Source organism: Pseudomonas sp. NPDC088429 (assembly GCF_044753305.1).
GTDB lineage: Bacteria > Pseudomonadota > Gammaproteobacteria > Pseudomonadales > Pseudomonadaceae > Aquipseudomonas > Aquipseudomonas rustica.
The window spans coordinates 47,488-88,535 of sequence record NZ_JBIVMX010000019.1 but is presented as its reverse complement, the minus strand read 5'-3'; the positions used below and the strand labels follow the sequence as shown (position 1 = coordinate 88,535).

At 58.9% G+C, this 41,048-nt stretch carries 29 protein-coding genes, 1 tRNA gene and 1 pseudogene; 19 read left to right on the top strand and 12 right to left on the bottom strand.

The annotated features are described in order from the left end of the window. From pnp to ACIP66_RS12800, 3 genes are all read left to right on the top strand, one after another. Positions 1 to 1,833, top strand: a 1,833-nt coding sequence (gene pnp, locus ACIP66_RS12810) for a polyribonucleotide nucleotidyltransferase (RefSeq protein ID WP_400648508.1), incomplete at its 5' end; no start/stop codon positions are given. Positions 1,834 to 1,990: 157 nt separating this feature from the next. Beyond that, a tRNA-Thr gene (locus ACIP66_RS12805) sits at positions 1,991 to 2,066 on the top strand. Positions 2,067 to 2,295: 229 nt separating this feature from the next. Continuing rightward, on the top strand, positions 2,296 to 2,595 hold the full coding sequence (locus tag ACIP66_RS12800) for a DUF6388 family protein (protein ID WP_159812909.1): 300 nt from the start codon (positions 2,296 to 2,298) through the stop codon (positions 2,593 to 2,595). 94 nt (positions 2,596 to 2,689) lie between these two features. Here ACIP66_RS12800 and nadC read toward each other — a convergent pair whose 3' ends face one another. Continuing rightward, complete coding sequence (gene nadC, locus ACIP66_RS12795) at positions 2,690 to 3,538, bottom strand: carboxylating nicotinate-nucleotide diphosphorylase (protein ID WP_400648505.1); 849 nt, start codon at positions 3,536 to 3,538, stop codon at positions 2,690 to 2,692. 375 nt (positions 3,539 to 3,913) lie between these two features. Here nadC and ACIP66_RS12790 point away from each other — a divergent pair, with 375 nt between their 5' ends. From ACIP66_RS12790 to ACIP66_RS12770, 5 genes and pseudogenes are all read left to right on the top strand, one after another. Beyond that, entirely contained in the window at positions 3,914 to 6,085 is a 2,172-nt protein-coding gene (locus tag ACIP66_RS12790) for a DUF1631 domain-containing protein (RefSeq protein WP_400648503.1), read from the top strand. Positions 6,086 to 6,149: 64 nt separating this feature from the next. Beyond that, the gene (gene ampD / locus ACIP66_RS12785) at positions 6,150 to 6,710 is read left to right on the top strand and encodes a 1,6-anhydro-N-acetylmuramyl-L-alanine amidase AmpD (RefSeq protein WP_053117041.1); all 561 of its coding nucleotides are present in this window, start codon (positions 6,150 to 6,152) and stop codon (positions 6,708 to 6,710) included. Then, complete coding sequence (ampE, locus tag ACIP66_RS12780; RefSeq protein ID WP_053117042.1) at positions 6,707 to 7,546, top strand: regulatory signaling modulator protein AmpE; 840 nt, start codon at positions 6,707 to 6,709, stop codon at positions 7,544 to 7,546. The genes ampD and ampE overlap by 4 nt, the downstream gene beginning before the upstream one ends. Before the next feature lie 249 nt (positions 7,547 to 7,795). Then, positions 7,796 to 8,887 (top strand): annotated as a pseudogene (locus tag ACIP66_RS12775) (methyl-accepting chemotaxis protein); the annotation flags it as partial. Then, positions 8,864 to 9,793 (top strand): methyl-accepting chemotaxis protein, encoded by a 930-nt coding sequence (locus ACIP66_RS12770; protein WP_400648517.1) that lies wholly within the window; start codon positions 8,864 to 8,866, stop codon positions 9,791 to 9,793. The pseudogene ACIP66_RS12775 and the gene ACIP66_RS12770, both read left to right, overlap by 24 nt. Positions 9,794 to 9,979: 186 nt before the next feature. On the opposite strand, the gene ACIP66_RS12765 is transcribed toward ACIP66_RS12770, so the two are convergent. Both ACIP66_RS12765 and cra read right to left on the bottom strand, forming a co-directional pair. Further along, a complete protein-coding gene (locus tag ACIP66_RS12765) occupies positions 9,980 to 10,756 on the bottom strand; it encodes a TatD family hydrolase (protein ID WP_400648499.1) in 777 nt (258 codons plus the stop codon). Positions 10,757 to 10,759: 3 nt separating this feature from the next. Beyond that, complete coding sequence (gene cra, locus ACIP66_RS12760) at positions 10,760 to 11,755, bottom strand: catabolite repressor/activator (protein ID WP_212544096.1); 996 nt, start codon at positions 11,753 to 11,755, stop codon at positions 10,760 to 10,762. Positions 11,756 to 12,060: 305 nt separating this feature from the next. Between cra and ptsP the strand changes: the two genes are divergently transcribed. From ptsP to ACIP66_RS12740, 4 genes are all read left to right on the top strand, one after another. Then, on the top strand, positions 12,061 to 14,922 hold the full coding sequence (gene ptsP / locus ACIP66_RS12755) for a phosphoenolpyruvate--protein phosphotransferase (RefSeq protein ID WP_400648495.1): 2,862 nt from the start codon (positions 12,061 to 12,063) through the stop codon (positions 14,920 to 14,922). Then, positions 14,922 to 15,863, top strand: coding sequence for a 1-phosphofructokinase (pfkB, locus tag ACIP66_RS12750; protein ID WP_400648493.1), 942 nt, complete (start codon positions 14,922 to 14,924; stop codon positions 15,861 to 15,863). Before ptsP ends, pfkB begins: the two co-directional genes overlap by 1 nt. An 11-nt stretch (positions 15,864 to 15,874) precedes the next feature. Further along, a complete protein-coding gene (locus ACIP66_RS12745) occupies positions 15,875 to 17,608 on the top strand; it encodes a PTS fructose-like transporter subunit IIB (RefSeq protein ID WP_400648491.1) in 1,734 nt (577 codons plus the stop codon). Between the two features lie 186 nt (positions 17,609 to 17,794). Further along, positions 17,795 to 19,336 carry an alkaline phosphatase gene (locus ACIP66_RS12740; protein WP_212544092.1) on the top strand — a complete coding sequence of 514 codons (1,542 nt, stop codon included), beginning with the start codon at positions 17,795 to 17,797 and terminating at the stop codon, positions 19,334 to 19,336. Positions 19,337 to 19,450: 114 nt separating this feature from the next. Here ACIP66_RS12740 and ACIP66_RS12735 read toward each other — a convergent pair whose 3' ends face one another. Beyond that, on the bottom strand, positions 19,451 to 21,979 hold the full coding sequence (locus ACIP66_RS12735; protein ID WP_400648515.1) for a PepSY domain-containing protein: 2,529 nt from the start codon (positions 21,977 to 21,979) through the stop codon (positions 19,451 to 19,453). A 209-nt stretch (positions 21,980 to 22,188) separates the two neighbouring features. Then, positions 22,189 to 24,504, bottom strand: coding sequence for a TonB-dependent receptor (locus ACIP66_RS12730; RefSeq protein WP_400648488.1), 2,316 nt, complete (start codon positions 24,502 to 24,504; stop codon positions 22,189 to 22,191). 207 nt (positions 24,505 to 24,711) lie between these two features. On the opposite strand from ACIP66_RS12730, the gene ACIP66_RS12725 reads away from it, so the two are divergent. From ACIP66_RS12725 to ACIP66_RS12710, 4 genes are all read left to right on the top strand, one after another. Then, positions 24,712 to 25,392, top strand: a complete 681-nt coding sequence (locus ACIP66_RS12725; RefSeq protein ID WP_400648485.1) for a Fe2+-dependent dioxygenase — start codon at positions 24,712 to 24,714, stop codon at positions 25,390 to 25,392. Continuing rightward, positions 25,389 to 26,141 carry a tetratricopeptide repeat protein gene (locus ACIP66_RS12720; RefSeq protein WP_400648483.1) on the top strand — a complete coding sequence of 251 codons (753 nt, stop codon included), beginning with the start codon at positions 25,389 to 25,391 and terminating at the stop codon, positions 26,139 to 26,141. Before ACIP66_RS12725 ends, ACIP66_RS12720 begins: the two co-directional genes overlap by 4 nt. A 162-nt stretch (positions 26,142 to 26,303) precedes the next feature. Next, the gene (locus ACIP66_RS12715; protein ID WP_400648480.1) at positions 26,304 to 28,571 is read left to right on the top strand and encodes an alpha-xenorhabdolysin family binary toxin subunit A; all 2,268 of its coding nucleotides are present in this window, start codon (positions 26,304 to 26,306) and stop codon (positions 28,569 to 28,571) included. A 113-nt stretch (positions 28,572 to 28,684) separates the two neighbouring features. Continuing rightward, positions 28,685 to 29,578, top strand: coding sequence for a hypothetical protein (locus tag ACIP66_RS12710; protein ID WP_400648477.1), 894 nt, complete (start codon positions 28,685 to 28,687; stop codon positions 29,576 to 29,578). A gap of 54 nt (positions 29,579 to 29,632) precedes the next feature. Here ACIP66_RS12710 and ACIP66_RS12705 read toward each other — a convergent pair whose 3' ends face one another. The 5 genes from ACIP66_RS12705 to ACIP66_RS12685 form a co-directional block, all read right to left on the bottom strand. Further along, a complete protein-coding gene (locus tag ACIP66_RS12705; RefSeq protein ID WP_053117055.1) occupies positions 29,633 to 30,796 on the bottom strand; it encodes a type III PLP-dependent enzyme in 1,164 nt (387 codons plus the stop codon). 647 nt (positions 30,797 to 31,443) lie between these two features. Then, on the bottom strand, positions 31,444 to 32,601 hold the full coding sequence (locus ACIP66_RS12700; protein WP_053117057.1) for a betaine/proline/choline family ABC transporter ATP-binding protein: 1,158 nt from the start codon (positions 32,599 to 32,601) through the stop codon (positions 31,444 to 31,446). Further along, a complete protein-coding gene (locus ACIP66_RS12695; RefSeq protein ID WP_400648473.1) occupies positions 32,598 to 33,251 on the bottom strand; it encodes an ABC transporter permease in 654 nt (217 codons plus the stop codon). Before ACIP66_RS12695 ends, ACIP66_RS12700 begins: the two co-directional genes overlap by 4 nt. Positions 33,252 to 33,264: 13 nt before the next feature. Next, positions 33,265 to 34,170: a glycine betaine ABC transporter substrate-binding protein gene (locus tag ACIP66_RS12690; protein WP_053117059.1), complete on the bottom strand. Its 906-nt coding sequence runs from the start codon at positions 34,168 to 34,170 to the stop codon at positions 33,265 to 33,267. Between the two features lie 21 nt (positions 34,171 to 34,191). Then, positions 34,192 to 34,908: an ABC transporter permease gene (locus ACIP66_RS12685; protein WP_053117060.1), complete on the bottom strand. Its 717-nt coding sequence runs from the start codon at positions 34,906 to 34,908 to the stop codon at positions 34,192 to 34,194. Between the two features lie 420 nt (positions 34,909 to 35,328). Here ACIP66_RS12685 and ACIP66_RS12680 point away from each other — a divergent pair, with 420 nt between their 5' ends. From ACIP66_RS12680 to ACIP66_RS12670, 3 genes are all read left to right on the top strand, one after another. Next, complete coding sequence (locus ACIP66_RS12680) at positions 35,329 to 36,912, top strand: peptide chain release factor 3 (RefSeq protein WP_053117061.1); 1,584 nt, start codon at positions 35,329 to 35,331, stop codon at positions 36,910 to 36,912. 915 nt (positions 36,913 to 37,827) lie between these two features. Continuing rightward, positions 37,828 to 38,088, top strand: coding sequence for a hypothetical protein (locus ACIP66_RS12675; protein ID WP_159815350.1), 261 nt, complete (start codon positions 37,828 to 37,830; stop codon positions 38,086 to 38,088). A gap of 300 nt (positions 38,089 to 38,388) precedes the next feature. Beyond that, on the top strand, positions 38,389 to 38,808 hold the full coding sequence (locus ACIP66_RS12670) for a hypothetical protein (RefSeq protein WP_400648469.1): 420 nt from the start codon (positions 38,389 to 38,391) through the stop codon (positions 38,806 to 38,808). A gap of 234 nt (positions 38,809 to 39,042) precedes the next feature. Here ACIP66_RS12670 and ACIP66_RS12665 read toward each other — a convergent pair whose 3' ends face one another. Together ACIP66_RS12665 and ACIP66_RS12660 are read right to left on the bottom strand one after the other, a co-directional pair. Further along, entirely contained in the window at positions 39,043 to 40,023 is a 981-nt protein-coding gene (locus ACIP66_RS12665; RefSeq protein WP_053117064.1) for a peptide ABC transporter ATP-binding protein, read from the bottom strand. Continuing rightward, positions 40,023 to 40,991 (bottom strand): ABC transporter ATP-binding protein, encoded by a 969-nt coding sequence (locus ACIP66_RS12660; RefSeq protein WP_129389065.1) that lies wholly within the window; start codon positions 40,989 to 40,991, stop codon positions 40,023 to 40,025. The genes ACIP66_RS12665 and ACIP66_RS12660 overlap by 1 nt, the downstream gene beginning before the upstream one ends. Between the last annotated feature and the right edge of the window lie 57 nt (positions 40,992 to 41,048).

The following is a 41,048-nucleotide window of genomic DNA, read 5'->3' as shown; positions in this document are numbered from 1 at the left end:
TCCCGACTGATCGACCGTCCGATCCGTCCGCTGTTCCCAGAAGGCTTCATGAACGAAGTGCAGGTTGTCTGCACCGTCGTTTCCACCAGCAAGAAGACCGATCCGGACATCGCTGCGATGATCGGTACCTCGGCTGCCCTGGCCATCTCGGGCATCCCGTTCGACGGCCCGATCGGCGCCGCTCGCGTTGCTTTCCACGAAAGCACCGGCTACCTGCTGAACCCGACTTACGAGCAGCAAGCTGCTTCGAGCCTGGACATGGTCGTTGCCGGTACTTCGGACGCCGTGCTGATGGTTGAATCGGAAGCCAAAGAGCTGACCGAAGACCAGATGCTGGGCGCGGTACTGTTTGCTCACGACGAATTCCAGGTGGTGATCAACGCTGTTAAAGAACTGGCCGCTGAAGCTGCCAAGCCAACCTGGAACTGGGCTCCTGCGCCAGAAGCCACCGAACTGCTGGGCGCTATCCGTGCCGAGTTCGGCGAAGCGATCTCCCAGGCTTACACCATCACCATCAAGGCCGACCGTTACGCTCGCCTGGGTGAGCTGAAGGATCAGGTGGTTGCCAAGCTGTCCGGTGAAGAAGGCCAGCCTTCGTCCAGCGAAGTCAAAGCTGCTTTCGGCGAAATCGAATACCGCACCGTTCGCGAAAACATCGTAAACGGCAAGCCACGTATCGATGGTCGCGACACCAAAACCGTTCGTCCGCTGAACATCGAAGTCGGCGTTCTGCCGAAGACTCACGGTTCGGCGCTGTTCACCCGTGGTGAAACTCAGGCTCTGGTAGTCGCGACTCTGGGTACTGCCCGTGACGCACAGCTGCTGGACACCCTGGAAGGCGAGAAAAAAGACCCGTTCATGCTGCACTACAACTTCCCTCCGTTCTCGGTAGGTGAGTGTGGTCGCATGGGTGGTGCTGGTCGTCGTGAAATCGGTCACGGCCGTCTGGCCCGTCGCTCGGTTTCGGCCATGCTGCCAGCCGCTGACGTGTTCCCGTACACCATCCGCGTGGTTTCGGAAATTACCGAATCCAACGGTTCGAGCTCGATGGCTTCCGTTTGCGGCGCTTCCCTGGCTCTGATGGACGCTGGTGTTCCGATGAAGGCGCCGGTTGCCGGTATCGCCATGGGTCTGGTTAAAGAAGGCGAGAAGTTCGCCGTTCTGACCGACATCCTCGGTGACGAAGACCACCTGGGCGACATGGACTTCAAAGTAGCGGGTACCGCCAAAGGTGTTACCGCGCTGCAGATGGACATCAAGATCAAAGGCATCACCGAAGAAATCATGGAAATCGCTCTGGGCCAAGCCCTGGAAGCGCGCTTGAATATCCTCGGTCAGATGAACCAGATCATTGGCCAGTCGCGTACCGAACTGTCGGCCAACGCTCCGACCATGATCGCGATGAAAATCGACACCGACAAAATCCGTGACGTTATCGGTAAAGGTGGCGCGACCATCCGTGCGATCTGCGAAGAAACCAAGGCTTCGATCGACATCGAAGACGACGGTTCGATCAAGATCTTCGGCGAAACCAAGGAAGCTGCTGAAGCTGCACGTCAGCGCGTTCTGGGCATCACCGCTGAAGCCGAGATCGGCAAGATCTACGTGGGCAAGGTTGAGCGCATCGTCGACTTCGGCGCATTCGTCAACATCCTGCCAGGCAAGGACGGTCTGGTGCACATCTCGATGCTGAGCGACGCTCGCGTAGAGAAAGTGACCGACATCCTGAAAGAAGGCCAGGAAGTGGAAGTGCTGGTACTGGACGTGGACAACCGCGGCCGTATCAAGCTGTCCATCAAAGATGTGGCAGCAGCCAAGGCTTCGGGCGTTTAATCAGCCCAAAGCGTTAGCGCAATAAAAATGCCCCGCCGTGAAAACGGCGGGGCATTTTTTTGTCTGGCATAAAGATCAAAAGATCGCAGCCTGCGGCAGCTCCTACACAGGCTGCGATCTTTGCTTTTGTGAAAACCGGTGCTAGGTTTAGCCCACCGCCCGTGTAGCTCAGCCGGTAGAGCAGCGCACTCGTAACGCGAAGGTCGCAGGTTCGATTCCTGTCTCGGGCACCATTTCCCTCATGCCCCCTCGATTTATGTCCCTCAGGTCAAAGTTTTTGTGAGAGAGATGTAAAGACCCGTGTAATTCGTCATGCAAACGTCCTATATTCGGTGCCTGCATGAGCATCGCTTAGCAGTTTTCAGATGATCCCGAATGGTTCCGAAGGCCGGAAGAAACCGCGTCAGAGAGATCCTTGATGATCCAGATCCATCCTCCATTCTTACGATCAGCGAGAACGCCATGACCGAATTAACTCAAGAGCAACGTCACGAACAAGCGCTGGAGAAATACAAACTCGACGCGCCCCAGCTGTTGGAAGAGATCAAGGACTTGAGTCCTGACGATCAGAAAGACCAGATTCAGTGGGCATTCGAAGACGAAGCCGAGGCCCAGGGCCTGCAGCCGTGGGAACTGACGCTCAAGTACACGAGCACGCCGGAGGAGTTCGAGGCGCAGCGCCTCGTGCTGCACAAAGAGGCGGCTGAAGTGCTGGGTGTCGATTGGGAAGAGTACTGCGAGATGAATAATCTCGTCGTATAAGAGCAGCAGCGAGTCTCAAGCGGCAAGCTACAAGTCGGAGCAAAGCGCTGTGGCTTGTAGCTTGTAGCTTGTAGCTCGCAGCTTGCCGCTGCTGTCAAAGACTCAAGCGCATCGACAGGTCGACCGCTTTGACATCCTTGGTCATCGCGCCGATCGAGATGTAATCCACTCCGGTTTCGGCGATTGGCAGCAGCGTGCTTTCGTTGATGCCACCGCTGGCTTCCAGTTTCGCCTTGCTGCCGTTCAGGCGCACGGCTTCGCGCATGTCGTCCAGACTCAGCTCATCGAGCATGATGATGTCGGCGCCGGCTTCCAGCGCTTCTTTCAACTCCTCCAGACTCTCCACTTCGATTTCCACCGGTTTGCCCGGCGCGATCTTGTGCGCGGCCGCGATGGCCTGCGGGATTCCGCCGCTGGCAGCGATGTGGTTTTCCTTGATCAGGAACGCGTCGTAGAGGCCGATGCGATGGTTGTGGCAGCCGCCGCAGGTGACTGCGTATTTCTGCGCCAGACGCAGGCCCGGCAGGGTTTTGCGGGTGTCGAGCAGCTTGACCTGAGTCTCGCCGACAAAATCCGCCAAATACTGCGCCCGCGTCGCCACGCCGGACAGCAGTTGCAGGAAGTTCAGCGCACTGCGCTCGCCGGTCAGCAGCGAACGGGCCGGGCCTTCCAGATGAAAAAGCGGCTGATTGGGTTTTACCCGCTGGCCATCGACCACTTGCCAATGCACCGCGACGCGTGGATCGAGCTGACGAAAAACCGTATCAACCCACGCTGTGCCGCAGATGACGGCTTCGTCACGGGTGATGATGGTGGCTTTGGCCAGACGTTCGGCCGGGATCAGTTGCGCGGTGATGTCGCCGCTGCCGACGTCTTCGAGCAACGCACGGCGCACGTTGGCTTCGATTTCGGCGGTCAAATCGGCGAGACGTAGATTCGGCATAACGGACTCCACAAACAAAGTGATTCGATTATAGGGGCATGGCGCGAGCCAACCCAAGGCGTGAACGTGCGTGGTTGACTGCATCCGGTCGAATTTCTTTGAGCAAAGGCCGGCAGACGTGGTCAATGCAAGGGGCGAGGTATAGGGAAAACCCTGACGGCTATAGCGGCGGGGACACCTTTTGCAAGATAATCCGCCTTGCATTTGACGTCATGGCTTTGACGTCCTGATTGAAATTGTGGGAGCGAGCCTGCTCGCGAATGCATTCTTTCAGTGACATTGCTGCGGCTGACATACCGCCATCGCGAGCAGGCTCGCTCCCACAGGGGATCCGGGTTGGCTTGACCGATTGAATCACCGTTTCAGGAGGCTTGGATGCACAACGACGGGAAAGTAGTGCCTTTTCACAAGGGGACTACGGATCAGGCGAACCATTCGCCGCTCGCCCGCCTGCCTGTGATTCTGCTTCAGGTTCGCGACAAGGCTGCGCAGCAACTGCGCCACGGCTTGCAGGAGCTGTTCGATAACGCCGACGACACCCTGTTCGAAATGGCGGATCGCGCACGCAATGACGTCGAACAGAACATCTTTTTCGAAGCCATGCGCGACCTGCGCCTGAAGCGCAAAAACATCGAGCGTGGTTTTCTCGAACTGTTTTTCGAGGCTTTCGTCGGCCTCACTCAATACGACGCCTCACCCAACGCCCTGCCGCCCGCACTGATGTTCGACGAGTCGGCGCCACGCACCGACGACATGGAGCGCAGCGTGGCGATTGAGACCATGGTTGGCCGGGTGCTCAAGCGCGATGGCTTTGCGCTGGATCAATTGAGTGCGCGGCTCAGCGTTTTGCTCGGCAAACCTCTCGACGCGCAGCACAACCCGCTCGCCCCGGCGATGCTCTGTGAGTACTTCTTGCAGGCCGGGCGCAACCTCGGCGTGGAGATCAAGGTCAAGCTGATCCTGCTCAAACTGTTCGAGCGCTATGTCCTCGCCGACACCGAGCAGTTGTATGCCGAAGCCAACCAACTGCTCAGCGTCACCGGCGTACTGCCCGAGCTGAAACCGGCGCCGGCGCGACGGGCGCTTGATCGCGCGATGGCCAACGTGCACAGCGAAGACAGCGACGAACCGCTGCCGGCCGACGAGGGTGTGCAAGAAGTCTTCGCCGCGTTGCAGGAACTGTTACTGCAAGTGCGCGGCAGCGTCGCGCCGACACTCGAGCCCAGCGCTGCTACACAGCCGATCAGCACCCGCGACCTGCTGCGTCTGCTCTCGCACTTGCAACAATATGTGCCGGCACTCGCGGCGCAGGACGATTTCGATCTGCGCAATCAGCTTGAACAGTTGTTGACGCGGGTCAGCCTCAGAAGTGGCAAATCGCGGATTGTCGAGGGCGCGGACGAAGACGTGATCAACCTGATCGCCATGGTCTTCGAGTGCATTCTGGATGACCGTAATGTGCCGGATTCGCTCAAAGCGCTGATCGCGCGTTTGCAGATTCCGATGCTCAAAGTGGCGGTGCTCGACAAGAGTTTCTTCAGCCGCAGCAGCCACCCGGCACGGCGCCTGCTCAATGAAATCGCCGCTGCCGCAATGGGCTGGGGCGATAGCGACAGCGAAACTCGCGACAACCTTTATGTGCGTATCGAACAAGTGGTGCAGCGCCTGCTCACGGATTTTGTCGATGATCCAGCGATCTTCTCCGAACTGCTGGCCGACTTCCTCGCTTTCACCAGTGACGAACGCCGCCGCAGCGAACTGCTTGAACAGCGTTTGCGCGATGCCGAAGAGGGCCGGGCGAAAACCGAGCTGGCTAGGCGTCGGGTCGAACGGGCGTTGAATCAAGCGCTGTTGGGCAAGGTGTTGCCGCCGGCAGTGGTGACGTTTGTTGAGGATGCCTGGAGCAAAGTGCTGCTGCTGACCTGTCTCAAACATGGCGAGGCTTCCGCCCAGTGGCGTGACGACGTGCAGACCATGGAGCAACTGGTCTGGAGCGTGCAGCGTCACAACGACGCGGAATCCGGTCTGCGTCTGTTGGCTTTGGTGCCCGGTCTGCTCAAATCGCTGCGAGATGGCCTGACTCGTGCGGCATTCGATCCATTTGCCACCAGCGAATTTTTCAGCGAACTCGAAACCCTGCACGTGAGGGTGCTGGAGCCCGCCAGCGAGGCCGATCCGATGATCGAAGTTTCGCAGCAGATTGTTTTGCCTTCCGCCGATGAGGGCGCAATGGTGAAAAACTCTACGCATCTGCCGGACGATGCCGCTGGTCTGCGTCAGGTCGATCAATTGCGTCTGGGCAGTTGGGTGGCGTTTCAGGAAGACGAAGAACACAGCTTGCGCTGCAAACTCGCGGCAATCATCGACGCCACCGACAAATACGTTTTCGTCGACCGCACTGGCATGAAAGTCCTCGAGCGCAGTCGTGCCGCGCTGGCGGTGGAATTCCAGCGTGGCGCCGCGCGAACACTGGACGACACTTTGCTGTTCGACCGGGCGCTGGAATCGGTGCTGGGCAACCTGCGGCGACTCAATCGTTCCAAGTGATCGCGCGCCGGGTGCCGATCACGGCATACTGGACGCCAACACAGTCGGCGCTGAAGGAATCGTTATGCAGCTGGATCCCGCTAGCGGGTGGTGTCACGGGGTGCAGGTGTGCCCATCGCCCAATTTCAATGAACGCCCGGCGGGCGAAGTTTCCCTGTTGGTCATCCACAACATCAGCCTGCCACCGGCGCAATTCGCCACCGGCAAGGTGCAGGAATTTTTCCAGAACCGTCTGGATGTCACCGAACATCCCTACTTTGCAGGGATCGCCGACCTACGCGTCTCGGCGCATTTTCTGATTGAACGTGACGGCAAGGTCACTCAGTTTGTCTCCTGTCTGGAACGGGCGTGGCATGCGGGCGTGTCGATTTTTGACGGTCGCGAAACCTGTAACGATTTTTCCGTGGGCATCGAGCTCGAAGGCACCGATGATCTGCCCTTCACCGATGCGCAGTATCAAGCGCTGACCGTGCTCACCCGTCAGTTGCAAAGAGCATTTCCGGCCATCACCGGCGCCCGTATTTGCGGGCACAGCGACATCGCACCCGGGCGTAAGACCGATCCTGGCCCGGCATTCGACTGGGCGCGTTACCGCGCAGCCCTGGCACAAGAGGAAGGACAATGAGTTTTCTGGTGTTACTGCTGGCCGTCTGGATCGAGAAGTTCTCGGCCCTGCGCCATCGGGTTCAACGCGATGGCGGATGGATCCGCGAACTGAACAAACTCGAAAGCAGCGAGCGACTGGCGGGTAAACCATGGCTGGTGCTGACCATTCTGGTGCTGTTTCCGGTGGCGCTGCTGGCGCTGTTGCTGGTGGTGCTGGAACCGGTGGCTTACGGTCTGCTGGCGTTGCCGGTGCATTTGCTGGTGGTGATTTACAGTCTGGGACGCGGCGATTTGCTCGGCGGTCTCGGGCCGTTCCGCGATGCCTGGCGCCGTGAAGATCTGCAAGCGGCGGCGCATGTCGCCAAGCGCGATCTGAATATCTGCGCCGACAGTGGCGAAGAGCTGCTCGATCGCGTGCAAGGGCATTTGCTGTGGGAGGCCTATCAGAGCTTTTTCGCGGTGATCTTCTGGTACTTCGTGCTCGGCCCGGTGGCGGCGTTGGCGTATCGCTTGTTGGCGCTGGCTGAAGAACACGGCACGAACCCGGCGCTGGTCGAACGCGCCGCGCAATTGCGCCATGCTTTTGATTGGGTGCCGGTGCGACTGCTGGCGGCGAGTTTTGCCTTGGTCGGCAATTTCGTTGCGGTTGGCCGGGTGATGTTGCATGAGTTGCTGAACTGGAACATCAGCGCTGCGCAACTGATCAACAAGGTCGGCTTGGCAGCGGGGGAGATCCCGCCTGCTGCGGTCGGGCCGGAAGGCATTACTACCCTCGACAGCCTTTGGGAACTGCTGCTGCGCGCGGCGGTGTTGTGGTATGCCGGGTTTGCTTTGTGGACAGTTTTGATCCACTGATTTAAACAAAGATCAAAAGATCGCAGCCTGCGGCAGCTCCTACAGGGATTGGGTTTTCTGTAGGAGCTGCCGCAGGCTGCGATCTTTTTTTTCGTTAACCTTAAGTTACAAAACCTTCCGCCGATTTGAGCTATACAGTGATGGCGCCGGATAGTGGCTATCTGCTGTCGTCCCGCGCCTGCCAATAAAAACAAGAAAAACCAAGGGAGACTTCCAGTGAAGAGCTTGCTCTATCCCGCCGTCTCGCTGATGAACCGTCTGAGCTTCGGCATGAAGTTCAGCTTGATCAGCGTGCTGTTCCTGGTGCCGATGCTGGTGACCAATTTCTATCTGGTGCGCGATTCCTATCGCGAATTCCAGGGCACCCGCGTCGAGCTGCAAAGCCTCGATCTGCTGGGCAGCAGCCTGACCCTGCGCCGGGATCTGGAAACCCTCAACAATCTGGTGCAGATCAACGTCACCCTTGGCCAGTCCGGCAAGGCGGGCAACATCGAATCGAAAATCACCGCCCTTGAACAAGTCGTACTGACGCGATTGCAAGGTCTAACGGCGATGACCGAAGATCCTGAACAGATCAAGGCTTTCGACGGCAAACGCGATGAAATGATTGCCGCGTTCAAAGCCCAGCAAGTGGAAAGCTCACTGCAAAGCAAAAGTGCGCTGATCGGCAAATTACTCGCCAGTGCGCAGATTTTCAGCCAGATCATCACCAGTCAGGCTGGTTTGAGCCGCGACAATCAGGGCGATATTCGTCAGCTCAGCGAGCTGGTCACCCTGATCACCCCCGGCGTCACCCAGACCCTTGGCGAAGGCCGGGCGATCGGTTCGTACTCGCTGGCGCAGGGCTTTCTCAACAGTGCCTCCAGTACGCGGTTCGACGAACTGCTGGTGAAGATCGAAAAACTTCAGGCCGAGTACGGCTTGAAACTGCAGGATGCCCTCGCTTCCAGCAAAGCCGCGCGGGACGACCTCAGCGTCGAGGCCGACAACAGCAAGGCATCGCTGAAACAAGCCAGCGAATTGTTCGAAGAACAGGTGGTGATGGCCGACACCCTCGATGCGCCGTGGCAGGCGTTTTACGACCAGGTCACCGCGTTGATGGATAAAACCTACGCGCTCAACGAAGCTTCGCTGAAATTTCTCGACAGCCAATTGCAGCAACGTCTGGCGCATAACCGCACGCACATGATCTTGCAGGCGGTGGCGCTGTCGGTGGTGTTTGTGCTGATTTTCTATCTCTATGGCGGTTTCTACGCCTCGACCCGCACCACGCTCAAACGTCTCGGCGCGATGATGGACAAAGTCGCGGCGGGGGACATGACGGTCAACTTCAAGGCCAATAGCCGCGATGAGTTGGGTGAGTTGGGCGAAGTGTTTAACGGTACGGTGAAGAAGATTCACGACTTGATTGAGCGCGTTGGCCAGACCGTCGGTGAGGTCGAGCGCCAAGCGGGGCAGGTTGAGAACGTTTCCGCGCAGAGCAATCAGGCAGTGGCGGGGCAACGCACGCAGATCGAGCAAGTGGCGACGGCGATGAATCAGATGTCGGCGACCTCGCTTGAAGTCGCGCGCAGTGCCGCAGCGGCGGTAAGCAGCGCCCACAGCGTCAACAACGAGACTCTCAGTGGTCGCGGTCTGGTCGAGTCGCAACAGGGCAGCATTGCTGCGCTTGCAAGCGAGATTGATCAGTCGGTGTTGGTGATCAATCAGTTGGCGAGCGATAGCCAGTCGATCAGTCGCGTGTTGGAAGTGATCAAAAGCATCGCCGAGCAGACCAATTTGCTGGCGCTCAACGCCGCGATCGAAGCGGCGCGGGCTGGCGAGCAGGGCCGCGGTTTTGCGGTAGTGGCGGACGAAGTACGCACCTTGGCTAAACGCACACAGCAATCGACCGAAGAAATCGAGCAGATGATCGCCAAGTTGCATGGCGGTGTCGGCGCGGCGGTGAAGGCCATGGGCGTCAGCCATCAGATGGCCAATGGCACGGTCGGGCAGTCGGAAAAAGTACAGCAGGCGCTGGAAAACATTCTTGGGGCTGTGGGCATGATCGTCGATCAGAACCAGCAGATTGCGGCGGCGGTGGAGCAGCAAACGGCGGTGGCCCATGACATTGATCAGAACATCGTCGAGATCAATCGTGCCGGCGAACGCACGGCGCAAGGCGCGCACCAGACCGAAGACGCCAGTCGCGCGCTGTCTGCCCAGGTCGTCGAGTTAAAACAACTGATCAGCGCCTTCCGCGTCTGAGCCGTATCTTAAAACTTGTGCGAACCTTTGTGGCGAGGGGATTTATCCCCGATGGGGCGCGAAGCGCCCCCAAAACCTGAAACAGAGTTTTATCTGATAAAACGTGAACTATGGTTTTGGGGCCGCTTCGCAGCCCATCGGGGATAAATCCCCTCACCACAAAAGCCCGTTCCCACAGTAACCGCGTTACCAGCCGAACACTTCGCAGCTGTTGGCGGTGCTGGCGGCGGCGAGTTGTTGCGGGGTGATTTTCATCAATTCAGCCAACGCCGCGCAAATCGCCGGCAAGTGCGCCGGTGTATTGCGGACACCTGGGAACATCGCCGGCGCCATGTCCGGTGAATCGGTTTCCAGTACGATCGAGTCCAGCGGCAACTCCGCCAATACCCGATGCATGCGCAACGCCTGCGGCCACGTCGGCGCGCCGCCCAGACCCAGTTTGAAACCGAGTTTGATGTACTCGCGCGCCTCTTCACGGCTGCCGGCAAACGCGTGGATGATCCCCGCGCGTTTGAGCTTGAAGCGTTTGAGCGTAGCGATCACCGCCGCGTGGCTGCGGCGCACGTGGATCAACGCCGGCAACTCAAAATCCGCCGCCAGTTGCAGCTGTGCTTCAAACAGCAACTGTTGGCGCTCGCGATCCAGCGTTTCGATGAAGTAATCCAGACCAATCTCGCCGACCGCGCACAACTGTCGATGACCCTTTAATCGGGTCAGCCAATCACCGAGTGCCGTCAAATCTTCCGGACGATGCTGATCGAGATACACCGGGTGCAAGCCGAACGCCGCGTGCAAATCAGCATCGCTCTGCACCAGATCCCACACCCGTTGCCAATTACCCTCGTATACACCCAATACCACCATCCGCCGCACCCCGAGTGCGCGGCTTTCGGCGAGCAACGCCGGGCGATCGGCGTCGAAGTCGGGGAAGTCGAGGTGGGTGTGGCTGTCGATCAGCTCCACGGCTCAGTCCCGGTGAATACGCTGCTTGAAGGTACGCGCAATGGCCTGCACGCCAGGCTTGTATTCCGATTGCTCGACGGCAGCGAGCGCCAGTTCCAGCGCCTTGTCGGCGATCAACTGGTGCTGCTGAGCCATGGCGTTGACCGGCAACGGCAGGAAATCGAGCAACTGCGTATCACCGAATGTGCCGAGGCGCAGCGGCCGCGATTTCAACGGGAAGTCATGCAGCGCATCGAACACGCCCTGCAACAGCACGTAGGAAGTTGTCACCAGCGCGTCTGGCAAATGCCCCAGACGTTGCAGGAGTTCTTCCATCAATTGCTTGCCACATTCGCGGCTGAAGGCTTCGGCGTGCTCCACGAGCACTTCGCCTTTGAAATCGGCCAAGGCTTGTTTGAAACCAGCGGCACGCTCTTGGCTGATGCTTAGCTCAGGCCGCGCACCGAGCAGTACGATTTGCTTGAGCTGCGGTTCGAGCAGGCTTTGCGTCAGGTGCTGACTGGCTTCGCGGTCGTCACTGATCACCGAGCAGAAATGCTCCGGCTCCATGACCCGGTCGATGGCGATGATCGGCGTGCCCTTGGCCTGCAACTGGCGATAACTGTCATCACCGGCCGGCAGGCAACTGGCGACGATCAGCGCATCGCAACGACGCGCGCGGAACAGTTGCAGCAACTGGCGCTCGCTGTCCGGCGCATCGTCGGAGCTGGCGATCAGCAATTGATAGCCGCGCGCCCGCGCACCTTGCTCCAGCAGCTTGGCGATCCGCGCGTAACTGGGGTTTTCCAGATCCGGCAGGATAAAACCCAGCGTGCGCGTATGCCGACTGCGCAGCCCGGCCGCTTGAGGATTGGGTGTAAAGCCATGCAGATCGACCACCGCGCGCACACGTTCGACGGTGGCGGTACTGATGCGCTGCTGTTCGGCCTTGCCGTTGATGACGTAGCTGGCGGTGGTCACGGACACTCCGGCCAACCGCGCGATATCACTGAGTTTCAACCCGGGATTTCCTTGTTTTTTCGAGCTTGCCGCAACATTTTCGCCAATCCTACCCGATTAGGGCAGACGACTATTGTCGCAACGCATCCGACAAGTTGGACTTCAAGGATGGGACATTATCGAGTAACGTGCCCATCAATCTAGATTAAACGTTTCAGCAAGCGTATTTTCTACGTTTTAGACGCCTTTGGCCGGTTCTGCCGTGAAACCGCCAAAACTGCCGCTGAAAAGCGAAGCAATCCAGCGCCTAAGCTGTGACCATTCAAAACAATACCTGGCGCATCCAGCGTCAAAAAGGAGATTGCATGCTCGAGCTCACTATAGAGCAGATATCCATGGGCCAATCGGCTGTGGATAAACCCGCTGCCTTGCAACTGCTGGCCGATCATCTGGTGGCGGATGGTCTGGTCGCCGACGGTTACCTCGCCGGTTTGCAGGCCCGGGAAGCGCAGGGCTCGACCTTTCTCGGTCAAGGTATTGCCATTCCCCATGGCACCCCGGAAACCCGCGATCAGGTGTTCGCCACGGGCGTGCGCCTGATGCAATTCCCTGAGGGTGTGGATTGGGGCGATGGCCAGATCGTTTATCTGGCCATCGGCATCGCCGCCAAATCCGACGAACATTTGCGTCTGCTGCAACTGCTGACCCGCGCCCTCGGCGAGACCGATCTGGGCCAGGCCCTGCGTCGCGCCAGTTCGCCGGAAGCGCTGCTGAAACTGCTGCAAGGCGCGCCGCAGGAACTGGCGCTGGATGCACAGATGATCGGCCTCGGCGTGTCGGCTGACGATTTCGAAGAACTGGTCTGGCGCGGCGCGCGTTTGCTGCGTCAGGCCGATTGTGTGAGCAACGGTTTCTCGGCGGTGCTGCAACAAGTCGAAGCGCTGCCGCTGGGCGACGGTCTGTGGTGGTTGCACAGCGAGCAAACGGTGAAGCGTCCGGGCCTGGCGTTCGTCACCCCGGACAAACCGATGCGCTACCTCGGCCAGCCGCTCAGTGGTTTGTTCTGCTTGGCCAGCCTTGGCGAGGCGCACCAAGCATTGCTTGAGCGTCTGTGTGCCTTGCTGATCGAAGGTCGCGGTCATGAACTGGGTCGCGCCACCAGCAGCCGTAAAGTCCTTGAAGTGCTCGGCGGTGAATTGCCCGCCGACTGGCCGAGCGCGCGCATTGCGCTGGCCAACGCCCACGGCTTGCACGCGCGTCCGGCGAAGATCCTCGCGCAACTGGCGAAGCGTTTTGATGGCGAGATTCGTGTGCGCATCGTCGACGGTCAGGACAGTGCCGTGTCGGTGAAGAGTTTGAGCAAACTGCTCAGCCTCGGCGCCCGTCGTGGTCAGGTGCTGGAGTTGATCGCCGAACCGAGTATCGCTGGCGACGCCTTGCCGGCGTTGCTCGCTGCTATCGAAGAAGGCCTTGGCGAAGAAGTCGAGCCGCTGCCCGCCATCAGCGAGCACCGCGAAGTCTTTGCCGACATCGCCGAAGTGGTGATTGCCCCGGCCTCTGGCACTCAGTTGCAAGCCATCCCCGCCGCGCCCGGCATCGCCATCGGCCCAGCGCATATTCAAGTGCAGCAAACCATCGATTACCCCATGCGTGGCGAGTCCGCCGCGATCGAACGCGAGCGCCTCAAACAAGCGCTCAGCGATGTGCGCAACGACATTCAGGGCCTGATCGAACGCAGCAAAGCCAAAGCCATCCGCGAGATCTTCATCACCCATCAGGAGATGCTCGACGACCCGGAACTCACCGACGAAGTCGACACCCGCCTCAAGCAAGGCGAAAGCGCCGAAGCGGCGTGGATGGCGGTGATCGAAGTGGCGGCGAAACAACAGGAATCGCTGCAGGACGCGTTGCTCGCCGAACGTGCGGCGGATCTGCGTGACATCGGTCGTCGCGTGCTGGCGCAACTGTGTGGCGTGCAAACCCCGAGCGAGCCTGAGCAACCGTACATTCTGGTGATGGACGAGGTCGGCCCGTCCGACGTAGCACGGCTGGATCCGGCGCGTGTGGCGGGGATTCTCACCGCACGCGGCGGCGCCACCGCGCACAGTGCCATCGTTGCGCGAGCCCTCGGGATTCCGGCATTGGTTGGCGCGGGCGCAGCGGTGTTGTTGCTGGCGCCGGGCACGCCGTTGCTGCTCGACGGCCAGCGCGGTCGCCTGCACGTCGACGCCGATGCCGCGACACTGCAACGCGCCGCCGAAGAACGCGACACCCGCGAACAACGCCTGAAGATTGCTGCCGAACAACGTCATCAACCGGCACACACCACCGACGGTCACGCGGTCGAAGTGTTCGCCAACATCGGCGAAAGCGCCGGCGTGATCAGCGCAGTGGAGCAGGGCGCCGAAGGCATCGGTCTGCTGCGCACCGAACTGATTTTCATGGCCCACCCGCAAGCGCCGGACGAGGCGACGCAAGAAGCTGAATATCGTCGTGTGCTCGACGGCCTCGCCGGGCGTCCGCTGGTAGTGCGCACGCTGGATGTCGGCGGCGACAAACCGCTGCCGTATTGGCCAATCGCCAAAGAAGAAAATCCGTTCCTCGGCGTGCGCGGCATTCGCCTGACCTTACAACGTCCGCAGATCATGGAAGCGCAATTGCGCGCCTTGCTGCGTTCGGCGGACAACCGTCCGCTGCGGATCATGTTCCCGATGGTCGGCAGCGTTGAAGAGTGGCGTCAGGCCCGCGACATGACCGAGCGTCTGCGTCTGGAAATCCCGGTCGCCGATCTGCAACTGGGGATCATGATCGAAGTGCCTTCCGCCGCGTTGCTCGCGCCGGTGCTGGCCAAAGAAGTCGATTTCTTCAGCGTCGGCACCAACGACCTCACGCAATACACCCTGGCCATCGACCGTGGTCACCCGACCTTGTCGGCGCAGGCGGATGGCTTGCACCCGGCGGTACTGCAACTGATCGACATTACCGTGCGCGCGGCCCATGCCCATGGCAAGTGGGTCGGTGTCTGCGGCGAACTGGCGGCGGATCCGCTGGCGGTGCCGGTGCTTGTTGGCCTCGGCGTCGATGAACTCAGCGTCTCTGGTCGCAGCATTGCCGAAGTCAAGGCACGCATCCGCGAACTTAGCCTGACCCAGGCGCAAACCCTTGCTCAACATGCGCTGGCCGTGGGCAGCGCCAACGAAGTGCGCGCATTAGTGGAGGCCCTGTAATGGCCAAGATTCTTACCCTGACTCTCAACCCGGCGCTCGACCTTACCGTCGAACTGCCACGGCTGGACGCCGGTCAGGTCAACCGCAGCGACGAGATGCACACCCACGCTGCGGGCAAAGGCGTGAACGTCGCGCAGGTGCTCGCCGACCTCGGGCATCAACTGACGGTCAGTGGCTTCCTCGGCGAAGACAACCTGCAAGCGTTCGAAACCCTGTTCGCCAAGCGCGGTTTTGTCGACGCGTTTATCCGCGTGCCGGGTGAGACGCGCAGCAATATCAAAGTGGCTGAACAGGATGGACGCATCACCGACATCAACGGCCCGGGGCCGGTGGTCGATGCTGCCGCGCAGCAGGCGTTGCTTGATCGTTTGGTGCAGATTGCACCAGGTCATGACGCGGTGGTGGTCGCCGGCAGTTTGCCGCGTGGCGTCACGGCGCAGTGGTTGCGTGAGCTGATCGAACGGCTCAATCAGCTCGGCTTGAAAGTCGCCCTCGATTCCAGCGGCGAAGCGTTGCGCGCAGCGTTGCAGGCCAGTCCATGGCTGATCAAGCCGAACACTGAAGAACTCGCCGATGCGCTCGGTTGCGAGGTGGTTTCGCACACGGCGGAAGCGCAGGCAGCGGCGCGTTTGCATGCGCAAGGGATCGAGCACGTGGTGATCTCCCACGGTGCTGACGGCGTGAACTGGTTCAGCGTCGGTTCGGCACTGCACGCCACGCCGCCGAAAGTCAGCGTCGCCAGCACGGTCGGTGCCGGTGATTCATTGCTGGCCGGCATGCTCCACGGTTTGCTCAGCGCCGATACGCCTGAACAAACCCTGCGCACAGCCACTGCGATTGCGGCGATGGCGGTGACCCAGATCGGTTTCGGCATCCACGACCGTGCGCAACTGGCGCAGCTCGAACAGGGCGTGCGCGTGCGCCCCCTGACAGAACAATAAGAGGGTTTGTCATGAAATTAGCCATTGTTACGGCTTGCCCGAACGGCATGGTCACCAGTGTGCTGTGTGCGCGTTTGCTTGATGCGGCGGCGCAGCGTCAGGGCTGGAGCACCAGCGTTGAAGTGGTCGATGCGGCGCACCCGGAACGCGAATTGTCGGCGGCGACGATTGCAGCGGCGGAGTGGGTTTTGTTGGTCGCCACGGGGGCGGTCGACATGACGCGTTTTGTCGGCAAACGGGTTTTCCAGATTGCCCCGGCACAGGCGCTACAGGATGTCGAAGCGGTGCTGCGTCGTGGTACTGAAGAGGCATCAGTCTACGTTGCCAGCGTGGCTGAACCGGTTGCTGATGCGTCGCGTGTGCCGCGCATCGTCGCCATCACCGCGTGCCCGACCGGTGTTGCTCACACCTTCATGGCCGCCGAAGCGTTGCAGCAAACTGCCAAGCGTTTGGGCTATGAGCTGCAAGTCGAAACGCAAGGCTCGGTGGGCGCGAAAACCCCGTTGAGCGCGGCGGCGATTTCTGAAGCGGATGTGGTGTTGCTGGCGGCGGATATCGAAGTCGCCACCGAGCGTTTCGCCGGTAAGAAAATCTATCGTTGCGGCACTGGCATCGCGTTGAAGCAGTCTGAAGCCACGTTGAAAAAAGCCTTGGCCGAAGGTGCTGTGGAAAGTGTGGCGAGTGACGGCAAGGCACCGGCCAGGCAAGAGAAAACCGGCGTCTATAAACACCTGCTGACCGGCGTGTCGTTCATGCTGCCGATGGTCGTGGCCGGCGGTTTGATGATCGCGCTGTCGTTCGTGTTCGGCATCACCGCGTTCAAGGAAGAAGGCACGCTGGCGGCTGCGCTGATGCAGATCGGTGGCGAGACCGCGTTCAAACTGATGGTGCCGCTGCTGGCGGGTTACATCGCTTATTCGATTGCTGACCGTCCGGGCCTGGCGCCGGGGATGATTGGCGGCTTGCTGGCGAGTACGTTGGGCGCCGGGTTTATCGGTGGCATCGTCGCTGGTTTCATCGCCGGTTATGCGGCGAAGGCGATCAGCCGTTATGTCGCGTTGCCGCAGAGTCTGGAAGCGCTGAAACCGATTCTGATCATCCCGTTGTTTGCCAGTTTGTTTACCGGGCTGGTGATGATTTACGTGGTCGGCAAACCGGTCGCCGGGATGCTGTTGGCGCTGACGAGTTTTCTCGACAGCATGGGCACCACCAATGCGATCCTGCTCGGCGTGGTGCTTGGCGGCATGATGTGCGTCGACCTCGGCGGGCCGATCAACAAAGCCGCGTATGCGTTCTCGGTGGGGCTGCTGGCGTCGCAGAGTTATGCGCCGATGGCAGCGACGATGGCAGCGGGGATGGTGCCGCCGATTGGCTTGGGTATCGCCACGTTTATTGCCCGACGAAAGTTCGCGCAGACCGAGCGCGAGGCGGGTAAAGCGGCGCTGGTATTGGGGCTGTGCTTTATCTCTGAAGGGGCGATTCCGTTTGCCGCGAAAGACCCGTTGCGGGTGATTCCGGCGAGTATTGCCGGTGGTGCGTTGACCGGTGCGTTGTCGATGTATTTCGGCTGCAAACTGATGGCGCCGCACGGTGGCTTGTTTGTGTTGGCGATCCCGAATGCGATCAACCATGCGCTGTTGTATCTGCTGGCGATTGTCGCGGGGAGCTTCTTGACCGCCGTGGTCTATGCCACAGTCAAACGCCCCGAAGCCGTCGAACTGGCCCTCGAACCCGCCAAGGCTTAACCAACACCACAAATCTCCTGTAGGAGTGAGCCTGCTCGCGATAGCGGTCTGTCAGTGACATGAATGTTGGCAGATATACCGATATCGCGAGCAGGCTCACTCCTACAATGGGTTCTGCGGTGTGTCTGGTGTCATGTCTGTTTCATGTGGGCGTGCTTAAGTTTCCCTTTTTCCAGGGAGAACCCCATGAGCGATTTCAATCTCGGTCGCCGGCGTGTCATGCAAGGGATCGGCGCCGGATTGTTGCTGCCGGGGCTGGCGCCGGCGGTGATTGCTTCGGTCAAGGATCGTCCGCAGTTGACCGATGGCGTGCAGTCCGGTGACCTGCTTGGCGATCGCGCGATGATCTGGAGTCGCAGCGATCGCCCCGCACGCATGGTGGTCGAGTGGGACACCCGCAGCCTGTTCGGTAACCCGCGTAAATTCATCTCGCCACTGGCCGACGCGCGCACTGATTTCACCGCCCGCGTCGAGCTCACCGGGCTGCCCGCCAATCAGGCGATTTTCTATCGCGTGTACTTCGAAGACGCCCAGACCGGCGTCGCCAGCGAGCCGTGGTTTGGCCATTTGCGCAGCGTGCCGACGGCCAGACGCGATATCCGTTTTGTCTGGAGCGGCGACACTGTCGGCCAAGGCTTCGGCATCAACCCGGACATCGGCGGCATGCGCATCTACGAAGCCATGCGCTTGCGCCTGCCGGACTTCTTTATCCACAGCGGCGACACCATCTACGCCGACGGCCCGGTGCCCGCGCAGCTCACCACCGAAGGCGGGCGCATCTGGCGCAACCTCACCACCGAAGCCAAGAGCAAAGTCGCGCAAACCCTCGACGATTATCGCGGCAACTATCGCTACAACCTGATGGACGAAAACATCCGCCGCTTCAACGCCGAAGTGCCGCAAATCTGGCAGTGGGACGACCATGAAGTGGTCAACAACTGGTCGCCGGGCAAGCAACTGGATGAGCGTTATCAGGAAAAAGATATCCACACCTTGGTGGGGCGCGCGCGGCAGGCGTGGCTGGAAAATGCGCCGATGCGTTTGCAGACCGCCGACGGTGGCGGACGGATTTATCGCAAACTCAGTTACGGGCCGATGCTTGATGTGTTTGTGCTGGATATGCGCAGTTATCGCGAGGCGAATGACGACAATCTGGGCGCGGAAAAACCGTTTCTCGGGCGTGAACAACTGGACTGGCTCAAGCGTGAATTGAAGGCGTCGAAGGCACAGTGGAAAGTCATTGCTGCGGACATGCCGATCGGTCTTGGCGTGCCGGATGGTGAAGTCAGTCCGGGTGTTGGGCGCTGGGAAGCGGTGGCCAATGGCGACCCGGGCCCGGCTCAGGGGCGCGAGCTGGAAATCGCCGAATTGCTCGGCTTTTTGCGCGCGCAGCAGGTGCGCAACTTCGTCTTCCTGACGGCGGACGTGCATTACTGCGCGGCGCATCACTATCACCCGGATCGGGCGGCGTTTCAGGATTTCGAGCCGTTCTGGGAGTTTGTTGCAGGGCCGCTGAATGCCGGGAGTTTTGGGCCGAATCCGCTGGATAAAACCTTTGGGCCACAGGTGGTGTTCGAGAAGGCCCCTGCGGTGCAGAACACCTCGCCATTTGCCGGCTTTCAGTTTTTTGGTGAGGTGAATATTGAAGGGCAGAGCGGGGAGATGAGTGTGGTGTTGCGGGATCTGGATGGGGTGGCGGTTTTCGAGCAAAAACTACAACCGGTATGACCACCACTGTAGGAGCTGCCGCAGGCTGCGATCTTTTGATTTTGATTTTGCTTTTGAAAAGATCAAGATCAAAAGATCGCAGCCTGCGGCAGCTCCTACAGGGAAAGCGGTGTGTCAGTAAACGTCACGGCGATAGCGGCCCTGTTCGATCAGGCGCTCGACTTCAGCGCTGCCGAGAATGTCCTTGAGCACCTGATCCACGCCTGAAGCCATGCCCTGAAGGCTGCCGCAGATGTAGATGACAGCCCCATCCGCCAGCCACTTCTTCAACTCACCCGCCGATTCACGCAAGCGATCCTGCACATAAACCTTCTCCGCCTGATCCCGCGAAAACGCCAGATCCAGCCGTTCCAGATCACCGTTGATCAACCACTCTTCCAGCTCCGCACGGCAGAGGAAATCGTGTTCACGGTTACGCTCGCCAAACAGCAACCATTGACGCTGCTGACCGTCGGCAATCCGCGACTTGAGCAAGCTGCGCAGCCCGGCCAGACCGGTGCCGTTGCCCAGTAGAATCATCGGCACCGGCTCGTTCGGCAGGTGGAATCCGCTGTTGCGGCGCACGCGCAGGCTGATGCTGCCACCGACCGGCGCATGCTCGGTCAACCAGCCAGAACCAATGCCCAGCGTGCCATCGGCGTGTTGTTCCTGACGCACGATCAGCTCCAGCACTCCGTCGGCTGCAATCGAGGCGATCGAGTATTCGCGCATGGCCAGCGGCACCATTGCATCGACCAGCGACTGCGCATGCAAACCGACCAGATGCGCGCGATGCTCAGGCAACTGGCGCGAAGCCAACGCGACTTCCAACGGCTCGTCGAGGCCATTGATTTTCACCATGGTCTCGCCACGAATACCGAGGCCGTCGAGGAAATGTTCGATGACCCACGGGCAGTTGCGCGGTAGCACTTCGACCAGATCACCAGCCAGCCAACTGCTGGTGTTCGGTGCGCTCAGGCCCAACAGATAAACCGGCGAACCGCTGCTGTCCGGGTTCATCAATTCGCGGCGGGTCAGCGTCCAGTTGTCGTAGCTCGGCGCTTGCCAGGTATCGACCGGCGCTTGTCCGGTGAGCAGACCGAGTTGCGTCTGCCAGTGACGCAGCGCATAGGGATCGCCGCTGTCGACTTCCACCGGCGCAAAAAGTGTCTTGCCGCCGTGCTCGCCGAGCCACTGATGCAGACGTTTGGCAAAGCCGCAGAAGTGTTGGTACTGACGATCGCCGAGCCCAAGCACCGCGTAGTTCAAGCTGTCCAGTGTCGAAGCTTTGCCCAGCACTTTGCGCTCGAAACCACGGGCGCTGTCCGGTGCTTCGCCGTCGCCGAAGGTGCTGACGACGAACAGCGCGTTGTTCGATTCACGCAGATCCTGCTCGCTGACATTCGCCAGCGGCTGCACCTTCACCGGCAATCCGGCGGCTTGCAATTGCCCGGCGGTTTGCCACGCCAGTTGCTCGGCGAAACCGCTCTGGCTGGCGAAACCGATCAGCCACGCCGGTGCATCGCCCGCGGGTTGTTCGAGGCCTTTACGTGCGTCCTTGATCTGCTTTTTCTTGCGTCGGCGATCGAGGTACAGCAGCCAACCGGTGATGAAAAACAGCGGCATGCACACCGCCGCGAGGGTGACGATGATCCGCCCGATCAGACCGAAATAGCTGCCGACGTGCAGCGCATAGATGCTGGTCAGCAGTTGCGCCTTGAAGCTCTTGTCAGCGTAGCGGTCGACGCGTTTGACGATGCCGGTGGCCGGGTCGAGAGTGATCTGGTTGAGCGCGCGCTCATGCGGCGAGTTTTCCAGCAGATAGAAAACGGTCGCCGGTTGGCCAGCCACGGGCGGCATACGAATGTTGTAGGCAGACAAGCCAGGGCCGGCGGCGCTGTAGATGCTGCTCCACATCGCCGCGTAATCGGCAGTCGGCGCCGGGCCTTGCGGTGCCGGGCCACGACCACCGCGCACGCGCTCGTTTTGCGGCGCGTCGGAAAGCAGTTTGGTCAGGCCCTTGTTGTACCACTCGTACGACCACGACAACCCGGTCAGCGCCAGCAGCAGATAGACCAACAGGCACCATGTGCCGGCCACCGAGTGCAGATCCCAATTGAAGGCGCGGCCCTTTTTCTTCCAGTCCAGCGTCAGCCAAACACGCCAGCTGTTCCACTGCCGCGGCCAGCGCAGGTACAGACCGGAGAGGCAGAAAAACAGCAGGATCAGCGTGCAGGCGCCGGTGATGTTGCGGCCGGTATCGCCCATCGCGAGGAAGCGGTGCAGTTGCAGCATCAGGCCGAAGAAGTCCTGGCCGACGGCATCGCCCATGAACTCGCCGGTGTACGGATCGAAGTAGCGCATCTCGCCGCGACGTTCGCCCTTGGGCGGTGTGAAAAACACTTTCGCTGCATTGCCGCTGTCGGTCTCGACCGAGAGCATCGAGACTTTTTTGCCGGACGTGGCTTCGATGCGCTCGACCAGTTCGACCGGTGGCAAGACGCCGGCGACTTGTTTTTCCACTTGCAGGACGGAGGGATTCAGCGCCCGCAGGATTTCGTCCTGAAACGAATAAGTCGCGCCGGTGATGCCCATCAACGCCAGCACCAGGCCTGCGGTGATGCCAAAAAACCAGTGCAACTGGAACAGGGTTTTCTTCAACACGTCACTCGCCGTCCGTTCGGAAATTGTCATCACGGCGCGCATTATGCCGTGGGTTATCGAGAAGCGTTCTTTATTACGCAGAAAAGCCCCGTTCAATTGAATGAACGGGGCCCACTGTTTTTGTAGGAGCTGCGGCACGCTGCGATCTTTTGATTTTACTTTTAAAGATCAGGATCAACAGATCGCAGCGTGCCGCAGCTCCTACAGGGTTAGAAGTGGAAATTGGTGCTCAACAGTGCCGTACGGCCCGCCGCTTGGTTGGCGAAGTGGGTCGAGAAGGCTTTGTCGTAGTAGGTTTCGTTGGTCAGGTTCTGCACGTTGAGTTGCAGGTCGACGTTCTTGGTCAGCTTGTACGCCGCCATCGCGTCGTAACGCACATACGAATCGACCATGGTCGTATTGGCCACGCTGCCGTAGACGTCGTCGACATAGAACGCGCCACCACCGAGGGTCAGCTTCGGAGTGACCTGATAAGTTGTCCACAGGCTGGCGCTGTTTTTCGGCGTGTTTGGCAGTTCGTTGCCGTCGGTGGCGCGGTTCAGCGGGCCGCCATCAACTTGCTCGCTGTCCATGAACGCGTAACCAGCGAACACTTGCCATTTCTCGGTGATCTTGCCGCTGGCCGACAGTTCGAAACCTTGCACGCGGGTCTTGCCGGCGTTTTCGTACGAAGTGGTGTCGACTTGTACCCGAGCGTTTTCTTTCTCGGTGCGGAAGATGTCAGCGGTCAGCGACAGACGATCGTTGAGCAGATCCCACTTGGTACCGATTTCGTAGTTTTTGGTGGTTTCCGGCTCCATGTCGCTGCTCAGCAGGTTGCCGGCACGGTCAGTGCTGCCGCCCAACGGGTTGCCTTCCTGACCTTCGCCCAGGGTGTTGCCCGGTGGCGTGGCCGAGGTCGCGTAAGACGCATAGATGCTGCCGTTTTCCGCTGGCTTATAAACCACACCGAACTGACCGGTGACGAACTCGCTGGTGTCAGCACCCTTCGAAGTGGTGGTGCCGGCGTTGGTGTAAGTCTTGTAGCCGGTTTCGAAGTGGTCGTAACGCAGGCCCATATTCACCAGCCACTGCTCGGACAACTCCAGCGTGTCGAACGCATACAGCGCGTACGTATCGGACTGGGTGTCGGTGCCGGCGTAGTTACGCGAGATCGCGCCGTTCCACGGATCGTTCGGGTTCGGGTTTGACAGCGAGGTGCAGTTGTAGCCACTGGCTGCGCCGATCAGCCCCGGGTTGCAGTTAGTGGTCGCGGCGGTGGTGCGCGGCGTGGTGTCAGTGTTGACGTTGTACGAGGACTTCTGGCTCTCCTCACGGGTGTATTCCACACCGGTGGAGAAGCTGTTCTTGAAGCCGGCGACGTAGAAATTGCCGAACAGGTCAGTCTGGTTGGTGGTGGTCTCGGTGTTGCTCACTCGAGTGTTCGCACGACGCCAGACCGTACCGTTGTTGACGTTGCCCTTGCTGTCGTCCGGTTGGGTCAGGATGTAATCCTGCATGCTGGTGCCGTGGCGCAGGGTGTTCTTGATCGTCAGCGAGTCGCTCAAATCGTGTTCGATGGCGAAGGTCGCGGTGTCGGTGCGGCCCTTGCGGAAATCGCGATCCAGACCGTAGAAGTTGCTGTGGTCGCCACCCGAGTACGGCTTGTCCGGATTGGATTTGCTGCGTGCCGCCGAGCCGCCGAGCGGAATGGTGTACGGCACGCCGGAGTCCGGAGTGTCGTTGCTTTCCAGATGGTAGTAATCGAGGTTGACGCGGGTGTCGGTGCCCAGACCAAACGCCAGGGACGGGGCGATACCCCAACGGTCGTAATCGACCTTGTCACGGCCGGCGACGTTGCTCTCGTGGCTCATCAGATTCAGACGGCCAGCGGCGGTGTCGCTGAACTGGTAGTTGCCGTCGAGGGTGTAACGCTGGGTCTGGTCGGAACCCCAGGTGAAACCACCGTCGAACGAGTTGCCGAGGTGGGCTTTCTTGCTCACCAGGTTGATGCTGCCGCCCGCTGCGCCACGACCACCGATGGCGGAGTTCGGGCCCTTGCTGACTTCAATGTTTTCCACGGCGAAGATTTCGCGGCTCTGCGAACCGGTGTCACGGACGCCGTCGAGGTAGGTGTCGCCCTGGGCGTCGAAACCACGAATGAACGGACGGTCGCCCTGCGGGTTGCCGCCTTCACCGGCGCCGAAAGTGATGCCCGGCACGGTGCGCAGCGCGTCCTGCATGTTCAGGGCGCCGGTGTCTTTGAGCACTTGTTGCGGGATCACGGTGACCGAGCGCGGCGTGTCGACCAGCGGCGCGGTGTACTTGGGCGAGGAGGCTTTTTCGACCTGGTAGGACGTCAAGTCCTGCGCTTCGCCGGTGATGGCGGTGGCGTCCAGAGCGATGGCATTGCCGGACGCTTTGCTGTCGGTTTTCTCGGCAGCGAACACCATCTGGCCAGCGGAGCCGGCGGTAATTGCGACGCCGATTGCAGAGGCGAGCAGACGTGGTGAACTGACCGGTAATTGTGCGTGTTGACGTGCCATTTTTATTCCCCTCCCCAAGGATTTGAGGCGGCGGAATATAGGGTAAACAGGTATTCGTATCAATTGCGAAACATTGTTATTCGCACTGAATTTACATTCTTTACAATTTAACCTTACGGTTTCTGCCAGTTCATTCGTCTCCCGGGTTTTACACAGACAATAAGAATCAATACCATTGCCGCCTCTTTGCCATCAGGTGACATCGCCATGCTGCTGCACATCCCCGCACTGTTCGCGAAAGACGAGGTGCAGCGCATTCGCCAGGCTTTGCAGAAGGCTGACTGGGCCGATGGCAAGATCACCGCCGGCTTCCAGTCGGCCAAGGCCAAGCACAATCTGCAACTGCCTGAAGGTCATCCGCTGGCCAAGGAAATCGGCGCGGCGATGCTCGAGCGGCTGTGGAAAAATCCGCTGTTCATGTCGGCCGCATTGCCGCACAAAGTCTTCCCACCGTTGGTGAACTGTTACACGGCCGGTGGCAGCTTCGATTTCCACATCGACAACGCCGTGCGCCAACCGAAGGGCAGCATCGAGCGCGTGCGCACCGATCTGTCGGCCACGCTGTTCTTCAGCGAGCCCGAGGATTACGACGGCGGCGAACTGGAAATCCAGGACACCTACGGCACTCAACAAGTGAAACTGCCCGCCGGCGACATGGTGTTGTACCCCGGCACCAGCCTGCACAAGGTCAACGCAGTCACTCGCGGCGCGCGCTATGCGTCGTTCTTCTGGACGCAAAGCCTGGTGCGCGAAGACAGCCAGCGCGCGCTGCTGTTCGAGATGGACGGCGCGATTCAGCAGTTGACGCAGGACATGCCGGATCATCCTTCGCTGATCCGCCTTACCGGCACGTATCACAACCTGCTGCGTCGCTGGGTCGAGGTATGAGTTTCCAACTGCGCCGCGAGGAAATCCTCAGCGGCGAACAACTCAGCGCCATGCTCACTGAAAGTCCGGCCCGTGCGGCCCAAGCCATTTTGCTGGCAGCGGGCGAGGGCGAGGTTGAAGCGCAGGCATTGCTCGGGCAACTCCTGCTGGACGGCCAGGGCATCGCTAAGGATCAAGCGCTGGCGCTGCGCTGGTTCGGCATCGCCGCCGGACGCGGGCACCTGATGGCGCGCAACATGCTCGGGCGTTGTCATGAGCATGGCTGGGGCGTTGCAGCGGATGCGTCGGTTGCAGCGCAGCATTATCGAGTCGCGGCGCAGGCAGGCCTCGATTGGGCGATGTACAACCTGGCAAATCTCTTGGCGACCGGGCGCGGCGTGGCGGTCGATCAGCCGCAAGCATTGGCGCTTTATCGCCAGGCCGCCGAGTCCGGACACGCCAAGTCGATGAACCTGCTCGGGCGTTATCTTGAAGAGGGGCGCCATTGTCGCGCGGACCCTGCCGCAGCCTTCGACTGGTATCGCCGCTCGGCGCAGGCCGGCGACTTCCGTGGCCAGTTCAGTTATGCCAGCGTGCTGGCCGAGCGCTCACAGATTGAAGAGGCGTCAGGCTGGTACCGCAAGGCAATGTTCGGGGGGCATGCTGCGTTTCTCGGCGTGGCTGCCCAGACTTTGGAGAGCGCAGCACACACGGCCATTCAGGCATTGGCTCAAGAGTATAAAGAACGCGCAGGGCACATCAGCGTCTAGTTGAATTCAAGGCGCTGTTCGCAAGTATCGAGTCGTATGTCCAGTTGTAAGTATTCTTTATAAATATATTGAAGTCATGAAGCGCTTTTTTTAAGTGCGGCTTTTATGTTTAAGTCTGTCTGGCAAGTTTAAGTTCTTACCAAACTGATTAAAGGAATGATCATGTCTTCTTCCAGCTTATGGGGCGATGCCCTGAATAATGCCTCGCCTGAACAAGTTATGCAGATGGCGGCGGCGGCGCCAAAGTTACTAAGTGACGCATCGACGTCGGATGGCGATGATGTAGTACGCGACAGAGGGTTGCTCCTCACTAAAAAGCAGATCATTGATTTGCGTAAATATGAAGCCGCCGGCCTGGCGCTGCCGCATACCCTGAAGGATGTCGAAGATTATCTGCGCTATGGCGCAGGGCAGAACGGCGGCCCAGGGCTGAATCCGACAGATTTCCTCTCGACCTTTGTAAACACCCGCAACCACGCAAGACGCTGGTCGCCGCTGCGTGAACGCATCATGATGACCGGGCAGGGGCTGAAGAGCTTTGCCAGCAGCATGCTCAATTATGGCAAGGCGATTCAGGAAGTCTTGAGCGACGATGATTCGGTCGCGTTCCTCAAGAAAAACAAGATTAAAACACTTGCCCAGCTTAAAGCACTCGAAATTGAATTGGGTGACAAGTTTCCGGATATTGAAATTGATCCGGATACCGTCGCGACGTTGGGCTATTACCTGCAGCGAATATTCGAGCGGATCAATAAAAACCTCAGCGATGTGCAAGGCATCAAGAATGACCTGGACTTATTTGGTTATGATCTGCGCGAACATGTCCTGCCCAATATCAAACTCAGGGTCGGTTTGATCGACAGCAGTACGTTGGCAGCAGATATCAAGGTATTGAAGAATGACATCGATAATCGTGCCAAAGAAATCGATATCAAAAACACTGAATACAAGGCCGCTGTTCAGGAGGCATTGAAGTCTGCCGCCGGGATGAACATCGTGGGCCTGGCCATGGCTATCTACATGGGGGTGGAGGCGGAAAATATTCGTGCTGCACGCAAAGCGTTGTATGCCGAACAGGAACGGGATATCCAGGTGTTGGCGAGCAAGAACCAGACACTCGGTTCTCTTGCCCGCGTCAAACATGACCTGCAAAGTCTGATGATCGTGACCATCGATGCCGACATCGCCACGCAGAACCTGATGCATGTCTGGAAAAGCCTCTACCTGCACATTTCCAACTCGGTCGCTGCGATGGGCCGCGTCAACGATGCCTTGAGCCTGCGGGTCTTCGGTACCGAGTTCGAAGAAGTCGTGCTGCCATGGAAAACCATCGAGACCGACTCGGACAAGCTTATTCAGGTCTTCAAAGAGGCTGATGAAGAATACGAGCGCAACTATTCGTTCAGCACGCGAACCTCGCGTGTGATCAGTCTCAGCGCGACAGTGAGCTATCCGCCTGTGGACATGGCCACTTTGGCCTCCACTGTCGAACAGATGCGTGAAGCTCGCACTCAGGCAGAAGTCTTGAAGACTAAACTGGGTTACCTGCCCGATCTGTTCGACCGCTTCAAGCGCACTGTGAGTGGCATGGGGCAATGCCAAAACCAATTGCAGGATTCGGCCCAGACCGGAGTGAATGATCTGCAAAACAGCCTGCGACGTCTCGCCCGCAACGAGAAGGATCGGTTGAAAGAAACCGATCCTGAGGTCATTGAAGAAATCGACGATGAGCGCAAGGATATTTTGCGTTCGATTTCCTCTGCCATGACCAAGCAGGCAACTCTGGTGCGTAACGCCTTGCGCAATATTGATGCACGGTTTGATATGCGCCCGACGCAGGCTTACATCGCCGATTTCCAGCGCGACGCGCTCGTGGCCGATGCAGAAATTGCACAGCTGGACAGCAAACTTGCAGAGCTTGCGGCCGATCGAAAGGTCATCATTAACGGGGTCAATCTGCTGGAAAAAAGCGGTATCGAGAATCTGGGCAAGGACGTTGAGCTGACCATCGCCAAGATCACCGAACTGGGCCTGGCTCCGCCGGAAATCAAACTGGTGATGGCGGCCATCGACCAACTGAAGCGAACCCTTATTGGCATTCGTGAGTCTGTGCGCTTCCTGGACATGGTGCGTGAGAGCGACAAGCTGAAGCTGAAAATCGATGGCGTGCAGGCCGAGATTGAAAGCGAGCGCGCGGGTATCCGTGATTCGCAAGGCAAGGTCACTTACCTGAAGGCCATTCACGCCATGGAAGACTGTCGCGCCGAATATGCCGCCACCTACCGTCCTGCCGTGAATGCTTTTGAGCAGTTGCGCGATGCAATCGATGTCGAAGTGTCGGACGACTGTGATGCACTCAGTGCCGCGTTGAAACAGCATGCGCCACTGTTTATCGCTTTCCTTAATCCGCTGTCCGTTCCGCAGCGCTGAGTCTGCCGGTAGGCGTGCTCTGCATTTGTGTGTGATATCAGAGTCCGGCGCAGGATTGCCGATGGGCACGGTTCCATCGGCAATGAAAGTACGATCAGACTAAGGAGAGGCTGATGCTTGAATATTTACTGGCAGAAAAAAACTTCGCTGCATTGAAGCAGTATGTGAAGTTTCTGCAGGATCTACCCCCTGCCTTGCAGGAAATGACCGAGTTTACCGGGATCTTCGAACGGCAAAAGCACATCATGGTGCCGCCGCCGAATGTTCAAAGCCTGAGGCAGGCTGCACAAACCAGTGAAATGTGTTGGCGGGCGATACAGGTGGCCACACCGGCGCTTGGCAGCCGTTCTGCGCAGGTGTTGCGTGAGATTTTTGCCTTTATCGAAGAGTTTCAGGCAGTCGTTTCAGAGGCCGACAATCGCCGAAAGACGATCGTCACGATCGATCCGCGGCAATTTTCACTGGTGAGGTCGCCTGCCTGGGGTAATGCACCTGCCGAAAGCATCATCGATGTGCTGCGCGAAATGGATCGCCGGCTTGAGCAATATCGGGGCATGGTGCTCAATTTCAAAACCCGGGTGATCGGACTGGCCGAGTCGATCCACGGCATCTTCGTGCGTTTCATCGAGTGCCTGACGATGCCGATATGCACGTGCGATAAACCGATCCCCAAGATCGAGGCCTATTACAGTCTGGGTAAAATCGGTCTGCCCGGCACGACTTATGAGCCAGGCCGGTTGTATTCGCAGGAGGAGCGAATCGCGCAGTCCAAAGAACATGTCGAGTTTCTGTTCAACCTGCGCCGACGCGCTGCCAGTGCGGCGAACAACCTCAGCGATTTCTGCCATCGGATGTCGTGCATGCTGGATGAAGCGCAACAGATGCTTCGAGACCATTATCCGGCGATGACGATGGCGCGGGCGAAATCTGCGCTGCCGATGCTCAAGGGGCCGTTGAACGATGTGCAAAGCATGTCGGACCAACTGGGCAAATTGACCCGGCTGTAACGCATAAAAAAGCCCATGACAGGTCATGGGCTTTTTGCGTTACGGGTAAGACGCTTACACGTAATACGACTTCAACGGTGGAAAGCCATTGAACTCAACCGCGCTGTAACTGGTGGTGTAAGCACCGGTCGACAACCAGTACAACCGATCACCAATCGCCAGGTTCAGCGGCAAACCGTACTTGTAGTTTTCATACATGATGTCGGCGCTGTCGCAAGTCGGGCCGGCGATGACCACTTCTTCCATCTCGCCCTTCTTCTCGGTCCAGATCGGGAACTTGATCGCTTCGTCCATGGTTTCGATCAGGCCGGAGAACTTGCCCACATCGGTGTACACCCAGCGTTCAACAGCCGTGCGCGACTTGCGTGCGACCAGTACCACTTCGCTGACCAGAATACCGGCGTTGGCGATCAACGAACGGCCTGGCTCGAGAATGATTTCCGGCAGGTCATCACCGAAGTCTTCCTTGAGGAAGCGGATGATTTCTTCGGCGTAGGTTTCCAGGCTGTTGGTGCGGGTGATGTAGTTGGCCGGGAAGCCACCGCCCATGTTGATCAGCTTGAGGTGAATGCCGTCTTCTTCTTTCAGACGCTCGAAGATCACTTTGACCTTGGCGATCGCTGCGTCCCAGACGCTGATGTCGCGCTGCTGCGAACCAACGTGGAAGGAGATGCCGTAAGGCACCAGGCCGAGGTCGCGAGCGAGGATCAGCAGATCCATGGCCATGTCGGTCTGGCAGCCGAATTTGCGCGACAGTGGCCAGTCAGCCGTGGTCGAGCCTTCGGTGAGGATGCGCACATAGACTTTCGACCCCGGTGCAGCCTTGGCGATGTTGCGCAGGTCGGCTTCGGAGTCGGTGGAGAACAGACGCACGCCCTTCTCGTAGAAGTAGCGGATGTCCTTGGATTTCTTGATGGTGTTGCCGTAGCTGATACGGTCGGCGCTGACGCCGCGATCCATCACCTTATCCAGCTCGTAGATCGAGGCGATGTCGAAGCTCGAACCCTTCTCTTTGAGCAGGTCGATGATCTCGACGGCCGGGTTGGCCTTGACCGCGTAGTAGACCTTGGCGAATTCGAAACCGGCGCGCAGGTCATCGTAGGCCTGGCTGATCATCGCGGTGTCGATCACCACGAACGGGGTTTCCTGTTTGTCGGCAAACGCCTTCATTTTGTCAAAAGTGGCGCGCGCGAAATAGTCTTCGACATTGATCGACATGCTGGGAACTCCTACTGGCAAACTGAATTAAACAATGGGTGCAAATGAACGCCCTCCGTATCCCCACTTTGGTTCGCCTACTTCCCAAGGCATGTCGCCGAAAGCAAAAAGGCCACGGGCGGATTTGCCCTTGGCCTTGCTGTCTCGTCGTCAGTACTTGAGCCGGATGGATCGTTTCCAGCATGGACGTTCGGCGCGAACTTTAGGGCGTGAGGGGCCTGAGATCAACTAAAAATGTCGCGTTTTTGCACGCTTCTGACGTGCGTCGCTTTGATCACTCTTTGTAGCCGACCGAGATGACGGACAGATGTTCCCCGAGAATTTCGAAGTGTTAAAAATACCTGCACGTTCACGGATTATGTCGGCGAAGTCGTGGATAAGTGTGATGGCGGCAACATCGGCGACGTTGGCGGCGAGGGGAGGGTATGAGGGGGGATTTGGCTGTTTCGCAGGTCGTTTTAGACAGGCTGTGCGGTTATGCAGTGTTGAGATTAATTTCCGCATGACGAATGAAGAAAAAATCACCCGGATCCTGTGGGAGCGAGCTTGCTCGCGAAGGCTTTTTCACAGTCGACATCGTTGTTGACTGATCTTGCGCTTTCGCGAGCAAGCTCGCTCCCACAGGGTTTTGTGTATTTACCGATTCATCAGGCGACTACGGCCTCAGCTGGCGAGACGATGCTGGTCTTGCCGCCGCGGGATTTGCCGGAGCTCAGATACTCGGCAATCGACTCCTGCGTCACCTCACCGAGGAACACCCGCTCGGCGTCCATCACCGGCAGCCACGAACGGTTGAACTCGTACATGCGCGACAACAGAATGCGCAGATGCTCGTCGTACGCGGCGGTGGCGTTGAACTCACGCAGGAATTGCGCACAAGTGCCAGTCTGACGGTGCAGATCACGACGACGCACATAGCCCAGTGCCTTGTTATCAGCACAAGTGACGACGACATAACGACGGTCATGTTCATCCATCAATTCCAGCGCATCGGCCACTGGCGTTTCCGGGCTCACCGATGGCGCGTTGTCCGCCGCATCTTCCGCTTTGACCAACAGCAGACGCTTGAGTGTGCTGTCCTGGCCGACGAAGTTGCTGACAAAGTCGTCCGCCGGGTGCGCGAGCAGCGTGTCCGGGTGATCGATCTGCAGCAGTTTGCCGGCGCGGAAGATTGCGATTTTGTCGCCGAGTTTGATGGCTTCGTCGATGTCGTGGCTGACCATGATCACGGTCTTGTTCAGCGCCCGCTGCATCTCGAAGAATTCGTTCTGGATCATCTCGCGGTTGATCGGGTCAACCGCACCGAACGGCTCATCCATCAGCAGCAGCGGCGCATCCGCCGCCAGTGCGCGGATCACGCCGATGCGCTGTTGCTGGCCACCGGACAATTCACGCGGATAACGATGCAGATACTGCTTGGGCTCAAGCTTGATCATGCTCATCAACTCGCGGGCGCGGTCGTGGCATTTCTGTTTGTCCCAGCCGAGCAGTTTCGGCACGACAACGATGTTCTCTTCGATGGTCATGTTCGGGAACAGACCGATCTGCTGGATCACGTAGCCGATGTTGCGACGCAGAGTTACTTCGTCGAGGTCGGTGGTGTCTTCGCCGTTGATGAGGATCTTGCCCGAGGTCGGTTTGATCAGGCGGTTGATCATTTTCAGCGTGGTGCTTTTGCCGCAACCCGATGGCCCGAGGAACACACAGATCTCGCCTTCATTGACGGTCAGGCTCACCGAATCCACGGCTTTGACGTCTTTGCCGTTGCTTTGGAAAGTTTTGCTGAGGTTTTGAAGTTCGATCATTTGAGGAGTCCTTTTGGAGTCAACGAGCGTTGCAGCCATTGGAGAAACAGGTCAGCGAAAATGGCCAGAAGACTGACCAGCAGCGCGCCGACGATCAGCATCGACATGTCACTGCGGCTGATGGAAGCGAGGATCAACACACCGAGGCCGCCAGCGCCGATGGTCGCGGCGATGGTCATCACGCCGATGTTCATCACCACGGCGGTGCGCACGCCGGCGAGGATGACGGGCACCGCGATTGGCAGTTCGACCATGCGCAGGCGCTGGCCGAAAGTCATGCCGATGCCGCGTGCGGCTTCACGAATGCCGGGTTCGACGCCGGTGAGGGCGAGGTAGGTGTTGCGCATGATCGGCAGCAGTGAATAGAGGAACACGGCGGTGATCGCCGGCATCGGGCCGAGGCCCTGACCGAACGTCGAGTAGAACGGCAGCAGCAAACCGAACAGCGCAATCGACGGCACGGTCAGCAGCACCGTGGCGCTGGCCTGCAGCGGGCCGGCGAGGCTCGGGAAGCGCGTCATCAAAATGCCCAGCGGCACGCCGACGACAATCGCCAACGTTACAGCGATGCCGACCAGGGTGATGTGCTGCCAGGTCAGGTGCATCACCTGTTGCCAGTCGAGATGGGAAAAGGCGTTGAAGAATTCCATGACTTTTCCTCCTTTAATTCAGCGGATGTTGGCGCAGGAAATCGGCGGCAACGGACGATGGGCTTTCATGATCGACATCGACCCGCGCGTTGAGCTGGCGCATGGTTTCGTCGTCGAACAGTTCGGCCAGCGGCTTGAGTTGCTCGGCCAGTTTCGGGTTGGCGTCCAGTGTTGCCTGGCGCACCACGGGCGCAGCGGTGTAATCGGGGAAGTAGTGTTTGTCGTCTTCCAACAGTTTCAGGCCAAAGGCGCTGAGGCGACCGTCGGTGGTGTAGACCAGACCGGCGAACACCTGACCGTTGCGCAACGCCGTGTAAACCAGCCCGGCATCCATCTGGCGGATGTTCTTGCGGGTCAGGTTCATGCCGTAGAGGTCGACCATGCCGATCAGGCCGTCGGAGCGGTTGGCGAACTCGGTGTCCAGCGCCACCAGGTGATTGGTCTTGGCTTCAGCACGCAGCACCTCGTTCAACTGGCTGATGTTGGTGATCTGCGGATATTCCTCAGCCACTTTTTTCGGCAGCGCGAGGGCGTAGGTGTTGCTGAATTTCGACGGCGTCAGCCAGATCAGGCCTTTTTTGGCGTCGAGTTCTTTCACCCGGGCGTAGGACTGAGCGCTGTCGAGTTTCTCGGTGACATGGTTGTAAGCCACCAGCGACACGCCGGTGTACTCCCAGAGCAAGTCCAGTTGCCCGCTTTCGTGAGCGCTGCGGGCGAGGTTGCTGCCCAGACCGCCAGTGATCTGCGCGTCGTAGCCTTTGCTGCGCAGGTATTGCGCGGTGATTTCCGCGAGCAGGGTCTGCTCGGTGAAGACCCGGGCGCCGAGGCGGATTACCGGTTTGTCAGCGGCTTGCGCGATGCCGGCGAACAGCAGAGCGCTGCTCAGCATCAGGCTTAGAATCAAGCTAAATCGTTTCATAGGTATTCCTTCGCAAAAGCCTTAAGACGTGCGCAAACCGCGTTCCAGCCAGAGACGGCTGGCGAGTGTGACGACGCCATCGAGCAGCAACGCGAGCAGTGCGGTGCACGCAGCGCCGAGTACCAGTTGCGGCTGATTGTTCAGGGCGATGCCGGGGAAGATCAGACTGCCGAGGCTGTTGGCGCCGATCAGGAATGCCAGCGGCGCGGTGCCGACGTTGATCGCCAGGGCCACACGCACACCGCCGACAATGATCGGCACGGCGTTGGGCAATTCGACTTTCCACAGCACCTGGCGCGGCGTCATGCCGATGCCGACGGCCGCTTCTTTGAGCGATCCCTGAACGTTTTTAAGGCCTTCGTAGGTGTTGCGCACAATCGGCAACAAGGAGGCGAGGAATAAAGCGAAGATCGCCGGGCCACTGCCGATGCCGAGGACGCCCAGGGCAATCGCAAGTACGGCCAGCGGCGGCACGGTGTTACCGATATTGAAGATTTGCATGAAGCGTTCGGCGCGTCCGACCATGGTCGGGCGACTGAGGAAGATGCCGGCGGGGATGCCCACGACAAGGGCGGCCAGCATTGAAGCGAGGACGAGAATCAGATGAGCTTGCAGGTAAAACAACAAATCGTCGCGGTAGTGTTCGATCGTGTTGATGCCGATCCAGTGGACCAGCAGGGCCAGGAGCGCGATCACCACCGCACCTCCAATCAGCCCTTTGCCATAGCGGATAGCCACAGGCGGACTCCTTTTTTTGTAGTCGGCAAACGCTCTCCCGTGTGGCATGCCATACATGGCTGCCGGGAATAAACGTTCGCGAGAAGCAGCTCCTTCAGCACCGGAAAAGCGGTCTGAAAGCGAGCCATGAGCGCAGCCTCGTCAGGCTAACTTGCTGATTTTTCAGCCCCTGACGACATGTCGTAACAGGGGATGGACGTCTCCGAGCGCTGAAAGGTTCCCACATAAGATGCCATCTGGCCACCTGTAGGAGCTGCCGAAGGCTGCGATCTTTTGACTTTGTTCTAGCGCAACAGAGCAAAAGATCGCAGCCTGCGGCAGCTCCTACAGGGTTTTGCGGGCCCGAGGGACGGTGGTTCGGCGGTTACATTTTAAGCTATACTCGCCGCCCTTTTTTGAATCACCGCCAGGCGATTTCCCATGACCAACCAGGCCGCCGAAGTCGCGAAACGCCGCACTTTCGCCATTATTTCCCACCCCGATGCCGGTAAAACCACGATCACCGAAAAGCTCCTGTTGATGGGCAAGGCGATTGCAGTGGCCGGTACGGTGAAATCCCGTAAATCCGATCGCCATGCGACATCCGACTGGATGGAGATGGAAAAGCAGCGGGGTATTTCCATTACCACGTCGGTCATGCAGTTCCCGTATCGCGAACACATGATCAACCTGCTCGACACCCCGGGCCACGAAGACTTCTCTGAAGATACTTATCGCACCTTGACGGCGGTCGACTCGGCGCTGATGGTGCTCGACGGCGGTAAAGGTGTTGAGCCGCGTACCATCGCGCTGATGGACGTCTGCCGTCTGCGTGACACGCCGATCGTCAGCTTCATCAACAAACTCGACCGTGACATCCGCGACCCGATCGAACTGCTCGACGAAATCGAAGCCGTTCTGAAGATCAAAGCCGCGCCGATCACCTGGCCGATCGGTTGCTACCGCGACTTCAAAGGCGTGTACCACCTGGCCGATGACTACATCATTGTTTACACCGCCGGCCACGGTCACGAGCGCACCGAAACCAAGATCATCGAGAAACTCGACTCCGACGAAGCCCGCGCACACCTGGGCGACGAGTACGACCGTTTCATCGATCAGCTTGAGCTGGTTCAGGGCGCCTGCCACGAATTCAACCAGCAGGAATTCCTCGACGGTCAGCTGACCCCGGTGTTCTTCGGTACGGCTTTGGGCAACTTCGGTGTTGACCACGTACTCGACGCCGTTGTCGATTGGGCCCCGCGTCCATTGGCCCGTGTCGCCAACGAACGTACCGTTGAGCCGGTCGAAGAGAAGTTCTCGGGCTTCATCTTCAAGATCCAGGCGAACATGGACCCGAAGCACCGCGACCGTATCGCGTTCATGCGTATCTGCTCCGGCAAGTACGAGAAAGGCATGAAGATGCGCCACGTGCGCACCGGCAAGGACGTGCGCATCGGCGACGCCCTGACGTTCTTCTCCTCCGAGCGTGAGCAACTGGAAGAGGCTTTTGCGGGCGACATCATCGGCCTGCACAACCACGGCACCATCCAGATCGGCGACACCTTCAGCGAAGGTGAAGTTCTCGGGTTCACCGGCATTCCGCACTTTGCGCCGGAGCTGTTCCGTCGTGTGCGTCTGCGTGATCCGCTGAAGTCCAAGCAGTTGCGTCAGGGTCTGCAGCAGTTGGCCGAAGAGGGTGCAACGCAGGTGTTCTTCCCGGAGCGCAGCAACGACATCATTCTTGGCGCCGTGGGTGTGCTGCAGTTTGATGTGGTCGCCAGCCGTTTGAAGGAGGAATACAAGGTTGAGTGCTCGTATGAGCCGATCACTGTGTATTCCGCGCGCTGGATTGAGTGCAGCGACAAGAAGAAGCTTGAGGAGTTTTCCAACAAGGCTGTGGAGAACCTGGCGGTCGATGGTGGCGGTCATTTGACCTACCTCGCGCCGACACGGGTTAACCTGGCGTTGATGGAAGAGCGCTGGCCGGACGTGAAATTCCGGGCGACGCGTGAGCATCACTAAGTTCTGAACTGTTTTGTCCGAAGCCCCCAAGGTGTATGCCTTGGGGGTTTTTTATTGCCTTGGGTTTGGGGGCATATCCGTTTCTGCGGGAGTTTCTGATTACGGTTTCGCCCTTACGGCGACTCACTTTTTTTACAAACGCCTAAAAAAAGTAAGCAAAAAAACGCTTGCTCCTACGTGCGGCCCGCTCGCTGGGGCTCGGGGTTCCTTCGCTGCGGGATTGATCCGGGCGCAGCGCCTACGGTTTGCTGCGCTGCACCTCCTCTCGCTGTGTTTGGCTGCGCCAAACGGTCGCTGCGCTCCCACGCCCGGATCAATCCCTCCACTCAGCCTTCCGATGTCGCCTGTGGATCAAGATCAAGATCAAGATCAAGAGCAGGCGAGCTGACACTCGGCCTATTGAGTGGTGAGGAGCACGGTTTCGGCTTTGGATTTGTGGTGTTTTTGCCCCTCATCGGAACGCCGCCCGCCCAGTCCTCTCCAGAGGGAGTGGGAGCCGATTTGTGAGCCTTTCAGAATCTGGGCTCGACTCGGTATCCCACGTCGGCCTACCTCTCCCAATCACCTCAGATCAGTCCCCTCTCCCTCCGGGAGAGGGTTAGGGTGAGGGGCTTTTGATCTCAAGTCGGTTTTTTGTAATCTCTCGATGTACTTGGCCACAACGTTTGGCTGGCCAGTACGGTGCTTGTGCTGTTTTAAAATCCGTTGACCCGCCAAGCCACTCGTTCGTCCACCCCGCACAACCCGTCACTTAGGTGATTCAGCTATCAGTGTTATTCAAAAGCAATCTGTCCTTCAAGGGCATTTCCACTCGGCCTTTAGCGTCCTATCTGGTGAACACGGCTGATCGGAACTAGATTTCACACAGCGCCAGTCAGGCACGTATGTCTCACCTGGAAAAGGATGGAGTCGGCTATGAAGAGCAGATTGCTACGCGTTTTATTGCTATTGAAAGTGATGGTGATGTTGTCCCTCGGCACCGCGACGGCCTGGGCCGAGTGCGAGGATCATGATTCTCAGGCCTTCAACGGGCAGGTGGGGCACAGCGGCTTGATGCTCGCCAAATCCGAGTCCGAGCCGGGCGATCAGGGGCAGGGCGGTGCCGCCGACGATGACGACTCGACCACCGACGAGCCGGACACTGATGATCCGGATGAGGGCGATAGCCAGACGTAGATCTAAGATCAAATAAACCTCTGGTTGCGATATCCCTGTAGGAGCTGCGGCACGCTGCGATCTTTTGATCTGGATTTTATCAATCAGAATCTAAAGATCGCAGCGTGCCGCAGCTCCTACAGTTTTAACAACGTGTTGTCCGGATCGAGCAAGATCGACTTTTCGTCTGGAACCGTCTGTCAGATTATCAGGATTATGTAGAGATACCTGTCAGATATGACAGTAGACGGCTTGTTATGCGGTCATTACAAATACATCCGCAAACGGGTGTTTTTATAAATGACCAAAAGGAATTGCATGATGAGCGCTAACGAAAGAAAAAAGACGACCGGGAAGTTACAGGCGAAGGGTACTACCGTGGAGGGTTTTTCAACCACCGATGTTCTGGCATATCAAAATCTGTCCGATCTGGGTTTTAGTTTTGAAGGACGTAATGACAAAGGCGAATGGCTAATCTTCTTTGTGCGTACGCTGGATATTAGAGCCGGAGAAAGTTACCAGATTGAGCAGTTTGGTTCTGCGGGGGCGGCGACAGCGCATTATGAGGCTTCTGCCGACGTTGGATATAACGGTATTTCCGGCTTCATCAAGTTTGTAAAGTTCGATAAATTGACCCAAGAAGCGGTCATCGAAGCTGAAGCAACGATCGCCAGAGTAAATGGCGAGGAGAAGGATATCGTGGTCAAGGGGGAATTTTCTGGTTTTGAGGGCAGTAACTAACAATGGCTAATCATCAGCTCTGAAATATCACTAAAGAAACCTCCTGCTGTCTCGAATTATGCACAGTCGAGACAGAAGAGGTTTTATCAATACTTGACTCTGTTTGAAACGCATTCCCTGTGGGAGCGGGCTTGCTCGCGAAGGCGGCTTGTCAGTCAACGATTAAAGTGACTGATACGACGCTTTCGTGAGCAAGCCCACTCCCACAGTTTTTGCATCATCATTCAGATTTGCTTACGCCGCGCCGTCGAGGAATTGCTCGGCGTAGTGGCAAGCCACCTGCCGGTTATCCAGCGGACGCAGTGCCGGTTCTTCGGTGCTGCAACGCTCGGTCGCGTACGGGCAGCGCTTGTGGAAAGCGCAGCCCGGTGGCGGATTGAGCGGGTTAGGCAGTTCGCCGACGATTTTGATTTTCGGCTTGTTCGGATCCGGGTGAATGGTCGGGGTCGCCGACAGCAGCGCCTGGGTGTACGGGTGCAGCGGGCGTTCGTAGATGTCGTTCTTCGGGCCCATTTCCACTGGACGGCCGAGGTACATCACCATCACGTCATCGGCGACGTGTTGCACCACCGCGAGGTTGTGCGAGATGAACACATACGCGGTGTTGAACTCCTGCTGCAGATCCATGAACAGGTTGAGCACCTGCGCCTGAATCGATACGTCGAGCGCCGAGGTCGGTTCGTCCGCCACCAGCACTTTCGGTTGCAGCATCATCGCGCGCGCCAGGGCGATACGCTGACGCTGGCCGCCGGAGAACATGTGCGGATAACGCTGGTAGTGCTCAGGGCGCAAGCCGACCTGCTTCATCATCGCCTGGACTTTCTCGCGACGTTCGGCGGCGGAGAGGTTGGTGTTGATCAGCAGCGGTTCGCCGAGCTGGTCACCGACTTTCTGCCGTGGATTCAACGAGGCGTACGGGCTCTGGAACACCATCTGCACGTCTTTGCGCAGTTGCTTGCGCTGAGCCTTGTCGGCGCCGGCGACTTCCTGCCCGGCGATTTTCAACGAGCCGGACGAAGGCTCTTCAATCAGCGTCAACGCACGGGCGAGGGTGGATTTGCCGCAACCCGACTCGCCTACAACGGCGAGGGTCTTGCCGGCTTCCAGTTCGAACGACACGCCGTTGAGTGCGCGCACGGTCGCATGGCCCTTGAACAGGCCACGGGACACTTCGTAGTGACGGGTCAGGTCGCGGGCGGTAAGTACGACGGCCATTACGCCACCTCCTGATTCAGCGGGTAGAAGCAGCGGGCGAGGCTGTGGGCTTTCGGATCAAGGCCTGGACGCTGCGCGCGGCAGCTGTCCTGCACGTACGGGCAACGCGGCGACAGCAGGCAACCCTGCGGACGGTCGTAACGGCCCGGGACGATGCCCGGCAGGGTCGACAGACGTGAGGCGCCGAGGCTGTGCTCGGGAATCGCCTTGAGCAGCGCTTCGCTGTACGGGTGCGCCGGGATGTCGAACAGTTGCGGCACTTGGCCGACTTCCACGGCTTGCCCTGCGTACATCACGCAGACGCGCTGGGCGGTTTCAGCCACAACCGCGAGGTCATGAGTGATCAGCACCAGGCCCATGTTCTGTTCTTTCTGCAACGCCAGCAGCAGATCCATGATCTGCGCCTGAATCGTCACGTCCAGAGCCGTGGTCGGTTCGTCGGCGATCAGCAGTTTCGGTTCGCCGGCAATCGCCATGGCGATCGCAACGCGCTGGCTCATACCGCCGGACAGTTGATGCGGGTAGGCGTCCATACGGCTGGCGGCGCCGGGGATTTCAACTTTTTCCAGCAGTTCGATCGCACGTTTACGCGCCTGCTTGCCGGACATTTTCAGGTGCAGACGCAGCACTTCTTCGATCTGGAAACCGACGGTGTAGCTCGGGTTCAGCGCGGTCATCGGATCCTGAAAAACCATCGACAGGTCTTTGCCGACGATCTGCCGACGCTGACGATTGCTCAGCTTGAGCATGTCTTTGCCGTCAAAGTTGAGCGAGTCAGCGGTGACGATGCCGGGATGCTCGATCAGGCCCATCAGCGCCATCATGGTCACGGATTTACCCGAGCCCGATTCACCGACGATGGCCAGTACTTCGCCTTTGTCGACTTTCAGGTCGAGGCCGTCGACCACCGGGGTCGCGGTCTTGTCGCCGAAGCGAACGTTGAGATTCTTGATTTCTAGCAGTGACATGGGAATCTCCTCAGGCGGCGTTCTTGAGTTTCGGGTCGAGCGCATCGCGCAGGCGGT

Coding starts and splice junctions, on each gene's coding strand:
- ACIP66_RS12800 (WP_159812909.1), top strand. CDS start 2,296: ATGACCGAATTAACTCAAGAGCAACGTCACGAACAAGCGCTGGAGAAA.
- nadC (WP_400648505.1), bottom strand. CDS start 3,538: ATGCCGAATCTACGTCTCGCCGATTTGACCGCCGAAATCGAAGCCAAC.
- ACIP66_RS12790 (WP_400648503.1), top strand. CDS start 3,914: ATGCACAACGACGGGAAAGTAGTGCCTTTTCACAAGGGGACTACGGAT.
- ampD (WP_053117041.1), top strand. CDS start 6,150: ATGCAGCTGGATCCCGCTAGCGGGTGGTGTCACGGGGTGCAGGTGTGC.
- ampE (WP_053117042.1), top strand. CDS start 6,707: ATGAGTTTTCTGGTGTTACTGCTGGCCGTCTGGATCGAGAAGTTCTCG.
- ACIP66_RS12770 (WP_400648517.1), top strand. CDS start 8,864: ATGACGGTCAACTTCAAGGCCAATAGCCGCGATGAGTTGGGTGAGTTG.
- ptsP (WP_400648495.1), top strand. CDS start 12,061: ATGCTCGAGCTCACTATAGAGCAGATATCCATGGGCCAATCGGCTGTG.
- pfkB (WP_400648493.1), top strand. CDS start 14,922: ATGGCCAAGATTCTTACCCTGACTCTCAACCCGGCGCTCGACCTTACC.
- ACIP66_RS12745 (WP_400648491.1), top strand. CDS start 15,875: ATGAAATTAGCCATTGTTACGGCTTGCCCGAACGGCATGGTCACCAGT.
- ACIP66_RS12740 (WP_212544092.1), top strand. CDS start 17,795: ATGAGCGATTTCAATCTCGGTCGCCGGCGTGTCATGCAAGGGATCGGC.
- ACIP66_RS12730 (WP_400648488.1), bottom strand. CDS start 24,504: ATGGCACGTCAACACGCACAATTACCGGTCAGTTCACCACGTCTGCTC.
- ACIP66_RS12725 (WP_400648485.1), top strand. CDS start 24,712: ATGCTGCTGCACATCCCCGCACTGTTCGCGAAAGACGAGGTGCAGCGC.
- ACIP66_RS12720 (WP_400648483.1), top strand. CDS start 25,389: ATGAGTTTCCAACTGCGCCGCGAGGAAATCCTCAGCGGCGAACAACTC.
- ACIP66_RS12715 (WP_400648480.1), top strand. CDS start 26,304: ATGTCTTCTTCCAGCTTATGGGGCGATGCCCTGAATAATGCCTCGCCT.
- ACIP66_RS12710 (WP_400648477.1), top strand. CDS start 28,685: ATGCTTGAATATTTACTGGCAGAAAAAAACTTCGCTGCATTGAAGCAG.
- ACIP66_RS12705 (WP_053117055.1), bottom strand. CDS start 30,796: ATGTCGATCAATGTCGAAGACTATTTCGCGCGCGCCACTTTTGACAAA.
- ACIP66_RS12700 (WP_053117057.1), bottom strand. CDS start 32,601: ATGATCGAACTTCAAAACCTCAGCAAAACTTTCCAAAGCAACGGCAAA.
- ACIP66_RS12695 (WP_400648473.1), bottom strand. CDS start 33,251: ATGGAATTCTTCAACGCCTTTTCCCATCTCGACTGGCAACAGGTGATG.
- ACIP66_RS12690 (WP_053117059.1), bottom strand. CDS start 34,170: ATGAAACGATTTAGCTTGATTCTAAGCCTGATGCTGAGCAGCGCTCTG.
- ACIP66_RS12680 (WP_053117061.1), top strand. CDS start 35,329: ATGACCAACCAGGCCGCCGAAGTCGCGAAACGCCGCACTTTCGCCATT.
- ACIP66_RS12675 (WP_159815350.1), top strand. CDS start 37,828: ATGAAGAGCAGATTGCTACGCGTTTTATTGCTATTGAAAGTGATGGTG.
- ACIP66_RS12670 (WP_400648469.1), top strand. CDS start 38,389: ATGAGCGCTAACGAAAGAAAAAAGACGACCGGGAAGTTACAGGCGAAG.
- ACIP66_RS12665 (WP_053117064.1), bottom strand. CDS start 40,023: ATGGCCGTCGTACTTACCGCCCGCGACCTGACCCGTCACTACGAAGTG.
- ACIP66_RS12660 (WP_129389065.1), bottom strand. CDS start 40,991: ATGTCACTGCTAGAAATCAAGAATCTCAACGTTCGCTTCGGCGACAAG.